54 protein-coding genes and 2 tRNA genes (2 of these 56 running past the window's edge) are annotated in these 54924 nt (G+C 62.6%); 23 read left to right on the forward strand and 33 right to left on the reverse strand.

The genetic code is table 11. The features are described from left to right. A tRNA-Thr gene (locus ACWTU9_RS15420) sits at positions 1 to 21 on the reverse strand; it reaches 55 nt to the left of the window's first position. 121 nt (positions 22 to 142) lie between these two features. After that, positions 143 to 218: transfer RNA gene (locus ACWTU9_RS15425), tRNA-Met, on the reverse strand. 370 nt (positions 219 to 588) lie between these two features. Here ACWTU9_RS15425 and ACWTU9_RS15430 point away from each other — a divergent pair. Then, a complete protein-coding gene (locus ACWTU9_RS15430; RefSeq protein WP_455859024.1) occupies positions 589 to 774 on the forward strand; it encodes a hypothetical protein in 186 nt (61 codons plus the stop codon). On the opposite strand, the gene ACWTU9_RS15435 is transcribed toward ACWTU9_RS15430, so the two are convergent. The 7 genes from ACWTU9_RS15435 to ACWTU9_RS15465 form a co-directional block, all read right to left on the reverse strand. Continuing rightward, positions 771 to 1772, reverse strand: coding sequence for a hypothetical protein (locus ACWTU9_RS15435; RefSeq protein WP_455859025.1), 1002 nt, complete (start codon positions 1770 to 1772; stop codon positions 771 to 773). The genes ACWTU9_RS15430 and ACWTU9_RS15435 overlap by 4 nt on opposite strands. A 530-nt stretch (positions 1773 to 2302) precedes the next feature. Further along, positions 2303 to 2701, reverse strand: coding sequence for a hypothetical protein (locus ACWTU9_RS15440; RefSeq protein ID WP_455859026.1), 399 nt, complete (start codon positions 2699 to 2701; stop codon positions 2303 to 2305). Between the two features lie 263 nt (positions 2702 to 2964). Further along, a complete protein-coding gene (locus ACWTU9_RS15445) occupies positions 2965 to 5343 on the reverse strand; it encodes a bifunctional DNA primase/polymerase (protein WP_455859027.1) in 2379 nt (792 codons plus the stop codon). Positions 5344 to 5428: 85 nt separating this feature from the next. Further along, entirely contained in the window at positions 5429 to 5815 is a 387-nt protein-coding gene (locus tag ACWTU9_RS15450; RefSeq protein ID WP_455859028.1) for a hypothetical protein, read from the reverse strand. Between the two features lie 71 nt (positions 5816 to 5886). After that, positions 5887 to 6081, reverse strand: a complete 195-nt coding sequence (locus ACWTU9_RS15455) for a helix-turn-helix transcriptional regulator (RefSeq protein WP_455859029.1) — start codon at positions 6079 to 6081, stop codon at positions 5887 to 5889. A gap of 220 nt (positions 6082 to 6301) precedes the next feature. Next, entirely contained in the window at positions 6302 to 7576 is a 1275-nt protein-coding gene (locus ACWTU9_RS15460) for a tyrosine-type recombinase/integrase (RefSeq protein ID WP_455859030.1), read from the reverse strand. Positions 7577 to 8447: 871 nt separating this feature from the next. Then, positions 8448 to 8756 carry a putative quinol monooxygenase gene (locus ACWTU9_RS15465; protein WP_454574256.1) on the reverse strand — a complete coding sequence of 103 codons (309 nt, stop codon included), beginning with the start codon at positions 8754 to 8756 and terminating at the stop codon, positions 8448 to 8450. A gap of 333 nt (positions 8757 to 9089) precedes the next feature. Between ACWTU9_RS15465 and ACWTU9_RS15470 the strand changes: the two genes are divergently transcribed. Further along, positions 9090 to 9395, forward strand: a complete 306-nt coding sequence (locus ACWTU9_RS15470) for a hypothetical protein (RefSeq protein ID WP_455859031.1) — start codon at positions 9090 to 9092, stop codon at positions 9393 to 9395. Positions 9396 to 10599: 1204 nt separating this feature from the next. On the opposite strand, the gene ACWTU9_RS15475 is transcribed toward ACWTU9_RS15470, so the two are convergent. Then, entirely contained in the window at positions 10600 to 10872 is a 273-nt protein-coding gene (locus tag ACWTU9_RS15475) for a hypothetical protein (protein ID WP_455859032.1), read from the reverse strand. A gap of 55 nt (positions 10873 to 10927) precedes the next feature. Further along, positions 10928 to 11194 (reverse strand): hypothetical protein, encoded by a 267-nt coding sequence (locus tag ACWTU9_RS15480; protein ID WP_455859033.1) that lies wholly within the window; start codon positions 11192 to 11194, stop codon positions 10928 to 10930. A gap of 265 nt (positions 11195 to 11459) precedes the next feature. Between ACWTU9_RS15480 and ACWTU9_RS15485 the strand changes: the two genes are divergently transcribed. Further along, positions 11460 to 12962, forward strand: coding sequence for a winged helix-turn-helix domain-containing tetratricopeptide repeat protein (locus ACWTU9_RS15485; RefSeq protein WP_455859034.1), 1503 nt, complete (start codon positions 11460 to 11462; stop codon positions 12960 to 12962). 27 nt (positions 12963 to 12989) lie between these two features. On the opposite strand, the gene ACWTU9_RS15490 is transcribed toward ACWTU9_RS15485, so the two are convergent. Next, positions 12990 to 13217 carry a KTSC domain-containing protein gene (locus tag ACWTU9_RS15490; RefSeq protein WP_454574261.1) on the reverse strand — a complete coding sequence of 76 codons (228 nt, stop codon included), beginning with the start codon at positions 13215 to 13217 and terminating at the stop codon, positions 12990 to 12992. A gap of 138 nt (positions 13218 to 13355) precedes the next feature. Between ACWTU9_RS15490 and ACWTU9_RS15495 the strand changes: the two genes are divergently transcribed. The 6 genes from ACWTU9_RS15495 (at position 13356) to ACWTU9_RS15520 (ending at position 16840) form a co-directional block, all read left to right on the forward strand. Next, the gene (locus tag ACWTU9_RS15495; RefSeq protein ID WP_455859035.1) at positions 13356 to 13952 is read left to right on the forward strand and encodes an alpha-ketoglutarate-dependent dioxygenase AlkB; all 597 of its coding nucleotides are present in this window, start codon (positions 13356 to 13358) and stop codon (positions 13950 to 13952) included. Positions 13953 to 14016: 64 nt separating this feature from the next. Further along, positions 14017 to 14400, forward strand: a complete 384-nt coding sequence (locus ACWTU9_RS15500; RefSeq protein ID WP_455859036.1) for a hypothetical protein — start codon at positions 14017 to 14019, stop codon at positions 14398 to 14400. A 101-nt stretch (positions 14401 to 14501) separates the two neighbouring features. Then, on the forward strand, positions 14502 to 14933 hold the full coding sequence (locus ACWTU9_RS15505) for a cupin domain-containing protein (RefSeq protein WP_455859037.1): 432 nt from the start codon (positions 14502 to 14504) through the stop codon (positions 14931 to 14933). Positions 14934 to 15039: 106 nt separating this feature from the next. Next, the gene (locus ACWTU9_RS15510) at positions 15040 to 15795 is read left to right on the forward strand and encodes a copper homeostasis protein CutC (protein ID WP_455859038.1); all 756 of its coding nucleotides are present in this window, start codon (positions 15040 to 15042) and stop codon (positions 15793 to 15795) included. Then, entirely contained in the window at positions 15795 to 16289 is a 495-nt protein-coding gene (locus tag ACWTU9_RS15515) for a GNAT family N-acetyltransferase (RefSeq protein ID WP_455859039.1), read from the forward strand. The genes ACWTU9_RS15510 and ACWTU9_RS15515 overlap by 1 nt, the downstream gene beginning before the upstream one ends. 68 nt (positions 16290 to 16357) lie before the next feature. Beyond that, positions 16358 to 16840 carry an SRPBCC family protein gene (locus ACWTU9_RS15520; RefSeq protein WP_455859040.1) on the forward strand — a complete coding sequence of 161 codons (483 nt, stop codon included), beginning with the start codon at positions 16358 to 16360 and terminating at the stop codon, positions 16838 to 16840. A 139-nt stretch (positions 16841 to 16979) separates the two neighbouring features. On the opposite strand, the gene ACWTU9_RS15525 is transcribed toward ACWTU9_RS15520, so the two are convergent. From ACWTU9_RS15525 to ACWTU9_RS15535, 3 genes are all read right to left on the reverse strand, one after another. Further along, a complete protein-coding gene (locus tag ACWTU9_RS15525) occupies positions 16980 to 17777 on the reverse strand; it encodes an FAD binding domain-containing protein (RefSeq protein ID WP_455859041.1) in 798 nt (265 codons plus the stop codon). A gap of 115 nt (positions 17778 to 17892) precedes the next feature. Next, the gene (locus ACWTU9_RS15530; protein ID WP_455859042.1) at positions 17893 to 20244 is read right to left on the reverse strand and encodes a xanthine dehydrogenase family protein molybdopterin-binding subunit; all 2352 of its coding nucleotides are present in this window, start codon (positions 20242 to 20244) and stop codon (positions 17893 to 17895) included. 121 nt (positions 20245 to 20365) lie between these two features. Further along, positions 20366 to 20866 (reverse strand): (2Fe-2S)-binding protein, encoded by a 501-nt coding sequence (locus tag ACWTU9_RS15535; protein ID WP_455859043.1) that lies wholly within the window; start codon positions 20864 to 20866, stop codon positions 20366 to 20368. 260 nt (positions 20867 to 21126) lie between these two features. On the opposite strand from ACWTU9_RS15535, the gene ACWTU9_RS15540 reads away from it, so the two are divergent. Together ACWTU9_RS15540 and ACWTU9_RS15545 are read left to right on the forward strand one after the other, a co-directional pair. Then, positions 21127 to 22299, forward strand: a complete 1173-nt coding sequence (locus tag ACWTU9_RS15540) for an FIST N-terminal domain-containing protein (RefSeq protein WP_455859142.1) — start codon at positions 21127 to 21129, stop codon at positions 22297 to 22299. A 4-nt stretch (positions 22300 to 22303) separates the two neighbouring features. Continuing rightward, complete coding sequence (locus ACWTU9_RS15545) at positions 22304 to 23647, forward strand: ATP-binding response regulator (RefSeq protein ID WP_454587773.1); 1344 nt, start codon at positions 22304 to 22306, stop codon at positions 23645 to 23647. Between the two features lie 22 nt (positions 23648 to 23669). Here ACWTU9_RS15545 and ACWTU9_RS15550 read toward each other — a convergent pair whose 3' ends face one another. Continuing rightward, a complete protein-coding gene (locus tag ACWTU9_RS15550) occupies positions 23670 to 24047 on the reverse strand; it encodes a VOC family protein (protein WP_455859044.1) in 378 nt (125 codons plus the stop codon). A gap of 39 nt (positions 24048 to 24086) precedes the next feature. After that, positions 24087 to 24770 carry a response regulator gene (locus ACWTU9_RS15555; RefSeq protein WP_023681717.1) on the reverse strand — a complete coding sequence of 228 codons (684 nt, stop codon included), beginning with the start codon at positions 24768 to 24770 and terminating at the stop codon, positions 24087 to 24089. A 208-nt stretch (positions 24771 to 24978) separates the two neighbouring features. Between ACWTU9_RS15555 and ACWTU9_RS15560 the strand changes: the two genes are divergently transcribed. Genes ACWTU9_RS15560 through ACWTU9_RS15570 form a run of 3 tightly spaced genes read left to right on the forward strand, consistent with a single transcriptional unit; the run spans position 24979 to position 27421 of the window. Then, complete coding sequence (locus ACWTU9_RS15560; RefSeq protein ID WP_455859045.1) at positions 24979 to 25686, forward strand: fumarylacetoacetate hydrolase family protein; 708 nt, start codon at positions 24979 to 24981, stop codon at positions 25684 to 25686. Between the two features lie 4 nt (positions 25687 to 25690). Beyond that, the gene (maiA, locus tag ACWTU9_RS15565) at positions 25691 to 26341 is read left to right on the forward strand and encodes a maleylacetoacetate isomerase (protein WP_455859046.1); all 651 of its coding nucleotides are present in this window, start codon (positions 25691 to 25693) and stop codon (positions 26339 to 26341) included. 39 nt (positions 26342 to 26380) lie between these two features. Beyond that, entirely contained in the window at positions 26381 to 27421 is a 1041-nt protein-coding gene (locus ACWTU9_RS15570; RefSeq protein ID WP_455859047.1) for a zinc-dependent alcohol dehydrogenase family protein, read from the forward strand. Between the two features lie 26 nt (positions 27422 to 27447). On the opposite strand, the gene ACWTU9_RS15575 is transcribed toward ACWTU9_RS15570, so the two are convergent. Then, on the reverse strand, positions 27448 to 28311 hold the full coding sequence (locus ACWTU9_RS15575; protein WP_455859048.1) for a DMT family transporter: 864 nt from the start codon (positions 28309 to 28311) through the stop codon (positions 27448 to 27450). A 191-nt stretch (positions 28312 to 28502) separates the two neighbouring features. Between ACWTU9_RS15575 and ACWTU9_RS15580 the strand changes: the two genes are divergently transcribed. Continuing rightward, positions 28503 to 29852, forward strand: a complete 1350-nt coding sequence (locus ACWTU9_RS15580; RefSeq protein WP_455859049.1) for an aminotransferase-like domain-containing protein — start codon at positions 28503 to 28505, stop codon at positions 29850 to 29852. A 4-nt stretch (positions 29853 to 29856) separates the two neighbouring features. On the opposite strand, the gene ACWTU9_RS15585 is transcribed toward ACWTU9_RS15580, so the two are convergent. After that, positions 29857 to 30750 (reverse strand): LysR family transcriptional regulator, encoded by an 894-nt coding sequence (locus ACWTU9_RS15585; protein ID WP_455859050.1) that lies wholly within the window; start codon positions 30748 to 30750, stop codon positions 29857 to 29859. A 129-nt stretch (positions 30751 to 30879) separates the two neighbouring features. Between ACWTU9_RS15585 and ACWTU9_RS15590 the strand changes: the two genes are divergently transcribed. Beyond that, a complete protein-coding gene (locus ACWTU9_RS15590; RefSeq protein ID WP_455859051.1) occupies positions 30880 to 32316 on the forward strand; it encodes an MFS transporter in 1437 nt (478 codons plus the stop codon). Here ACWTU9_RS15590 and ACWTU9_RS15595 read toward each other — a convergent pair. From ACWTU9_RS15595 to ACWTU9_RS15605, 3 genes are all read right to left on the reverse strand, one after another. After that, positions 32313 to 32810, reverse strand: a complete 498-nt coding sequence (locus tag ACWTU9_RS15595) for a MaoC family dehydratase (RefSeq protein WP_455859052.1) — start codon at positions 32808 to 32810, stop codon at positions 32313 to 32315. The genes ACWTU9_RS15590 and ACWTU9_RS15595 overlap by 4 nt on opposite strands. Positions 32811 to 32986: 176 nt before the next feature. Next, positions 32987 to 33412, reverse strand: a complete 426-nt coding sequence (locus ACWTU9_RS15600) for a phasin family protein (RefSeq protein WP_455859053.1) — start codon at positions 33410 to 33412, stop codon at positions 32987 to 32989. A 230-nt stretch (positions 33413 to 33642) separates the two neighbouring features. Next, complete coding sequence (locus ACWTU9_RS15605) at positions 33643 to 34938, reverse strand: DUF445 domain-containing protein (protein ID WP_455859054.1); 1296 nt, start codon at positions 34936 to 34938, stop codon at positions 33643 to 33645. A gap of 281 nt (positions 34939 to 35219) precedes the next feature. Between ACWTU9_RS15605 and rirA the strand changes: the two genes are divergently transcribed. Then, positions 35220 to 35681 carry an iron-responsive transcriptional regulator RirA gene (rirA, locus tag ACWTU9_RS15610; protein WP_455859055.1) on the forward strand — a complete coding sequence of 154 codons (462 nt, stop codon included), beginning with the start codon at positions 35220 to 35222 and terminating at the stop codon, positions 35679 to 35681. Between the two features lie 5 nt (positions 35682 to 35686). On the opposite strand, the gene ACWTU9_RS15615 is transcribed toward rirA, so the two are convergent. From ACWTU9_RS15615 to hemP, 5 genes are read right to left on the reverse strand one after another with little or no spacing between them, the layout of a single operon-like run. Beyond that, positions 35687 to 36475 (reverse strand): heme ABC transporter ATP-binding protein, encoded by a 789-nt coding sequence (locus ACWTU9_RS15615; RefSeq protein ID WP_455859056.1) that lies wholly within the window; start codon positions 36473 to 36475, stop codon positions 35687 to 35689. A gap of 23 nt (positions 36476 to 36498) precedes the next feature. Next, positions 36499 to 37596 (reverse strand): FecCD family ABC transporter permease, encoded by a 1098-nt coding sequence (locus ACWTU9_RS15620; RefSeq protein WP_455859057.1) that lies wholly within the window; start codon positions 37594 to 37596, stop codon positions 36499 to 36501. A 4-nt stretch (positions 37597 to 37600) separates the two neighbouring features. Beyond that, positions 37601 to 38494 (reverse strand): heme/hemin ABC transporter substrate-binding protein, encoded by an 894-nt coding sequence (locus ACWTU9_RS15625; RefSeq protein WP_455859058.1) that lies wholly within the window; start codon positions 38492 to 38494, stop codon positions 37601 to 37603. Positions 38495 to 38505: 11 nt separating this feature from the next. Further along, entirely contained in the window at positions 38506 to 39564 is a 1059-nt protein-coding gene (locus ACWTU9_RS15630) for a hemin-degrading factor (protein ID WP_455859059.1), read from the reverse strand. 38 nt (positions 39565 to 39602) lie between these two features. After that, complete coding sequence (gene hemP, locus ACWTU9_RS15635; RefSeq protein WP_454574287.1) at positions 39603 to 39809, reverse strand: hemin uptake protein HemP; 207 nt, start codon at positions 39807 to 39809, stop codon at positions 39603 to 39605. A gap of 260 nt (positions 39810 to 40069) precedes the next feature. On the opposite strand from hemP, the gene ACWTU9_RS15640 reads away from it, so the two are divergent. The 4 genes from ACWTU9_RS15640 (at position 40070) to ACWTU9_RS15655 (ending at position 44154) form a co-directional block, all read left to right on the forward strand. Continuing rightward, entirely contained in the window at positions 40070 to 42214 is a 2145-nt protein-coding gene (locus ACWTU9_RS15640) for a TonB-dependent hemoglobin/transferrin/lactoferrin family receptor (RefSeq protein WP_455859143.1), read from the forward strand. A gap of 5 nt (positions 42215 to 42219) precedes the next feature. Further along, on the forward strand, positions 42220 to 42657 hold the full coding sequence (locus ACWTU9_RS15645) for a hypothetical protein (RefSeq protein ID WP_455859060.1): 438 nt from the start codon (positions 42220 to 42222) through the stop codon (positions 42655 to 42657). Between the two features lie 237 nt (positions 42658 to 42894). Then, on the forward strand, positions 42895 to 43773 hold the full coding sequence (locus ACWTU9_RS15650; protein WP_455859061.1) for an energy transducer TonB family protein: 879 nt from the start codon (positions 42895 to 42897) through the stop codon (positions 43771 to 43773). A gap of 66 nt (positions 43774 to 43839) precedes the next feature. Then, a complete protein-coding gene (locus ACWTU9_RS15655; protein ID WP_455859062.1) occupies positions 43840 to 44154 on the forward strand; it encodes an antibiotic biosynthesis monooxygenase family protein in 315 nt (104 codons plus the stop codon). 44 nt (positions 44155 to 44198) lie between these two features. Here ACWTU9_RS15655 and ACWTU9_RS15660 read toward each other — a convergent pair whose 3' ends face one another. Beyond that, positions 44199 to 45251 (reverse strand): glycosyltransferase family 2 protein, encoded by a 1053-nt coding sequence (locus ACWTU9_RS15660; protein WP_455859063.1) that lies wholly within the window; start codon positions 45249 to 45251, stop codon positions 44199 to 44201. A gap of 87 nt (positions 45252 to 45338) precedes the next feature. Beyond that, a complete protein-coding gene (gene putA, locus ACWTU9_RS15665) occupies positions 45339 to 48947 on the reverse strand; it encodes a bifunctional proline dehydrogenase/L-glutamate gamma-semialdehyde dehydrogenase PutA (protein ID WP_455859064.1) in 3609 nt (1202 codons plus the stop codon). A 155-nt stretch (positions 48948 to 49102) separates the two neighbouring features. Here putA and ACWTU9_RS15670 point away from each other — a divergent pair, with 155 nt between their 5' ends. Continuing rightward, positions 49103 to 49564: an Lrp/AsnC family transcriptional regulator gene (locus ACWTU9_RS15670; RefSeq protein WP_454574293.1), complete on the forward strand. Its 462-nt coding sequence runs from the start codon at positions 49103 to 49105 to the stop codon at positions 49562 to 49564. Positions 49565 to 49568: 4 nt separating this feature from the next. Here the strand turns inward: ACWTU9_RS15670 and ACWTU9_RS15675 are convergent, their stop codons facing one another. Next, positions 49569 to 50768 carry a cytochrome-c peroxidase gene (locus ACWTU9_RS15675; RefSeq protein ID WP_455859065.1) on the reverse strand — a complete coding sequence of 400 codons (1200 nt, stop codon included), beginning with the start codon at positions 50766 to 50768 and terminating at the stop codon, positions 49569 to 49571. Positions 50769 to 50775: 7 nt separating this feature from the next. After that, positions 50776 to 51219: a FixH family protein gene (locus ACWTU9_RS15680; RefSeq protein WP_455859066.1), complete on the reverse strand. Its 444-nt coding sequence runs from the start codon at positions 51217 to 51219 to the stop codon at positions 50776 to 50778. A gap of 155 nt (positions 51220 to 51374) precedes the next feature. On the opposite strand from ACWTU9_RS15680, the gene ACWTU9_RS15685 reads away from it, so the two are divergent. Beyond that, positions 51375 to 52295 (forward strand): sugar kinase, encoded by a 921-nt coding sequence (locus tag ACWTU9_RS15685; RefSeq protein ID WP_455859067.1) that lies wholly within the window; start codon positions 51375 to 51377, stop codon positions 52293 to 52295. Between the two features lie 4 nt (positions 52296 to 52299). Here ACWTU9_RS15685 and ACWTU9_RS15690 read toward each other — a convergent pair whose 3' ends face one another. Both ACWTU9_RS15690 and ACWTU9_RS15695 read right to left on the reverse strand, forming a co-directional pair. Next, positions 52300 to 53319 (reverse strand): aldose epimerase family protein, encoded by a 1020-nt coding sequence (locus tag ACWTU9_RS15690; RefSeq protein ID WP_455859068.1) that lies wholly within the window; start codon positions 53317 to 53319, stop codon positions 52300 to 52302. Positions 53320 to 53519: 200 nt separating this feature from the next. Beyond that, positions 53520 to 54924, reverse strand: the 3' portion of a protein-coding gene (locus tag ACWTU9_RS15695) for an NAD-dependent succinate-semialdehyde dehydrogenase (protein ID WP_455859069.1). It continues 53 nt past the right edge of the window; only the last 1405 of its 1458 coding nucleotides appear in the window; its start codon lies beyond the right edge, outside the window; the stop codon is at positions 53520 to 53522.

The raw sequence follows: 54924 nt of genomic DNA on the forward strand, positions 1-54924 counted from the left end.
TACCGACTGAGCTACACGGGCATTGACGGAGCTTTATGTATGATAAGCTAGCCCGGAACTTTTCTCGTTGGCTGGCACGTCCTTGCGTGGTGTTCCAGCATTGCTCCGTGGTCGGGACTTTCACCCGATACTTCGTCAAATTTGGTTGCGCGAGCGGGACTCGAACCCGCGATCTCCTAGGTTATGAGCCTGGCGAGATGCCGCTTCTCTACCGCGCTAGAATGATGATAGGTAAGTACGGAGGGCTAACCCTTCATCCGCTCTTTCACCTATCCGCTATGCGGCGATCAACCCGCATGCCCGGTTTGTACCCGGATGCTCTGAATTGGTGCCTCGCTCAACCACAGCCAGGCGCAAGGCGACCAGCAATGGGAGCGAGGCAGAAACGCCACAACGCTGCGGGAGGAGGACGCGCGAAGTGGCGATACGTTGGCAGCCACCGCAGGGCCAAATCTGGCCAACTAGGCGATGTCGGGGCCAGGCCCAAGGAACTGCCGAAAAGTCACGCCCGGTTCAGCGGTGGCGCCGTGATGCACAAGCATCTGTACCGCCACATAACCGAGCGTCCGCATTGCGGAAGGTGTGGGGATGTCAAATCATCCCTTCACTTGTCCACACCACGAAATCCTGAAATGCGGCACAACGCGGCAGATTTTTTTGGACGGCCAACTCTTCGCCGAAAAAATCGTGCCACAGAAGTTATTGGCCATCGCCGCGCCATTTGCGATGGCCATCTTGACTAAAATGCAGCGGCCAACTTTGACGCTGCGCTAGGCGGCCATTCTCAGTGCTTCGGCCAGGTTATCATTCGCCGCCTGCAGTTTACGGCGCCCTTGCCGCTCCCGCGTGCGCCTATGGCCGCCATCACCAAGATCGGCCAGACTGCTGGCCGTAAGTGCCCTGTCTAACACCTTGGTGTCTGCGTCCGACAGCATGGCCAAGGTAGCCTCCCAAACCTCTCGGTTTGCGATGTGCGCTGCCACGTCCTGCCAGGCCACCGACCCGCTTTCGCCTTTCCCGCCCTTCTGCATGCCGAGGAAGCTTTCGGCCACGCGCTTGCTGCCGCATGGTAGACCCTTGCGGTACCGCTTCACGGGCGGCAGCGCTGGTGTGTTGGCATACGCCTCCGCAAGCGTTGTGCGAGCTTCCTCGGCCGAATACGAGCGTCCTTGGCGGCGCTTGGTGCCTTTGACGTACCGCGGCTCAATGGCGCCGAGCAATTGGGCGAAATACAAGTTCGATTGTTCGACGTACGCGTTACTGACACCGCTACCGCCGAGCATTCGCTCTTGCTGATCCTTGGTCCGCAGCATAGCTCCAACGGGCATGGTCAAGTCCTTCATGATCGGCTTTCCGTCGATCCCTCTAGCAAAACCCTTCTCGGTTTGCGTGCCGTCGCTGAAGCGTAAGGATCCGATTCGAACCACGACCTTGTGACGCTTGCCGTTATCGTCTGTGGCGAAGCCGTACTCCACATCACGGGCGACAGGATAAAGTTCAATATCATGCTCACCTTTGGCTTTTCTCGCGTCAGCAACCGGAACCTGACGGAAGTCGACCTTTGCTGACTCTCGAAAGAGCGCGGATAGCGTTGGCCTTATCGCCAATCGCCTTTCAACGTGCGTGTTCGCGATTTCCTCTGGATTAGCATTGTCGTTGGCTGGCTGCTTTTTCCAGTTCGTGCCGGCAGTCTCAACCGGTGCATCGAGGTCAGGACGGTTGCGATAGGCCAGCAATGCCGAAAGCTGATCGGCCAAGGATCCCTTTTTCAATGTCTGCTCCCGCGGTTGAAAAGCTCGAGTGCTGCTCGGCCCTTGACATTGGCGGCCAAACCGAAAGTGCCGTCACCGGCTGGTCGCCATGACAGCATTTTCCGCTGTTCGAGGCTGCGCCGAGTGCGGTCAGCGAAAGCGGCCGACCAGTGTTGCAGAAAGCCGCGCCTAAGGAAGTCCGCCTGGCTTTCCGTGATCCGCAGTTGCGAGTGGGTCCACGTTTCGGTCATGTCAGCGATCGACCAGACTTCTGCATCTTTGTCTTCCTCGAAATGTGGGCTGTTGGCGTTGAGTTAGCGCGGCAAGAAATGGCACCCATCACATAAAAGGCGCCGAAGCTCCGTCCATCAGGGAAGCGCGAAAAATAAAGTCTATGCGCGTAGCAAATTCGCTTTGACCGGCTCATTGTCATTGCCAGTCCAGTTGGTTTTGAACCGGTTCGACTGGGCCTTCATGCCTCGCGGCCCATTTGCTTCAATCCCAACAGTCCGTCTGCGAAGTAGAGCCGTGGCGGGTCGTTGTGGATCTGCTCATTTTTGCGCCCGCTTGCTGCAATCGGGAATTACTCTGACATTTTCGCTTATGTCGATCTGTCGGATGGCTTCCGAGAGGGATGTTGGCTCGCCGTCCTTACCTTCGGCCATCCTGGCGCAGCACTCGCGAACAAACTCGCGCTGGCGACACGCGAGCCGCCAAGCCTCGTCTTCGCTCACGTACCGTTCGCCGCCGACGTAACGAGCGAAGTGTGAGAGAATCCCCTCCTCCATTTTTTTGAAGCGCGTGTGGATTTCACGGCGCGCGATTTCGACTTTGTCCCGCTGCCGACTCGACTCCAGCCATCCGAAGACCGGATCAATGAGGCTCCTGCGCTGTTGGTCGTTTCGCGGTGTGTAGCTCTCGACGAGCGTCTCAATTTTTTCGTGTTCCATGAAGAAGTCATGTCTCCCTATATGACCTGTTCCGGTCGGATTGGCGGCATGGATAAAATCCGAATTTTCCGGGTGCCTTCTATGCAAGTCGTGTTGCCTATGAATCTCACTGAATCACTGAATCAATGGATGAATGGATAAAAGGTATGTATGTATATATAAGTTATTGATACTCCTATATATTCCCTTAGAGTTTCGTCTTCCACCGTACCCCTTTCCGCCGATACGAAATCAGCCATGAGGCTTTCATCCGAAGGACGAATCTAGCGCGTGGAAAAAACAAGCCTTCTTTTCGGGCGGCCACCCGTGCTGGCGCACTCTTCGTGGACTAGGTCCGCTTCCTTCAGATCCTTGATAATTTCATCACGCTGGCGTGCGTCTATCGACTTCAAGCGGTCGGCCAGCCGCCCCGCGGTGATACCATTGCTGCCTGCGGCCCTGATCATCGCGGCAATGCGTTTGTAATTCGCCTCTCGCGGATTGTCCGACAGCCGCTCTGTTACCTGCGACAACATTCCCGCCGCGCACGACCAGGCCAGCGACGATGCCCAATCAATGTTCGCCTCCGTTATCATTGGCTCGGCGTGGTTAATGCCTACAGCCACGATCAGGGCTAACTTGATTGCATTTTCGATGATGCGTCGAACGAAGGGTCGTGCCTCCGGCACCACGCGCTTTTCATGTTCCGACACGGCTTCTTTGACCGAGTCGAACAGCGCAACGGCACCATCGGTCCATGGCACAACGTGCGGCGTTGTGAGGGTGCCGGCCGCGAAGGTCTGGAGCTTTATGCCGGCCAGGTTGCCCGTTCGCTTTTTAACAACATCGATGCCGGCCACATCCGCCATCTTATCCAATAACGCGGTCGGAACGTAGCGCACATCCTGCGCTGGCTTGACCGCCGCTGGTGGCGCCGTATCGACATTAAAGAGGACCAGGCGAGGCAATAAGCCGTCCTCTGCGCTCGCCGAGGAGAGCGCCGACCAGAATTGTTCGGGCGTTGAAGTGCCGTGAATGCACAGATTGGGATTGTGGATCCGTTTTGGTGGGCTGCCTTTATAAGCAGCGCCTTCGAAGTAGGTTGCGCTCGCGCTGTAGTAGTCGCGCAAGTCTGTCGATATCGCCCGCTGGTGGCTCCCTGCCCGCCTGTCGGTGATCTCGCGAATGAAGCCGCCGAACTCATCAATCTGACAGTTGACCGATTGATGCGCCTCAAGCACCTCGCGAAGCGCTGAGGCCGACATGATGCGCGCCGGTCCACCGAACGAGTCGAACACGCCATGGCCAGCCGCGAGCAGGCGCTTAATCTGAGATCGCGCGTGTTCTTTGCCGAAGCCGGATTCGGCGAGCGCTACCGAGTAGATATTTGGACGCGTATCGCGGCTACCCGTGGAATAACGCGGCCCCATCAGCGCCGCCACCATTGGCAACGAAGCCGCCAGTGCGAGCGAGCGGCTTGGTTGCTCCGCGCTCGATACGATCCAATCAACAAGATCCTGCACCAGTCCGCCAGGGCACGTCAGCGATTCGAGATCAGCGACGGCGTCGAGATGATAGTCCGGAAGCTCCTCGATGGCGGCCGGCAGGTTGTCCGAAGTTTGCGTGCGATTTTCGGACAGTGTTTCCGCAGCCTGCCGTTTCGCATCGTGGTTCGCAATTAGTTGGGCCACGGCCTCAGGGTCAGCCTCCGGCAAGTTGTCGTTTGCCGACCGTTCCGGCACCAACCGAGGAAGGCGCAAACCAGCCTCGATGCCGCGCCGGATCTTTGCGCGGATTTCTTTATCGCCGTCCTTGGCAACTACGCCATTGGCTCGGGCCGCCGCGAAGAGATCGGTCTCGGCCTCACCTCGATCGAGCGCCCCGGCAGCAATGAACTGGCCAAGTTTGTACGCGGTTCTGTTCACCAGTTCGCCGCGACCAGGCGCCTGCTTTCGGGCAAGCGTATCGAGCTCGTCGTTGACCGCAGCCGCAACCCAAGCAGGGTTGTCGCCTGCCGGTACCAGCCGGCCGGACCATTCGGAGGGCGACGACGCCTCGAACGACTTTGGCAAAACCATATCGAGCAACCATTGCGGAGCATCAGCGAACTCGGGGAGGCCGTCGCCGTCGTAGTCCACCCACTCGTAGCGGCGACCGTCCGCCATTACGCTACCCGGCCCGATCACGTAGCCACCATCGCCACGACAGTCCAGCGCCACGCCCAGCCCGCCCCGATTGCGTACGCCTTCTACGTGCTTGAAGTAATAGTGCCGTCCGCCGTTGGCTGTGGACACCATCGCGGTTTCAGGCAATTCCCCGTAGATGTCCTCGAGCGCCTTCAGCGTCTCGAAGCCATTTACGATCGTCCCGTCAGGGAGGCGTTTAATGTCAACGTCAAGTATCCAAGCGCCCAGCTTTTCGCCGGTTGGCACGCCGATTAATGCGTTCGGATAGCGCCCGCCGAACCACGTCCTGACGATGTGATCATTCTTAGTCGCATCCTTGAGGCCATAATGAGTGAGCGGAGATTTCTCGCTCTTGGTGGTGATTTCACCCGTCGTGACGTCGAATGAATCTTCGTCGGCGGATCGACATGGAAAAATCGGAACGCCGAGGCTTTGATAATGCAGCGCCAGTTCCAGTGCGGCAGGCTGAGCGTTCATACAAGTTCTCCAAAGGGGCAATAGCACTGCGTGCGGGCGGCAGAGCACTGTCCGTCGCCCACGTCGATCGGAATTCGTAGGATCATTAGGCGGCAATCTTTCGGAGAAAGCCCGGGAACGCGTTTTCAGGCTTTGCTGCAGCTATATCCGATGCGTCGTTGTCGATCTTCTCGATGATTGCCTGCCAAGCAAAGTTGGCAATGCGTGCGTCGACAAAGAAGGCATCGGCCACATGACGAATGAGACCGGAAGGCGGCGGCTCCCCCACCCCTGCGTACTCAACAAGGCCAAAGCGACGATGCCCACTCTCTTCGATGCCGCTGCGGACCACCTTCTCCGGAAACAAAACCGGCGACTTGTCGATCAGCCGCGCGTCGTGCGGTCGGCCGTCCAAGTAATCGATGGCAATGGCAAAACCCTTGGTGCGCGAGACCTGGGCTGCGGAACGCCGAGGCGATATACGATTGGTCATAGGTACTCCATCCCGCGGGCGCGGGTTATTGGGAGGCAGTCTGGATTTTTTGATGGTGCTGAAGGTGGGTGTTAAGCGGCCCTCGCCGCGATGCGATCGGCAATCCATTCGCGCACTTCCGATGCGACGAAGGCGATCCTCTTCTCACCCAATGGTACAGCGGTGGGGAATCGCCCTTCCGCTCGATACCGATTCAACATCGATCGCGACAGCGACGTAAGCCTGGCTGCATCGTTCAGAGAAAGTAATTGATGGTTGTCGTTCACATAACCCTCCTAGCGCTCGACAAGAACTGAGCGCATTCAAAATCAATGTATTGATTGGGAAAGGGTTGACCGACGCTCAGCGCCACCTCCGTTTCGTGGAGGCTTACGACCGGATAACCGGCAGCCCAAGGACGACATGGTCGCCAATGTTGACACGTATAGGCGATTTCCATTAAAAAGTCAAGACAAAAATGGCCTCGCAACAAATTAAAATGTCAAGTCATTTTTTTGATTGCGACAACAAGCCGCAATAGGTAGCCCAGTCGGCTGCGAGCCGGTACCTTTTTTCGAGCGCATCGCCGCGCGCATAGGCTCGCTCGACGGCATCGCCTACGGCGTGGGCGAGCGCCATTTCGGCAAGCTCTCGGGGATGATCCGACACCTCAGTTGCCCAGTCCTTAAAGGTCGATCTCATACCATGAGGCGTGGCGATCTTCGGCTTGCCAGCATCGTCAAGTTGCTTGGGATCTACCCACCCTCCACGACCGGCCCTCCGCTCAGATGCGTGCATTCGCTTTATAACCGCAGCTAAGGTCATATCGGAAAGCTCCCCACCGCGCACCGCCGGGAAGACGAGTGCATTCTTCTCAAAGCGCGGCGTGGCCTTGAGTTGCGCAATGGCGGGATCAGAGAGCGCCACACGATGCTCTTTACCGGTTTTAGTGCGCTGAGCCGGGACAATCCACATTTTGGCGCCAAGATCGATTTCGTCCCACCTAGCACCGCGCACCTCACCACTACGGGTAACCGTCAAGATGGTGAACTCCAGCGCCCTTGCGCCAACGCCATCGACGGCGCGCAACTTCTTCATAAACGCTGGCATATCCTTGTACGGCAACGCGGGGTATCGGCCGGCGCTAGCCAGCGCGTCGGGCTTGTGGAGCACATGCTCTAGGTTCCCCTTCCATGATGCCGGATTGTCACCCTTCCGGAGTCCTTCAACCTTCGCCGCATCAAGCACGCGCTCGATGCGTTCGCGCAATTTCTCTGCCGTCTCCTGCTTTTCCCCCCAAAGCGGCCGCAAGACGGAAAGCACGTCCTGCACGCCGATGTCGGCAAGCGCCTTTGAGCGAAGCGGCGCGGCGTGGTTGGTTAGCGTGTTTCGCCAACCGGCTTCCGTCTTCGCACCGCGCCAGCGCCCGGCCTTCACGGCGGCGTCGATGTAATCATCAGCGTACGTGCCGAACGTCTTCCCTGCGACTGCCGCGCAGGCTGCCTCAATGATGGCGGCACCGTTTCTATGTTCGACAGGATCAATGCCTTTCCGCAAAAGCGCCCTCGCCGCTTCGGCCTCCTGGCGCGCTTCGGCCAGTCCGACAGCATGCAGCGGCCCCAACCCCATCTCGCGCCGCTTGCCACCGAAGCGATAGTCGAGAATCCAGTACCTGCCCTTGCCTTTGGTCACGAGCCAGAGCCCGCCACCATCGCGCAACTTCCGCCCCTTGCCTGCCTCAATTTTCTTGACCGTAAGAACGTTCCGAGTATGGCTCCCCATCACCGTCTTCCCCGCTTTTTCCCCGCTATGGGGCGTGTTGCTAGCGGTAGACGATATGGTTGCAGGTTTCAAGAGCTCCTTTGTTTGCAAGCGCTTGCGACGGCCTTAGGTGCACGAGATGGCCAGCAAAATCGCCATAATGGCTCCGGCCCGGGGAGCCAACATTTCCAAGCACTTGGCGAAGCTGCAAAACCGGCGATTTTTCGGTTATGTACGGTATATGTACGCCGGACCGGATAGCTTGCCTTTCGAATCCAAAAGCCCGCCACCGTGAAGGCAGCGGGCCAAAACTAACACGCTGATAGATTTTCAGAGCCCTTGCCCTCCAGATATGAGGCACGGGCCGTCATGGTCGCCATGGTCGGCTTCGCGCTCGTCGTCGCCCTCCCGCATGATTGAGCGCCCTGTGGATAGTAACCCACTATTCACCATAGCGGCAGTTCTTCCCGGGCATCCGGCGCATTAGGGACAGCTTACGTGATTACACGCATTCGCGCCGCCAACGACTCAGATAGCTTGATTTTCGCGGGTCCCCAACCCCGCATTGGCCGGCGCTGCCCACCATAAACCCCACCCACGGCGCCGGCCATCTTGCCAAGGTGGACGGACCGATCCACGCAAGATTCACCGACGCTTCATCAACACCACGTTGCCATCAGGGCGGCGCCAGCGCGGCGGGCTCACCCTTTGGTTGCGTCGTTCGTTCATTTGGTGGTGTTCCGACTATATTAGCGAGCACGTATATATCCCGTCAGCCGGCGCCGCCATCTTGATGCCCCTGCCGGTTAGGCCCGGTGCTTACTGGCCTACCCGCCCCAAGTGCCGGGCCGCTTTTCCGATAAGTGCCTCAAGTTGATCTTGGCAAAGATCTTTACTTCGCCGATTTGTCGGCGATGACACCCAATTTCTGGATTTCCGGTGTCTTAGCAAACATGTCGCCTGCCTTGATCTTCTCCATCAATCCGGCGGCGACCTTCCCGTTGAGATGCGCGTCACGTCCCCCCTCGTCGTCGAAGGTATCGAATATTGCGAAAGACGAAGGCCCTTCCTGAATCGCATACCATGTGATGGTTCCGGGTTCGGCTTCCACCAAAGGAACCGCCGACTTCAGGAAGTCCGCGACCTCCTTCTCCTTGCCGGGCTTGGCTTCAAGCGGAACGTACAGCGCGAACTTTGTCATTCTGTTCTCCCGTTCTAATCTTTTGCTAGTGTCTATCGCTACCAATCGCCTTCGTGCCTGGCGGCAGAATTCGGGGGACAAGCAGCGTTCTCGATGGGAGCGGCTACATTCCCTAAGGGAAATCGACCGCTGCATACACAACCCGCGATAGGCGTTGCGGTTCCACCGCTACAGAAGGCGGGACATTCCGGCTCCGGCCTTCTCGGGCACATTGTCCGAGATCCATTTATACAGAAAGTCGGTCCCGCGCGTGCTCATCGAAGAGAAAGCGCGCCGGTTATATTAGGTTCCGCTCATCTTGACGCCAGCGCGGGCCGCTCCCGAGTCTTGGGCATGGCTCGGGGTAATATCAAAGTAGGCGATGATGTCGCTGTCACTGCCATTGTGCGCGGGCGGGTGACGCCCGATCGCATCAGCGTGACCATCCCCTCCTACGCCTTCCCACATTCGGTTGTCGATTCGACTTCGAAGGCCGTGATCGGCCAGCATATGGAGCTCACCGGCCAGGTCACGCGCGTTGACGGCGATAAGGTGACGATCAGCCTTCGGCCGCTCGTGACCGTCGATGCCGAGCACGTTCGCTTGGTCGAGAGCTATGTTGCGCCAAAGCGGAAAACGCGGCTCGTCGGCAAGGCCTGAAACGTTCCCCGCGTCTCCACCCTCGCTTGGCTTGGTAGAAACTCGCCGGGCGAAGACCCCAACCGCCTCAAGCCCGGCGAGCCTACAACCTGATCAGAGTACGCGATCAGGACCGGGGATCAGCCGGCAAAAGTGGTATGCAGCAAGAGCGGTGCCAGTATTTCAGTGCTGAAAAGGGACAGTGCCCATTTCGGACCGGAGCATGCTCAAACTCGCAAGATCGGGAGTCCATTAAGCACGCGCTTTATTAGTTCTGGAAAATTTTAACGAATCGTTGACCGCGCTGTCCCAAAATAGGACGGCGCGGTCAAACCCCAACCGGACTGCGCAGGCGGCTCCGGCAACCCCCCAACCCAAGCGCAGTGTCGGAGCCGCTTCCACGCCTCTGTATACTAGCAATGGTTGAATCAACGGTTACGACAAGTGGTTTCCAAGAAGCTGCTTAGCAACCAACCACGTCGCTTTCCGGTGGCGTTTTTGACCAATCGCGGCAACTTGCGGCGGCGAATGACAAAAAGAATGCCCGTTAGCGTAGCGCCACGCGAAAGGCCCGCCACCGTGAGACTGGGGGCCACTCGTTCGCTTATCGGCAGCCTTCACGAGTCGGCGTTGCGGAAGCCGCTGACCGGACATTCGACGTCATTGAGGCGAGGCACTCCTCCAGACGTTCCAGGCGCGCCTTCTGGAATCGCAGTGCGTGCGCGACGTCATGCAGCCTGGATTTACCCTGAGAATTGGCAGCGGCGATCAAGTCTATTTCGAGCCGACTGATCTCGCTTCTCAGGTTACGAGCCTCAGCTTCCCTCAGACCCTTGATCCATCCAGCTCCGCGCATCAGCACAATTTCACCCACCTGACACCAGGTCGCACAATAGCAGGAGTTTGCTAACAACCCTGCCACGGACATTCTCGTATTTTAATCGTTGCTAATATTAAGGCCTGAGCAAGAGGAAGCGGCCTACAGAGGCGTTGATTCCACCGACCGGCTTGCATGAGATGCGCAAGCACCTCTGATCATGTCGGGCCCTTGGATCTGCCCATTTTAGGTGGAGAGAGGCGGAAGGCGCATTTGGCTATCTCCAAGCGCAGCCTGTTTTAACGACTTGGCTGACTTTCTGGCCATGCAGCGAATATGCACGAACAAGCATCCGCGGAATGGCAGCGAACGTTCGCGCATGGAAGAGCCCGGAAGCCGAAGCCGCCGTCAATTATAGCCAGTTTGAAACCACGGACTGGTGTCATACCCTAAGCGCGGACTATAGTGATCCAGGAAGTTTGCGCCCACATTTGAGGGTCGCGCAACCACGGTGCCTGTCGATTTGCAACCCCGTTTCGTGGTCGGCTTGCTGCCAGCCTTCATATGAGCTGCGGAACACGAGGTTGCAGCCTGAGCGGTGGCCACCTTTTTCTTCTCTTTCGCAACAGCCGCTCCGGTGGCGGCCAATACTATTGCTACGCCAAAGACAACGAGTTTCATTGAAACGCCCCTCACCTTACACAATCCGAAATGATTGCGCCTAGTTGACTTGACGTCAACCACGTTTTGTCCGCAACGGCGGCGAAGCTGCGCGTTCGGCTTGTTTGGCGGCGTCCGGATTGGTGCCCTTCGCTTCCTGCTCAGTGTCCCGCCGCCCGTAGACAAGCCCAAACACAAGCGCGAAATACCCCGCCTGCAACAGAAAACCGGCGATGACGCCCCAGATTACGCCCTTCCCCATGGACCCCGTGTCGAGATAGGCCCAAACTGCAACGACCACTGATGTCGCCAGCATTCCCACCACAAACTGCGGAAAATACATGGCCCCAACCCCTTTCCGACGCTCCCCAACGGCTTCCCACACCCTTCTGACCATTATTTATTATTTTAGCAATCGCGCAAGTATGGCAGTTTGGTCGCTTGCGCAGCCGCCCCGAGGAGCAGCCTCCCGGGGGGACCGGCGGCGACTTCGCTACTTCAGCTGAATATCTGGCGTGGCGGGATGGGCACAAGCTTCGAAAGTGACGCCGGCACTTAAGCGGTGCCGAAACTGTTCCGAAAACGTCCGAAACGTCTAATATGCCCCCATGCAGGGGACTCGCATCGCTTTTGGTCCGTTCGTACTCGATCCCGATATCGGGACGCTCTATAAGGAGCAGATCCCGATCACTGTTGGGCATCGTGGGTTGACGCTGCTTGCTGCGCTTACGGCACGGCCCGGTGAGATCCTGACCAAGGCCGAACTGATGGACGCTGCCTGGCCTGGCACCGCCGTTGAGGAAGGCAACCTTACCGTCCAGATCGCGACATTAAGAAAGGCACTCGGTCAGGCTGACAATGGCGGCGAGTGGATCGCCACGGTGCCTCGTATCGGCTACCGCTTCATCGGGACTGTCGAGCCGGTGGCGAGCGCATCCCGCAGACCGACACCACCGTCCGGCAAGCCGTCAATTGCGGTGCTGCCCTTTGCCAACTTGAGCGGCGATCAGGACCAGCAGTATCTCAGCGACGGCATAACCGAGGACATTATTACGGAACTGGCCAGGTTCCGCTCCCTCCTTGTCATCGCGCGCAATTCATCGTTTCAGTTTCGCCATCCGGCATTGGACATTGACGAAGTCCATCGCGAACTCGGAGTTCGCTACCTCGTCGAAGGCAGCGTGCGAAAGCTCGGTGATCGTATTCGGATCACCACACAGTTGATCGACGCCGCCACCGGCACCCACCTGTGGGCTCAACGCTACGACCGGGCTCTCAACGACATCTTCGCATTGCAAGACGAGGTGGCCGCTCTCATTGCCTCGATGGTCGAAGGCCAAACGGAGGCAGATTCGGCAAGCCGGACCAGACGCAAGCCTCCGGCCGAGTGGGATGCATACGACTACTACCTGCAGGGGCGCGCGCACTTCTACCGATATGAAAATGACAAAGCCGAGCCTCTGTTCGTTCGGTGTGTCGAGCTCGATTCGACGTTCGCCCAAGGCCACGCCTTCCTCGCGCAGGCCCTTGTTAGCCGATTTTGGTACGACAACGATCCGCGGACGCTGCAGAAGGCCTGGGAATCGGCACGGACGGCGCTCGCTCTCGACAGGAGCGACGGTGTTTGTCACCAGAGCATGGGGCTGGTGCTTACGCACATGCGCCGGCACAGCGATGCCGGAGTGCATTTGGAGCAGGCGCGCTCGTTGAACCCGCTGGACGTGAACATAGCGGGGGACTACGCAAGCTGGCTCAACTACGGCGGACAGGCCGAGACGGCCCTGAACGTGCTCGAAACTGCGCTCCTGCGCGACCCATTGCCTCCGATATGGTTCTGGGAGGTGAAGGGCAGCTCGCTCTTCCTGCTTGGAAGGTATTCGGAAGCCGTCGGTTCGTATCAGAAGGCCGGTGACCAATTCTTTATTCATGCCTTCCTCGCAGCGGCGCACGCACATTTGGGCGAGACGCAGAAGGCTCGCGCTGAGGTCGAGGAAGCACTGACGAGGAAACACGGCCTGACTCTCCGGATGATGTCAGGTCTCCCGTTCGCCGACCAGGTCGCCCTCGAGCTTTTCACGTCAGGCTTGAGAAAGGCCGGTTTTCCCGCGTGAACGCACCTTCGGGGCCTGATGCGTTGCTCAGGATCCAGCCGCTCGCCGGCGCCCGTCCTCAACCAGGCGAAACCGGTAGCGATCACGTATGAACTCGTTGAAGAATTGCCCTTTCGAGAAGGCGGCCCTGAACGCCGCATAGGTCTCGGGCTCGACCTCCTCATAGTCGTAGCGGTTCCCGCTCGGGACGAACCAGACCGAAAGCACCTTCGTCGCCGGGTCGTAATGCGTGTTGCGGATGGCTGTGGACGGCATGTCAAAAGTCCTGCTTCGCCTCAAAATCCCGCTTCGCCAGTTCTTAATGCCGCAGCAATCCGGAGGTTCCGTCGGACGGACAGGCCTCCGGCTGCGCCAAAATCTTGCCTGCTCGCTGAGCCTTCCTATCTGCGTCAGATGTCACCGATGAAATCGAGCACTGAAGCCCACGCCTGCCAGGGCGATCTCTTCGGCATGGCGTCCACCCTGCCGGAAGGGTTCTCCTATCGGTCGGACCTGATCACTCCAGACGAAGAGACCGCACTGGTCGGTCACCTCAAGGGACTGTCGTTCAAGCCCTTTGACTTCCATGGCCATCTTGCCAACCGGCAGGTGGCCGGCTTTGGCCTGCGCTACGACTACGATCGGCGCGAGGTCGTTGAAGCGCCGCCCATCCCAGAATTCCTGCTACCGCTTCGCGACAAGGTAGCGGACTTTGCCGGTCGCGCAGCCCCAGATTTCGCGCAAATACTGATCAATGAATACCGCCCGGGAGCGGGCATAGGATGGCATCGCGACAAGCCGCACTTCGAACTCGTCGCCGGCGTGTCGCTGCTGGCGCCGTGCAGCTTTCGGCTGCGCCGTAAAGCCGGCGTGAAATGGGACCGTGAGACGATCGAGGTCGAGCCGAGGTCCGTCTATCTCATGGACGGTCCGGCGCGCCACGAATGGGAGCACAGCATTCCGCCAGTCGCCGGGCACCGCTATTCCATCACGCTGCGCACCTTGAAATAGCCACCACTCCAAGGCACGCAGCAGCCGCTCTGGAAGGCAGCGCCCAGTTGTGCTTCGATTGCATATGAGCGTTGATCGCAGCAAATCCCTGGGCGTCCGCGCAACGCTCGTTCTATGGGCGTGTCTGTCCTGCCTGCTGGCTTTGCAATGGCTCGTCGATCTTGGGATGGTCGGCTTTCCCGACGGATACGTAACGCCCTATGCGAGAGCGACCAGCACGCTGTTGCATGTCCTTGTCTGGGCATGCCTGGCGCAGAGCCTCTACTTCGCTTGCCGGGCCTTGTTCGGCAAACGGTTCGGGCCTTCTCTCTTCCTGCAAATGCTGGTCGCCGTCGCACTGACTGTCGCCCCGGTGCTTATCGCAAAACACTGCCCGCAGTCTCAGACATGCAGCAACATCTATGAGAAACTCACCAATAGGATGGTGGACGATGGCGCGGGTGGATGACGTTATGTCTCCCATCGACCGGTAACCGACGATAGATAGAACTTTGGCGCACCTTGCGCGGATGCCTGCCACGGATGTGGCGGCAAAAACTTGGAGGAACCATGCGAAAGATTCTGGCATCGACGCTGCTGTTCGCGGTCGCATTATCGGTAAACGCCGCCAGGGCACTGGACAGCAGCGGGACCCCGGTTGTCGTGACGCCGCTTGCCGATCGCACCCAGACGGCTTCCGGCCAGCCGATCGTGCTGCCGCAGAAAAATGTCCAGGTGCTGGTTTCGACCTACGACATCGCGGTCGGCGCCACCTTGCCGGTGCACAAGCACCCGTTTGCCCGTTACGCCTATGTCGAGGCTGGAACGCTCAAGGTGACGAATGTCGAGACCGGCAACGCCAACACCTACAAGGCCGGCGACTTCATCGTCGAGATGATCGGCCAGTGGCACCAGGCGACCAATATCGGTGACGGCCCGGTCAAGCTGCTGGTCATCGACCAGGTTGAGCAAGGCGTCAAGAACACGGTGCTGCGCCAGTAACTGCGGCCGGGTTCCCGGCTGGCCCAAGCAGCGATTGGTTGTTCCGCTTCCCCGGCAATCGAGCCGATGCTAGGGCTGGCCGTCTGCATTCATGAAGGATCGTCTCTTGGCCGGTAATGCTCGCCCCCTGATCGAAATCTGCGTCGAAGGCATCGACGGATTGCTGGCCGCGCAAGCCGCCGGCGCCGACCGGGTCGAACTCTGCGCCAGCCTGGTCGAAGGCGGCATCACGCCGAGCCTCGGCACGGTGCGCGCAGCGCTTGAGAGCGCGACCATTCCTTTCCATGTCATCGTGAGGCCGCGCGGTGGTGACTTCCTCTACAGCGAGGCCGAATACCGCTCGATGCTCGCCGATGTCGCAGCGCTGCGCGATCTCGGCGTCGCCGGTGTCGTCGTCGGCTGCCTCAATGCCGACGGCACAATCGACGAAACCCGCATGGGCGCACTGGTCGAGGCGGCGGGTCCGCTCAACGTCACCTGCCACCGCGCCTTCGACATGACCCGCGACCCGGCCGAGGCGCTGGAAGCGCTGATCCGCTGCAAGGTCGGTCGCGTGCTGACCAGCGGCCAGCGCGACACCGCGCTTGAAGGCGCCGGCTTGTTGGCGGATCTCGTCCGCCAGGCCGGCAGCCGCATAATCATACTCGGCTGCGGCGCGCTCGATCCCGAAAACATCGCCGCGGTGCTGGCTGGGACTGGGCTTGCCGAAATGCATTTCGCCGCGCTCAAGGACGTGCCGAGCGCAATGGCCTATCGCAATCCGCAAGTCGGTATGGGCGGCACCGATCTCGACCGCGAATATCGCACCACGGTAACCGACGGCGCGCTGGTGGCGGCGACAATCGCGGCGGCCAGGGCTTGATGACCACGCCCGCGTCGATCAGCCGCGTCTCGGCAGCGGATGAAGCTGCCATCCTCGCACTCAACAATGAGCATGCGGCCGAACTGTCATGGCTCGAACCCGAACGCCTGTCCTTCCTGCTCGGCGAAGCGTTTTACACCAAGCGCATCGGCGCGCTCGAAGCCTTCATCATGACCTTCGACCAGGATGCATGCTACGACAGCCCGAACTTCCTCTGGTTCCGCGAGCGCTATCCACGCTTCGTCTATGTCGACCGCGTCGTCGTAGCCGGCGAGGCGCACGGCCGCGGCCATGCCCGCCGGCTTTATGAGGGTCTGTTCGTGGAAGTCGCCCGCGCGGGCCACAGCATCGTTACCTGCGAGGTCAATGCCGAGCCCCCCAACCCGGCTTCCGACGCCTTCCACGCCGCGCTCGGTTTTGCCGAGGTCGGCGACGCCGTGATCCATGGCGGCAAGAAGGCGGTGCGCTACTATCTCAGGCAGATCGCCGGATGACGCGGGCGCCACTGGCGCCATAAAGAAGCCAGGCCTAATGTAACTTCGCCAGCCGGAGGCGAAATACCATGCCGAGCAACGTCTTCCGCTTCGATGAGAGCTGGGACATTCCCGAGGCGACGCCGCAACAGGTCTGGGACGTGCTCTCCGACGCAGAGTTGCTGCCGCTGTGGTGGGGCGACGTCTACAAGGAGGTCGTGCCACTCGACCGCAAGGGCAAGGGCGTCGTCGGCTCGCGGGCCAAAGCGCGGGCACGAGGCGCCCTGCCCTATGAACTGAACTTCATAGTCGAAGCCGCCGAGCTCGAGCCCGGCCGGCTGGTGGTGGTCAAGACCTTCGGCGATTTCGAGGGCCTGTGGCGTGCGGAACTGTCGCCTTCGGGCACCGGCACCCATGTCGATCTTGTTTGGCAGGTGACGGTCGAGAGGCCGATCCTCAAGTTCCTGGCGCCGTTGCTCAGGCCAGCCTTTGCCTGGAACCATCGCTGGACCACGCCGCGCGGCGAAGCCGGCCTGCGCCGCTATCTCGCGGCGCAGAAGAAGGCGGCATGATACCGCCTTGCTGGCTGCCAGCCAGTCGCGCACCGATTTTTCCGCGATAGAATAGCTCCGCGTTTCCTTGAAACAATGAGCCGCTCCAGCAAAAAAGGGGCCGCGAAGGGCCCCTTCCAGACATTTGTATCGGTAGAAATCAGGCGTTGGCGGCGTTCACCGCGCGCTTGGCCATCACCGCGATCAGGTTGGCGCGGTATTCGGCCGAAGCGTGGAGGTCGGTCATCAGATTCTTCGCCGGCACTTTCACGCCGTCGAGCGCTGATGCGGCAAAGCTCTTCGCCAGCGCGGCCTCGATTTCCTTCGAGCGGAACACGCCGTCGTCGCCGGCGCCGGTGACGGCAACGCCGACCCCATCCTTGCCCTTGGCCACGAACACGCCGACGATCGCGTAGCGCGAGGCCGGATTGCGGAATTTTTCGTAGGCAGCCTTCGCCGGCGCGGTGAATCTGACCGCGGTGATGATCTCGCCCTCCTTCAGTGCCGTCTCGAACAAGCCGGTGAAGAATTTGGCGGCCGAAATCTCGCGCTTGTTGGTGACGATGGTGGCGCCAAGCGCCAGCAATGCTGCCGGATAATCGGCAGCCGGATCATTGTTGGCGACCGAGCCGCCGATCGTGCCCTTGTGGCGGACCGCCGGGTCGCCGATCAGCGACGCCATATTCGCCAGCGCCGGACAGGCCTTTCGCAGCTTCTCGTCACTGGCGACGTCGTAATGTGTGGTGGCCGCACCGATGGTGACGGTCTTGCCCGACACCTTGACGCCTTGCAGCTCCTTGATCCGCGACAGGTCGACCAGGTCGGAAGGTGCTGCAAGCCTGGTCTTCATCGCCGGGATCAGCGTCATGCCGCCCGACAAAAGCTTGGCGTCGCCGCTCTTCACCATCTTGGCGGCGTCAGCGATGGAGGCGGCGCGGTGGTAGTTGACTGCGTACATTTGTCTTTCTCCCTTCGGGGAAAGAGCGAATAGGGAATAGCCAATAGCGAGTAGGGACTGCCCCTTCGCACTGCGCCTCTTTCCCTATTCGCTACTCCCTGTCGCTATTCGCTTCTCAGTGCTTCTTCGCCGCGCGGATCGCTGCCCAGACGGTGGACGGCGAGGCCGGCATGGCGATGTCGGTAATCCCGATGGCGTCGGTGATGGCGTTGATGACCGCCGGCGGCGAGCCGATGGCGCCGGCCTCGCCACAGCCCTTGATGCCGAGCGGGTTGCTCGGGCACGGCGTGTTGGAGGTCGAGACCTTGAACGACGGCAGGTCGCCCGCGCGCGGCATCGTATAATCCATGTAGCTCGCCGTCAGCAGCTGTCCGCCGGCGTCATAATGGGCGCCTTCGAGCAGCGCCTGGCCGATGCCCTGGGCAATGCCGCCATGCACCTGGCCCTCGACGATCATCGGGTTGATGATGTTGCCGAAATCGTCCGCCGCGACGAACTGGACGATCTCGGTCGTGCCGGTTTCCGGATCGATCTCGACCTCGCAGATGTAGCAGCCCGCCGGGAAGGTGAAGTTTGCCGGATCGTAGAAGGCCGTCTCCTTCAGCCCCGGCTCCATGCCGGCCGGCAGATTGTGGGCGGTGTAGGCGGCAAGCGCCACCTGGAACCAGGGCAGGGTCTTGTCGGTGCCGGCGACCTTGACCTCGCCATTCTCGATGACGATGTCGCCCTCGTCGGCCTCGAGCAGGTGGGCGGCGATCTTCTTGGCCTTGGCCTCGACCTTGTCGAGCGCCTTGGCGATTGCCGACATGCCGACGGCGCCCGAGCGCGAGCCGTAGGTGCCCATTCCCATCTGCACCTTGTCGGTGTCGCCATGGACGATCGAAACCGAATCCAGTGGTACCCCAAAACGCTGGTTGACCAGCTGCGCGAAGGTCGTCTCATGGCCCTGGCCATGGCTGTGCGAGCCGGTCAGCACCTCGATCGTCCCGACGGCATTGACCCGCACTTCGGCCGACTCCCACAGGCCGACACCGGCGCCGAGCGAGCCGACCGCCGCCGACGGCGCAAGACCGCACGCCTCGATGTAGCAGCTCATACCGATGCCACGGAGTTTGCCCGCCTTGGCGGCGGCCGCCTTGCGCTTGGCAAAGCCGGCATAGTCGGAGGCCGCCATCGCCGTATCGAGCGAAGCGCCATAATCGCCGGCGTCATAGTTCAGGATGACAGGCGTCTGGTGCGGAAATGCGGTGATGAAGTTCTTGCGTCTGAGCTCCGCCGGCGACACGCCCAGCTCACGCGCGGCCGCTTCCATGGTGCGCTCCAGCAGGTAGGTGGCTTCGGGCCGCCCTGCCCCGCGATAGGCATCCACCGGCGCCGTGTTGGTGTAGACGGTGCGCACATTGGCGTGGATAGCCGGGATATTGTACTGGCCCGACAGCAGCGTCGCGTAGAGATAGGTCGGCACGCAGGACGAGAACAGCGACATGTAGGCGCCGAGATTGGCGATGGTGTCGACCTTGAAACCGGTGATCCGGTTGTTCTTGTCGAATGCCATTTCGACGGTCGAGACATGGTCGCGGCCATGCGCGTCGGTGAGGAAGCTTTCGGTGCGGTCGGCGACCCATTTGACCGGCACGCCGGTTTTCTTCGATGCCCACAGGCAGACGATCTCTTCGGGATAGATGTAGATCTTCGAGCCGAAGCCGCCGCCGACATCGGGCGCAATGACGCGCAGTTTGTTTTCCGGCGCGACATTGTAGAAGGCGCTCATCACCAGCCGCGCGACATGCGGATTCTGCGAGGTCGTCCAACAGGTGAAGTGGTCCTCGGCCTTGTCGTAGTGGCCAAGGGCGGCACGCGGCTCCATGGCATTGGGAACCAGCCGGTTGTTGACGATCTTCATGCGGGTGACATGGGCGGCAGCCTTGATCGCCGCGTCTGTCGCCTTGGCGTCGCCGATCTCCCAGTCGAAGATCAGATTGTCCTCGGCCTCGGCATGGACCTGCGGCGCGCCTTTTTGCAGCGCCTTGGTCGCATCGACCACCGCCTTCAATTCCTTGTAGGTGATCTCGACGGCTTCCGCCGCGTCGCGCGCCTGGCCCTTGGTTTCAGCCACCACGATGACGACAGCATCACCGACGTAGCGCACCTTGTCGACAGCGAGCGGCGACCAGGCCCCCATCTTCATCGGCGAGCCGTCTTTGGAATGGATCATCCAGCCGCAGATCAGGTTGCCGATGCCGTCGGCCTTGAGTTCCTTGCCGGTCAAGACGCCGATGACGCCGGGCATGGCCTGCGCCTTCTTGACGTCTATCTTCTTGATCTGCGCATGCGCGTGCGGGCTGCGCACGAAGGCGGCATGCTTCATGCCGGGCACCACCATATCGTCGACATAACGGCCGGCGCCGGTGATGAACCTCTTGTCTTCCTTGCGCGCGACCCGAGCGCCGATACCTTCAATGCCCATAGGAATTCCTCCGGAATTTAGGGGAGTAGGGCGGTAGGGGAGTAAGGGAGTAGGGAAAAGCGGCCCGGTTTAGCCTTTTTGCCCTACTCCCCTACTGCCCTATTCCCTTATTCCCCTCGTTCTAAGCCGCTTGTTTCGCCCTGCCCTTCGACGCCTTCGCCATCGTCTTCGATGCGGCGAGGATCGCCTTGACGATGTTGTGGTAGCCGGTGCAGCGGCAGATGTTGCCTTCGAGTTCGGTGCGCACCGTCGCCTCGTCGAGGCCTTCGGGATGGCGCGCGATCATGTCGGTCGCGGTCATGATCATGCCTGGCGTGCAGAAGCCGCATTGCAGCCCATGATGTTCCTTGAACGCGGCCTGCACCGGATGCAGGTCGGCGCCGTTGGCAAGCCCCTCGATCGTCACCACGGTCGACCCGGAGGCCTGCACGGCCAGCATCGAACAGGACTTCACCGCCCTGCCGTCGACATGCACGACGCAGGCGCCGCATTGCGAGGTGTCGCAGCCGACATGCGTTCCGGTGAGACCGAGATTTTCGCGCAGGAAATGAACCAGAAGCGTTCGGTCTTCGGCAGCGCCGCTGACCCGTTTTCCGTTCACGACAAACGAAACGTCCGACATGCATCCTCCCTGGGTATAACCTCGGTAATCATGCTGCCGATGCGGCTCTGGCGCTCGGCCATGCGCTATTCGTACACCGCACAACGCGCAAAAAACACACGGGTGCTCATTGTACTTTCGGTCATGGAGAAAGCGAAAATCATGGGCTCGTCCACCCCATTGCCAAAGTGCGGATTGGGGGCAACAATGTCATCGACGCTGGCGCCAAAAGACATAAAATCAAGCGCGCACAAAAATGCGTCGGAGGAACGCGGAGAAAGCTGCTGGCCAGTTCACGGACGAGCTATGCATCCGGTCTGTCGGCGATCACCACCGACGAGCCCGACGCCGATGCATTCGCCGGGGCTGTCGCCGCCGAAGCCTCAGCCATCAACGCCGGCTTTGCGCTATTGTTCTTCTCGCAGAGCCTGGTCGACGCCACCGCACTGTCGCAAGCGCTGAAGACCCATGCGCCGACGCTGACCTATGCCGCCTGCTCGACTGCCGGCGAGATCACTCCGCAGGGCCTGGAGGAAGGCCACGTGCTGGCGCTTCTGCTTCCTTCCGCGTCATTCTCCGCGGTCAGCACCATGGTCGACAATCTCTCCTCGTCGGGCATGGACAGGATCACCGATGAAGTCGAGGCCTTGCGGCGCCTGCTGCGCGGACGCATCGGCGGTTACCATTCCAATAGCACCTTTGCGCTCTGCTTCATCGACGGCCTGTCCTTTGCCGAGGAAGCGGTGACATCGGCCATCCATTGGGGGCTGGACGACATCCCGCTGATCGGCGGTTCGGCGGGCGACGATTTGAAATTCGAAACCACCAGGCTGATCTCGAACGGCAAGGTGGCTTCCGACAGCGCCATCATCGTGCTGATATCAACCGAAATTCCCTTCCACGTCTTCAAGACCGACAATTTCGTTCCTACAGATGAGAAGCTGGTGGTGACGGCATCCGATCCCGACCACCGCACCGTGCGCGAATTCAACGCCACCAACGCGGCCGAGGAATATGCCGCGTCGGTCGGCATCGTCGCGCAGAACCTGACGCCGCTGAGCTTCGCCTCGCACCCGGTGGTGGTGAAGGTGGGCGGCGAATATTATTGCCGCTCGATCCAGAAGATGCATCCCGACGGCTCGCTGTCATTCTTCTGCGCCATCGACGACGGCGTCGTGTTGTCCATCGCCCAGCCCAAGGACATGGTGGAATCGACGCGCGCCGCCCTGCGCGACGTCGAGGAGCGGCTCGGCGGCATCGACATGGTGCTCGGTTTCGATTGCGTGCTGCGAAGGCTGGACGCCCGCAACCGCCAGGTGTTCCGCGACATCTCCGAACTCTATCGGGTCAACAACGTCATCGGCTTCGGCACCTATGGCGAACAGTACCGATCGATGCACCTCAACCAGACTTTCACCGGCATCGCGTTCGGCGAACGACAGGCGGCGGAGTAGCTCCATGCCGCTCAGGGATATTGACGACGTCGACAGGCTGAAGAAGATCAACGCCGCTCTGGTCAGCCGCGTCGAGCGCTCGATGGACCAGCAGGGCAACGCCTTCTCGCTGTTCCAGACCGCGATTTCACTGGAAAACCGGGTGCGCATCCGCACTGAGGAACTGCATTCGACGCTGCGCCGGCTGGAGCAGTCGAACATCGACCTCAGCGCCGCCAAGGAAAACGCCGAGTTGGCGAACCTGTCCAAGACGCGGTTCCTGGCCGCAGCCAGCCATGACGTGCTGCAGCCGCTGAACGCCGCCCACCTCTCGGTCTCGGCGCTGGCCGAAGTGCAGACCAGCGACGAGGGCAAGAAACTCGTCCGCCAGGTCGAGCGCTCGCTGGAGACGATGGAAGACCTGCTGCGCACGCTGCTCGACATTTCCAAGCTCGATGCCGGCGTGGTCGAGCCCGACATTGGCGACGTCAATCTGGAGACGCTGTTTTCCTCGCTACGCTCGGACTTCCTGCCGGTTGCCGAGATGAAGGGCCTGGCGCTGAAGTTCCGCCCGGTCAGCGCGGTGGTGCGTTCGGACCGCACGCTTTTGCGCCGCATCCTGCAAAACATCCTGTCCAATGCGCTGCGCTACACCCGCTCCGGCGGCGTGCTGGTCGGCACAAGGCACCGCGGCGACACCATCCGCATCGATGTCGCCGACACCGGCTGCGGCATTCCCGAAGATCAGCGCGAGGCGGTGTTCGAGGAATTCCATCGCGGCTCCGCCATTCCGGGCGATACCGGAATCTCCGGCGGCGGGCTGGGGCTCGGCCTTGCCATCGTGCGGCGCATGGCCGCCGCGCTCGGCCATCCCGTGACGTTCTCCTCGAAGCTCGGGCGCGGCACCATTTTCCATATCGATGTGCCGGTCGGCATCGGCGCCAGCGCCGATGCCATCGCCAGCCTTGCCGAGATGGAGCGGCCGCGCGGCTACGGCCTGTTCGGCACCAAGGTGCTTTTGGTCGAAAACGACGCCGATGTGCTGCAGGCCATGACCTTCCTGCTCGAGCGCTGGCAATGCCTGGTGCGCACCGCGACGTCGACCGAGGATGCACTCAGCCTGCTCGGCGACACCGACTGGGTGCCCGACATCGTCATTGCCGACCAACATCTCGACGACGGCGACCTCGGCACCGCCACCATCGCTGACGTCCGCGACTATCTCGGCCGCGCGGTGCCGGCCCTGATCGTCACCGCCGACAGCTCTGAAGCAGTGGTGAAAGCCGCCCGCGCCGCCGGCATCGAACTGATGCGCAAGCCGCTGAAACCAGCGCAGTTAAGGGCGCTGCTGGCGCATTTGTTGGCTTGAACTTCTCGGTTGAGCCTTTCGGTTACAACTGATTGCTGACTTCGATCAGATTGCCGTCAGGATCCCTGAAATAGACCGAGAAAATGGCACCAATTGCTCCCGAGCGTTCGCCCGGTCCAGCGACAATCTCTATGCGTTCCGCCGAAAGCTGTCTCACCACCTCTGTGATCGGCGTATCGGTGAGAACGCAGAAATTGCCGCTTCCGGGTACCGTGTCGCGCGCGATGTCGGCAAAGGCGCGGGCGTCCTGAAGGCTGATCTTGTTGGCGCCGAAATGTAACGACCATTTGCCAGGTCGCTCCTGGCGCGGCTCCATGCCAAGCACTCGTTCGTAGAAACAGCAAGTGCGCTCGACGTTATCCACCGCAAGAACGATATGATCGAGCGCCGTGATTTTCATAGGGTAAGCCTCTCTCGCGGACCCGCCTACCCCGCCGCCTCAAAACCCCGCCTGATCGCGAAACAGCTCCGCATTGTCCAGCTTCGATACCTCGATCACCGCTTGCGTGCGGCTATAGACGTTGAGCTTGCGCAGGATCTCCGAGACATGCGCCTTGACCGTGGTTTCGCCGACCTGCAGCTCGTAGGCGATCTGCTTGTTGAGCAGGCCCTGGCGAAGCATCTGCAGCACTCTGAGTTGCTGCGGCGTCAGTTTCGCCAGCCGCTGTACCATGTCGGCGCGGTCTGTGCTGTCAGCGTCGGGCGGCTGTCCCTCGTAGTTTTCCGGCACATAGATCGCGCCCTCCATCACCGAGCGGATGGCGGCGGCAAGATCGCTTTTGCGCGCCGATTTCGGGATGAAGCCGGCGGCGCCATAGGACAGCGCCTCGGAGATGATCTTCGGCTCCTCATAGCCCGAGACGACGACCACTGGCAGCCGCGGATGACGGGTCCTGAGCTGCAGCAGCCCGTCAAAGCCATGGACATCAGGCATGTTGAGATCGAGCAGCGCCAGATCGAACGGTTTTATCCCACCCAGAAGATCGAGCGCTTCAGCGATCGATCGTGCCTCCACCGTGTCGACTTCGGGATAGGCCATCTGAACGGCGCTGTGCAACGCCTCGCGAAACAGCGGATGGTCGTCGATGATCAGGAACCGGGCACGATCGTTGATTGCTGTCATGGGGCTCGTTTCAGTCCTCCCTGGGCACGATACTCCCGCTGGTATGGCCAGCTTATTGGCAAATAGTCTATCGCCATCTTAACCCCCGGAGGCGAAGCCGACTTCTTCCAGACGATCAAGGCCGAGCCGACGCTTTTGCGGACGCTCATGCTTGCCCGGCGGTTCAAATCGGTCAAATGTGCCGGAAGCTGAAGCAGAAAGACCTGGCATGACAGACTTCGTCCTCCCTTTGCCCGCAACCCCGTCGGTCGCCATTGCAGGCTCGGCGGCCCGCTTTGCGGTGCGCCGCATCTTCTGCGTCGGCCGCAACTACGCCGCGCATGCCCGCGAACTCGGCAATGACGAGCGCGACCCGCCCTTCTTCTTCACCAAGCCGGCCGATGCGGTGGTCGATTCAGGGATGACGATCCACTACCCGCCGCTGACAAAGAACCTGCATCACGAGATCGAGCTGGTCGCGGCGATCGGCAAGGCTGGCGTCCGCATCCCCCGCGCGCAAGCGCTCGACCATGTCTGGGGCTACGGCGTCGGCATTGACCTCACCCGCCGCGACCTTCAGGACGAGGCCAAGAAAGCGGCGCGGCCCTGGGACTGGTCTAAGGCGTTCGATCGTTCGGCGCCCTGTGGCCCTCTGATATCAGCCGCACAATCCGGCCACCCGAAAAAGGGCCGCATCTGGCTCGCCGTCGACGGCGCGGTGAAACAGGATGGCGACCTCGCCGAACTGATCTGGCCGATCGCCGATATCGTTTCGATCTGTAGCGAGTCGGTTGCACTACAACCGGGCGACCTGATCTTTACCGGCACGCCGGCCGGCGTCGGCGCCGTGGCAGTGGGCCAGACGATGACCGGCGGCGTCGACGGCATCGGCACCATCGAGATCACCATCGGCCAAGATCCCATCGGCAAGTCGTAATGCGATGAGCGACCTCGTCCTCCACAACTACTACCGCTCCTCCACCTCCTACCGCGTGCGCATCGCGTTGGAGATGAAGGGGCTGACCTACGACTACGTGCCGCATCATCTGCGCCATGGCGAGCACCTGGAGCCGGCCTACCGCGCGGTCAATCCGCAAGCGCTGGTGCCGGCGCTGATCCTGGGCGACGGCACGCTTTTGACCCAGTCGCTGGCGATCATCGAGTACCTCGACGAGACCAAGCCTGAACCGCCGCTGCTGCCCAGGGGCGCGCTCGGGCGGGCGCGCGTGAGAATGCTGGCGCAGATGATTGCCTGCGACATCCACCCGGTGAACAATCTGCGCGTGCTGACCTCGCTGCGCATGCTGTTTGGCGCCGGCGACCAGGATGTCGTCAACTGGTTCCGCCACTGGGTTAACGAGGGCTTTCAGCCGCTTGAAAAGATTCTGGCTTCATCGGCCGAGACCGGCACTTTCTGCCATGGCAACGCGCCCGGCCTCGCCGACATCTGCCTGGTCGCCCAGATCGCCAGCAACGCCCGCTTCGGCGTCGACCTGACGCCCTACCCCACCATATCGCACATCCACGCCGCTTGCATGGCGCTGCCGGCCTTTCAGAAGGCAGCGCCCGGGAATCAGATAGATGCGGAATAGCGGCGCAATGTTGCTGGTGCAGAGCATGAGGACCACCCGATGAAAGCCGTCGTCTTCGAGAAATTCGGCCAAGCGCCGACGATCCAGACCGTGCCCGATCCGAAGCCGGCCGCCGATGGCGTCGTCATCAAGGTCGAGGCGACCGGACTCTGCCGCAGCGACTGGCATGGCTGGATGGGCCATGACCCTGACGTCCAACTGCCGCATGTTCCCGGCCACGAACTGGCCGGCGTCGTCGTCGCCGCAGGCAAGCGGGTCACCCGCTGGAAGGCCGGCGAGCGCGTCACCGTGCCGTTCGCCGTCGGTTGCGGCCGCTGCTTCGAATGCAACTCAGGCAACCACCAGGTCTGCGAACACCAGACGCAGCCGGGTTTTACCGCCTGGGGATCGTTTGCCGAATATGTCGCCATCGAGCATGCCGACACCAATCTCGTGCGCCTGCCCGAGGAGATGGAATTCGCCACCGCCGCCAGCCTCGGCTGCCGCTTCGTCACCTCGTTTCGCGCCATTGTCGACCAGGGCCGGGTGACGCCGGGCGAATGGGTGGCCGTGCACGGCTGCGGCGGCGTCGGCCTGTCGGCGATCATGATCGCCAGCTCCATGGGCGCCAATGTCATTGCCATCGACTTGACCGACGAGAAACTGGAATTCGCCAAAAAGATCGGTGCCGTGGCAACCATCAACGCGGCGAATACGCCGAATGTGGTCAAGGCAGTCAAGCAGATCACCAATGGCGGCGCGCATATGTCGATGGATGCGCTCGGGCATCCCACGACATCGTTCAACTCGATCGCCAATCTGCGCCGGCGCGGTCGCCATGTGCAGGTCGGGCTGATGCTGGGCGAACATTCCCGCCCACAAGTGCCCATGGACAAGGTGATCGCCTTCGAGCTCGAAATCCTCGGCAGCCACGGCATGCAGGCCTACCGCTACCCCGCCATGATGGAGATGATCCGCACTGGCAAGCTGAAGCCGGAGCTACTCGTCGGCAAGAAGATCAGCCTCGACGAGGCGCCCGCCGCCTTGATGGCGATGGGTGGTTTTGAGGGGATCGGCATTGGGGTTGTGACGAAGTTCTAGGTGCGGAGTAGCCGTCCGCCGCGGATTTAGCGCGCGAACTTCTTCGCGCCGAACACGCACGCCACCACTCCGAGCGTGACCACCACCATCAGCGGGCTCACCTGTTCGTGCAGCAGGCTTGCCGCCAACGCCAGGCCGAAGAAGGGCTGCAGCAGCTGCAACTGCCCGACCGCCGCGATGCCGCCTTGCGCCAGACCGCGATACCAGAAGACGAAGCCGATCAGCATCGAGAACAGCGAGACATAGGCAAGACCGACCCAGGCGCCGGAACCTATGGTGGCGAACGATGGCGGCAGGGTCACGAGCGTCAGTACCAGCATGATCGGCAGCGAGATCGCCAGCGCCCAGCAGATTACCTGCCAGCCGCCGAGCCTCCGCGACAGCGCCGCCCCTTCGGCGTAGCCCAATCCGCAGACGATGATGGCGGCCAGCATCAGGCCGTCGCCGACCGGTGACGCCGTCACGCCTTGCGAAAGCGCAAAACCCGCGACCAGCCCGCTGCCGACGCAGGAAAACAGCCAGAAGGCCGGGCGCGGGCGCTCGCCGCCACGCAGCACGCCGAAGATCGCGGTGGCGAGCGGCAGCAGGCCGACGAAGATGATCGAATGGGCGGAGGTGACGTGCTTCAGCGCCAGCGCCGTTAGCAAGGGAAAGCCGACCACCACGCCAAGTGCGACGATCACCAGCGACATGAAATCGCTGCGCTCCGGCCGCTTCTGCCGGAACAGGACGAGCATCGCCAGGCCGAGCAGCCCGGCAATCGCCGCGCGGGCCGAGGTCAAAAAGGTCGGATCGAAATCCGCCACCGCCACACGCGTTGCCGGCAGCGAACCGCTGAAGATCAGCACGCCGACGAATCCATTCACCCAGCCGCTCGCAGTCTTATCCATTCCAGGCTCCAATTCTTGCGCCCCTCTATCGGGCCTGCGGGTATGGAACTGCCAGAGACAATGCGGTACAATTTTGCAAAACTGTAATGGCCGACTGAGCAATACAGATGACCGAACTCGCTCTTAAAACTAACCCTGCGGACGCCCTCGCTGCGACCACGTCCATCTCCCAAACGCTGGTCGAAACTGTCATGGCGACCATTCGCCAGCGTATTGCCGCGCGCAGCCTGACGCCGGGCGCGCGGTTGCCTTCGATCCGTGCCTTCGCCAAAGCCATGCAGGTGTCGAAATCGACCGTCGTCGAGGCCTATGAGCGGCTTGCCGCCGAAGGCGCGATCCGGTCCAGGCCGGGTTCGGGCTTCTATGCCGCCGGATCGCTGGCGCCGCTGTCGCTCGCCGAGATCGGCCCACGGCTCGACCGTGAGGTCGATCCGCTCTGGGTGTCGCGCCAGTCGCTGGAAGCCGGCGGCGAGATGCTCAAACCCGGTTGCGGCTGGATGCCGGCTTCGTGGATGCCGCAATCCGCCTTGCGCCGGGCGCTGCGCACGGTGGCGCGTGCCGACGATGTCGCGCTGGCCGATTACGGCACGCCGCTTGGCCTGCCGCCACTGCGGCAATTGCTGGCGCGGCGTATGGCAGGCCACGGCATCGAGGTCTCGCCCGAACAGATCATGCTGACGGAATCGGGCACGCAAGCCATCGATCTGCTCTGCCGCTTCCTGATCGAACCCGGCGATACCGTTCTGGTCGACGACCCCTGCTATTTCAATTTTCACGCGCTGCTGCGCGCTCACCGTGCCAAGGTCGTCAGCGTTCCCTACACGCCATCGGGGCCGGATATCGAGCTGTTCTCGCAAGCGCTGGCCGAGCACAGGCCGCGCCTCTACATCACCAATTCCGCCATCCACAACCCGACCGGCGCGATCCTGTCGCCGGTCACCGCACACCGGCTGCTGAAACTCGCCGATCAGTCGGACCTGACCATTATCGAGGACGACATCTTTGCCGATTTCGAGCACAGCCCAGCACCCCGGCTGGCGGCATTCGACGGCCTCAATCGCGTCGTCCACATCGGCAGCTTCTCCAAGACGCTATCGGCGTCGGTGCGCTGCGGCTTCATCGCCGCTCCCCACGACTGGATCGAGCAGCTCACAGATCTCAAGATCGCCACCACTTTCGGCGGCGGCCGGCTGGCCGCGGAACTGGTACTGGCGCTGCTCAGGGATGGCAGCTATCGCAAGCATATGGATCTGCTGCGCGCCAGGCTTGCGCGCGCCATGAGCGAGACCGGCACGCGCCTGAAAGCGATCGGCATCACGCCATGGATCGACCAGCCGGCGGGCCTGTTTTTGTGGAGCAGCCTTCCCGACGGCATCGATGCCGCCGAAGTCGCCCGCCGCGCTTTGGCCGACAACATCGTATTGGCGCCCGGCAACGCGTTCAGCCTGTCGGGAACCGCCAGCCGCTTCCTGCGCTTCAACGTCGCGCAGTGTCAGGACGAGCGCATTTTCAGGGTGCTTGAGACCGCGATGGCGCGGTGATCGATCAGCGAGAGGCCGCGCAGACCTCGCGAACGCAGTCGCGCAGCCAGCGTTGCGCCGAATCGGCGTCAATCCGTGGATGCCAGAGCATCGAGATGGTGACCTCGACGGTGGCGACCGGCAGCGGAAAGCTGACCATGCCGGCACGTGCGCCTTGGGTATGCCGTCCCGGCACGCTGGCGATCAGGTCCGACGCACGCGCCATGGCAAGGGCGGTCGAGAAACCGGCGACCATGCACACCACCGTCCGCTGCAGGCCGAGCAGAGCGAGGGCCTCGTCGATCGGTCCCCTTTCGCGGCCGCGCCTGGAAACACTGATGTGGCGGCCGGCTGCATAGCGTTCTGGTGTCATCGCACCTTCGCTCAACGGATGGCCGGCTCGCACCGCGCCGACGAACCGGTCGCGAAACAGCGCCTGTATGCGCACCTCCGGTCCGGTTTCGCCGGCTACCCCGATCTCCAGATCGATCGTCGCGTCGCGCAGCGAGGCGACATCCTTGTCGGCTTTGGGCGCAAAGCGCAGCCGCACGCCGGGCGCCTCGGCCTGGATGCGGGCGACAAGACGCGGTCCAAACTCCTCGACGAACCCTTCATTGGTGCGCAGCGTGAAGATCCGGTCCAGCTTCGCGAGATCGAGAAGCCTGGCAGGGCGCAGCAACGCCTCGGCATCCCCAACGACGCGGCCAGCCTGCCGCCGCAATTCCTCCGCGCGCGGCGTTGGAACCAGGCCGCGGCCGGCGCGAACCAGCAATGGATCGCCCGTCGCCTCGCGCAGCCGAGCCAGCGTTCGGCTCATCGCCGACGGGCTTAGCCTCAGCCGGCTGGCGGCGCGCGCCACGCTGCCTTCGGCCAAAAGGACGTCGAGCGCGAACAGCAGATTGAGATCGGGCGATGTCATCAGCGGATTGTAACACAAGACATGGCGTTTCACGCACGAATAAGATGCAAATGCTGCGCCTTCCGCCATGTCACTTCAGAAACTAGATCTCCGGCAGGGTCCGCTCTCGGATCGAAAAAGGAGATCGCCATGGCAATTGCCGAGCAGAACGCAAGCGAGCGCGTCTCCGCGCCGCAACAGATCAAGTCCTCTGTCTTGGCGCTGGCCAGTCTGTCGCTCGCCACGCTGCTGTCGTCGCTCGGCACCAGCATCGCCAGCGTCGGTCTGCCTTCCCTCATGCAGGCCTTCGGCGCGTCGTTCCAGTCGGTGCAATGGGTGGTTCTCGCCTATCTGCTCGCCATCACCGCCCTGATCGTCAGCGCCGGGCGACTGGCCGACATGTTCGGCAGCCGGCCGTTGCTGCTCGGCGGCATCGCGCTGTTCACGCTGGCCTCGGTTCTCTGCGGGCTTGCGCCGACCCTGTGGCTGCTGATCGCGGCGCGCGCCGTGCAAGGGCTTGGTGCGGCGCTGATGATGGCGCTGACGCTGGCCTTTGTCGCCGAGACCGTGGCCAAGGAGAGAACCGGCAGCGCCATGGGCTTGCTCGGCGCCATGTCGGCGATCGGCACCACGCTCGGCCCCTCGCTTGGCGGCCTTCTCATCGCCGGCTTCGGCTGGCGGGCGATCTTCCTTGTCAATGTTCCGCTGGGCGTCGCGGCCTTCGCGCTCGCCTGGTTGGCCCTGCCCGCCCGCGGCAAGGCTGCCGAAGCCGATCGAGGCAGGTTCGATGCGGTGGGCACCGCGCTGCTCGCTCTGACGCTCACCGCCTATGCGCTGGCGATGACGCTCGGCCGCGGCAATTTCGGCACCCTCAACATCGGCCTGCTGATCGCCGCCGGCATCGGCATCTTCCTGTTCGGCGTTGCGCAGACGAGAGCGAAGAATCCCTTGATCCGGCTTGCCGGCTTGTATGACATCAGGCTCACCGCCAGCCTCGCCATGAACCTCGTCGTCGCCACGGTGATGATGGCGACGCTGGTGGTTGCGCCGTTCTATCTGTCGCGCGGTCTTGGGCTCAATGCCGCGATGGTCGGGGTGGTGCTGTCGACAGGTCCGCTGGTCTCGGCGCTCTCGGCGCTCATCGCCGGCCGCCTCACGGATCGCTTCGGCGCGCACAGGATGATGGTCGCCGGACTGTCCAGCCTTGCCATCGGCACCTCATTGCTGTCGCTTGCTATGACAAAACTCGGCATTGCCAGCTATGTCCTGCCGATCATCTTCACCTGCTTCGGCTACGCGCTCTTCCAGACCTCCAACAATGCAGCCGTCATGAGCGGTGTCGCCGCCGGCGAGCGCGGCGTCGTGTCCGGCCTGCTCAATCTGTCGCGCAATCTCGGCCTGATCACCGGCGCATCGCTAATGGGCGCCATCTTTGCGGCCGCATCGACTGGAGGACCGGAAAGTCAGTTGACCTCAGCGGCAGCCGCCCAAGGCATGCAGATCACCTTTCAGACGGCGACGGCCCTGGCAGTGGCTGCTCTGTTGCTGGCGCTGCTCTCGGCCCGCGCCGCCGGCCGGCCGGCTTAGGCCCCAGCCCGCTTGCGGCGTTCGTAGAGCATGACCAGCGTTTCCGCGGTCAGCGCCGGCCTTTGCTCGCCCTCGATCTCGACCGTGTTGGCGGCCTTCATCAGGTATTGGCCCGGCCCCCTGTCCTCCACCGACAACAGCATGGAGCGCAGCCGGATGCGCGCCCCGACCCTGACCGGTGCCAGGAAACGCACCTTGTCGAAGCCGTAGTTGAAGGCGGCTTGCGTGTTTTCAGGCACGATGCCCATGTCGAGCGCCAGTGCGCCGATGATCGACAGCGTCAGATAGCCATGCGCGATCGTTGTGCGGAATGGGCTCTGCCGCTTCGCGCGCTCCGGATCGACATGAATCCACTGATGGTCGCCGGTGCATTCGGCAAACTGGTTGATGCGGTTCTGGTCGACGGTCGTCCATTCCGACACGCCGAGCTCCTGCCCGACCATCGCCCTTAGCTGCTCGAAGGTCGGCGGCGCTTTCGACCGTATTTCCGTCATTCCTGCTTTCCCGATGGCTCCAATGCCTCGGACCACGAACCGGCAGCCCCTGTCAATTCGCCTGTTGCGATTCTGTTCCGCCATTCTCGGCCAAATACCGCCCTTCGTCCACGGTCATGCGCGCAAGCGGCCTGTCAGAGCCGCGGCTGGCCGCCGTCGTCAGGCCGCCCCTGGCATCACTTCTTGTTTTCGTAGCCGGAGCGGATTTCCTCCATCGCTTCCTTGATGCGCTCGCGCAGGATTTCGACCGATTCGGTGCCGGATTTTTTAACCATCTCGGCCACTTCGCTGGCATTCTTCAGGGCGGCTTCGAAGGATTTCTTGGCGAACTCCGCCTGTTTCGACATCAGCTCCTGCGGGTTGCCCGGCACCTTGTAGCTTTGCGCCATGTCGCTGACTTCACGCAGCGTGTCCTGCAGCATCTCGCGCTGCCTGGACAAGAGCGAGGTCGCGCCGGCAGCCCCCGCCCGCACCGATTTTTCCAGCGCCTCGAGGTTCTTGCGGTGATGCGCAAGGACCGCCTCGACATTCGGCACCTTCAGGTCGCGGCCGAAGCGGCTGAACATGTCCAGGAACGAATCGGAATCGGGTTGTTTGGCCATTGCTCGTTTGCTCCCCAGTTTACTGCAAATGCGGAACCCTAGAGCAATTCCAGGAAAAGTGTGAAACAGTTTTCCGTCCGGAATTGCGTCAAAACAAAGAGTTAGAGCAGGTCGCAGTTTTCTGTGAAAACGGTGAACTGCTCTAATCCGGACAATAGCACTCGCGCGCCGCGTGTCCATTCGCCCGCGCAATGCAATTTGGCGGCGAATGCAGGTCAGCCGGCCCCACTTCAACCAGCAAGCAACAGCCGCTCGCCCACGTAGAGCGCGACGCCGGCAAGGCCGCCGATGATCATGCCGTTGAAGCGGATATATTGCAGGTCCCTGCCGATGTTCATCTCGATCAGCCTGGTCAGCTGGGCAAGGTCCCAGCGCTTGACCTGGTCGGCGATGAATGTCGACACGCCGCTCTTCTGGCTCTCCACGAACGAGCCTAGCGCCACGACAAAGCCCTGATTCATGTCGGCCCTGATCTGCGGATCGCCGGCAAGATGGCGGCCGACCTCGACGAACATGTTGGCGAGGTGTTCGCGAACGATCGAATTCTCTGCCTTGGCGTCCTGCTCGATGAACAGGCTGAGACTCTGCCACATGTCACCGGCCAGCGCCTTGACCTCAGGCCGCGCCAGAAAATCGCGCTTCAGTTTCTCGGCCCGCTTGGCGTATTGTTTCGAGGTCCTGAGCCGCTCGATGAAGCTATGCGCGAAACGGTCGAATTCGGCACGCATCGGGTGATCGGAATCGGCGCGCACCTCGTCGAGCAACGAACCGGCGGAAGCGACGATCTTCTTCAGGAGGTAGGCGTCGGCTCTGAACAGGTTGAAGAGCGACGGCAACTCCTCGCGGATTTTTTCTCGCATCGTCGCCAGCGCCTCTTCGTCGTTCAGGAACCGGCCGATCACCCGGGTGAATTCATCGAACAGTTTCTGGTGGCGGCGGTCGTCGGTCAGCGCCGACAGAAGTTCGGCGGCCAGCGGCGCCAGCGGCACCTTGTCTATCTGTTCCAGCATGCGGCTGGTGAGGAAGCCGCGCAGGCCGGATTGCTCGATCGCCGCAAGCGTCTGCGGCACCAGCCGCACGACGAAGCGCGACAGGCCGCGGGCGCGCTCGGTATCGGCCAGCCAGTCGGAGACGAGCGCCGCAAAATCGACCTCGGCAAGTTTTTCGCGCACAGGCTCCGGCGCCAGGAAATTGACCTCGATGAAGCGGCCGAGATTGTCGGCGATGCGGTTCTGGTTCTCCGGGATGATGGCGGTGTGCGGGATCGGCAGACCGAGGGGTCGCTTGAACAGCGCCACGACAGCATACCAGTCGGCCAAGCCGCCAATGGTCGCCGCCTCGGCGAAGGCCGCCACGAAGCCAAGCCACGGATAGGTGCCCTCGAACGATTTGGCGACGGCAAAGACCACGACGCAAAGCGCCAGCGCTGCCGTGGCAAGGAACTTTGTCCACCGCAGCGCGGAAAGCTTGGCGCCCGCTTCGGTATCGAAACCGCCGGGCGCCAGGGACGGGGCCGATTGAGACATGATGGGCCGCTCCTCGTCGATCTCAGGGGTATTTAGGGACTGTTTCGGCCCGCGACATGACCGGACGGCCGATTTCGCCTCGAGATATGCCGATTGCGCACACAAAGTTGACAAGAATATTCACCTATCATGCAATCCCAGTCTGGAATTGTTCCAAGGTATAGGCCATATTCCGAAGAGGCCAGTGTGGGCGAATCCGAAGCTCCGGGTGAGAAAGCCGCACCGGTACAATCTAAAATCTGGTGCAGTTCCAATGCGCCAGCAATTGGGTGAGGAATGAAATGCGGTTAACGCGCCAGACCAACTACGCCATGCGCATCCTGATGTATTGCGCGGCAAACACCGAACGGCTGAGCCGCATCCCGGAGATCGCGGCCGCTTATTCGGTGTCGGAGCTTTTCCTGTTCAAGATCCTGCAGCCGCTGGTCGAGCATGGTCTGGTCGAGACGGTGCGCGGCCGCAATGGTGGTGTCAGGCTTGGCCGTCCCGCCGCTGAGATCAACCTGTTCGACGTCGTGCGGGTGACCGAAGAGAGCTTCGCCATGGCCGAGTGCTTCGAGAACCACGCGGCCGAATGTCCGCTGGTCGACAGCTGTGCCCTCAACTCGGCGCTGCGTGAGGCGCTCAACGCCTTCTTTGCCGTACTCTCCCGTTACACGATTGCCGATATGGTGGCGGCGCGGCCAAACGTGCGCCATCTGCTCGGCATCGACATGCTGGTGCAGCGAGCTCCGGCCGCCTGAGCTTTCTAAGCCGCCGACTGCGGCAGCACGAACGGCACGTTTCCTGCCGGCAACACACCAACCCTGAGCCGGCAATCGAACACTTTTTCGATGAGATCGTCGCTCAACACCTCTTGCGGCGAACCGTCGGCGGCGAGCCGGCCGCGATGCATGACGAAGATCCGGTCCGCATACATGGCCGTCAGATTGAGGTCGTGCAGGATGGCGATCACGCCGCCGCCGCGCCGGGCGAAGTCGCGCGCGATGTTCATAATGATCAGCTGGTGCTTGATGTCGAGGCTGGAAACCGGCTCGTCGAGGAACAGATACCGCGGCTTGCCGTCCAGCACCGGCGCCCAGACCTGGCACAGCACGCGCGCCAGCTGAACGCGCTGCTGCTCGCCACCCGAAAGCTCCTGGTAGAAACGGCCGGCAAAACCGTCAAGGTCGACGCGCGCCAGAGCGCGCTCGGGCAGCCTGTCGTCTTCACCCGACAGCACGCCGGAACGGCCGCCGACAAGGCCGAGCCTGACCACTTCGTGCACGGTGAAGGGGAAGCACAGCGTCGTCGCCTGCGGCAGCACCGCGCGTGCAGTGGCCGCCTCCACCGGCTTCATATCAGCGAGGTTGCGGCCGTTAACGGCAATCGTTCCCGTAAACGTCAGATCGCCCGACAGTGCCTTAAGGAAAGTCGTCTTGCCCGAACCATTGGGTCCGACAATGGCGGCGATTTCGCCCGGCCGCGCGACAAAATCTACATTAGTGACAATGCGTTTGCCGCCGATCGCCACCGAGACATCGCGTGCTTCGATCATGCCCGCCTCACAGGTTTCAGATCTCACAGGTCGATCACGCCGCGCTTGCGCAGCAGGATCCAGAGGAAGAACGGCGCGCCGGCGATCGCCGTGACTATGCCGATCGGCAGTTCGGCCGGCGCCACGACGACGCGGGCGACGGCATCGGCGATGAGCAGCATCGAGGCGCCAAGCAGTGCGGACGCCGGCAGCAGATATCGATTGTCCGGACCGATCAGCAGCCGCAAGAGATGCGGCACGACGATGCCGACGAAGCCGATGCCGCCGCTGACCGCGACGGAAGCACCGACCGCCGCCGAAACGCCGACGATCGCGGTGTATTTCAGCCGCTGCACCGGGATGCCGAGATGGCCGGCCGTCGCCTCACCCAGCGCCAATGCGTTGAGGCCGCGGGCGAGAAACGGCATCGTCCCCAGCGCCAGCACGATGATCGGGCCGACGGAAGCGATCTTCGGCCAGGTCGCGCCGCCAAGCGAACCCAGTTGCCAGAAGGTCAGGTCGCGCAATTGCCGGTCGTCGGCCATGAAGATCAGGATGCCGGTCAGCGCCATGGCAAGGGCAGCGAGCGCAATGCCGGCAAGCAGCATGGTGGCGACCGAGGTCCGCCCCTGCCGCGTGGCGACGCGGTAGAGGACCAGCGTCACCACAAGGCCGCCGCAAAAGGCGGCGAGCGGCAAGGCCATGCTACCCAGCGCCAAAGTCAGCCGCGCCAGCCAGTTCGTACCGAGCACGATGACGGCGACGGCGCCAAGGCTCGATCCGGCCGAAACGCCGATCAGGCCGGGGTCGGCGAGCGGATTGCGGAACAGCCCTTGCATGACCGCACCGGAGACGGCCAGCGCCGCTCCGAGCAGCACGCCGAGCAGCACGCGCGGCATGCGGATGTCGTAGACGATCAGCCGGTCCCGAGCGCCGAGCGCGGCGTCGGCCGGCACAGTGCCGGTCAGCCAGTCACGGATGACGCCGACGGCCGACGCATCGGACGCGCCCGATGTCAGCGACAGGAACATGGAAAGGGCAAGCATCACGCACAGGAGCAAAATGACCAGGCGCGCGCGCCCTGAACGATCGCCCTCGGCCGCCACCTTGCCCGCCGCGCCGGCGATCGACTGGTCCACCATTCGCTCAGTCCGTGACCTGGCTGCCATAGAGCGAGACGGCGAGGTCATGGATGGCAGCGGCCGTGCGCGGCCCGAAGCCGAGGAGGTAACCGCCATCCATCAGGATCAGCTTGTGATCGGCGCCGGCCGGCGTCGAAGTGATCGACGGGATGGCGAACAGCTCGGCCTCCGCAATCGGCGGTCCGGCATTCTTCATCGCCAGGATCACGTCGGGCCTGGCGCTGACGATCGCCTCATCGGACATCGGCTTGTAGCCGGAAAAGCCTTCGACCGCGTTGACCGCGCCGGCGAGCTTGATGATGCCGTCGCCAGCGGTGTCGCTGCCGGCGGCGAGGATCTTGCCGCCCTGGATCGACAGCACGAACAGGACGCGCTTGCGCTCCTTGATCGACGCCGTCTGTTTTTCGGCCGCCTTCAGCTTGGCGTCGGTCTCGGCCGCCAGCTTCTCGGCCTTTGCGTCGACACCGAGCGCCTTGCCGACGATGCGGATCTTTTCCAGGATGGCGTCATGGCTGTAGTGCTCGGGCACGTCGATGAACGGCACGCTCGACTTTTTCAACACATCGACCGCTTCCCTCGGGCCGCTGCCATGCAGCGCCAGAATGCCCGACGGATTGACCGACAAAACGCCTTCCGGCGACAGCTCGCGCATATAGCCGACATCGGGCAATGCGACCGCCGCCGCCGGGTAGCGGCTGGTTGAATCGCGGGCGACCAGATGGCCCTCTTCGCCAAGCGCGTAGACGATCTCGGTGATCGAGCCGCCGATCGCCGCGATCCGCGACGTGTCGGCAAACACGGTAACGTTTTCGGTCGCCCGCGCCGGCGTCGCAAGCAACAGCGACAGACCCATGACCGCGGCAAGCGTCGGTTGCGACAGCCTCAACAATGACATCATGATTCTAGTCCTCAGGCGGCGGTCGGGCTTGGAATGCGCGGCAGGTTTTCGGCGAGGAACCGCCAGTCATCGCGCTCGCCCTCGCCTTCATGGCGCTTGCCGAAGAACTGGATGATCATCTTGCCGTCGGCGCCATAGGCTTCGAGTGAGGTGACGTGACCGTCCTTGGTCGGCTTGCGCACGGCCCAGACTTCCTGGATGTGATCCGTTCGCAAATGCAGATGGAAAGTCTCGTCCATGACGTTGATCCACGGCCCCATCGGCTTGATCGTCTTGACCGGGCCGGAATGGATCTGGATGCAACCGCGGTTTCCGACGAAGCACATGATCGGCATGCCGTCGGCTGCGGCATGATGGAACATGGCGCTGACGGCGTCATTGTCGAGCAGCCAGGCATAGTCCTGGCCGACCATGCGCACGGCCTGGCGACGGCTGAGCTTCAGCGCCTTCAGCATGCCGAAGAACTGATGCACGTCGGTCAGCCGGCTCCAGCGGTCGCGCAGATCGTCGATGTTTGCGGCAACCCCGGGTGTCTCGGCGTCGTCCTCGGCCAGGCCCACGACAGCAACCGTCGGCTCCTGGTTCGATGACTCGAGCGCCGCTACCAGTTTCTGGTAGGCATAGAGATTGGACGCCGGCCGCAGATGCACCTTGTGCACCGCATCGCCCGCCGCGTCGAAGAATTGCAGGCTGCGGCGGATGTCGCCGCCGTCGCGTTTCTCCACCGCAAAGCCATGCGCCCAGACTTTCGGAAAGATGCGCAGGTCGATGTGTTCGCCCAGCACCATGGCATTGTGCGTGCCGGGCACGACCTTGTCGTAGACGCCGATCTTCTCGTGCACCGCGCCTTCGTTGCGGGTCAGCGCCATCACTTCGCCGACCGCGTCGAGGCCGGTCAGCAGATCGTTGACGCGCGGCTCGACGCGCACGACGCCCTCGCCGCAATGCGCGGCGACCAGTTCGGCCTCGAAAATACCGAGCGCGGCGGCAAGGTCGCGCTCGCGTGTTTTCGGGTTGTCTGCCCGCGCTCGCCGGATTTCATGCGGAGCGGGTTTTACGCGCTGGTCCATACCTGTCTGCCCTGCTTTGTGTTGGCTTGTCTGGTTCGTTACTTGTTGAGGATGAGCTTACCCTGGCGGGTGATCTTCAGCCGATAGAGCGCGCCATGGTGCTCGATGCCGATCTCGTGCTCGCCCTGGAAGAGCGCGTTGGAGGACAGCGTCCGCACCGCCAGCGGCACCCGGTCGAAGCGGGTCGGCGTCTCCTCTGAACGGCGGACGCGGTAGCGGAAGTCGTTGGGATTGTGGGTGTTCATCTCGGTCTATCCCTTCCTGTGCCGGGCGTCTGGCTAGGCGTTGCAAAAATGCCGATTCATTTCTTGACTCGAATAATCAAGTTTACTAGTCAGTGCATTACCGGACTAAATGAGTCAACATTTAAGACGCCGGAAGCAATGAAAAATGCCAGCGAGCGCCAACGCCAGCCAGCATCGAACCTGGATTTTGGAGTTGGGGCATGGGGTTGGGAAATCGTGGACGACTGGGTCTGGCGCACGCCGATCCGGTGCATCGGCCTATGGCAAAGGCAAGGGCGGCCTTGCTTGCGGGGGCAGCGGCGATCGCGCTGCTGACACCGCCGGCCAGCGCGCAACAAGCCGCTCAGCCGGCAGCTGATCAGACCAAGAAAACCGAGGAAACCCAACCCGCCCCTGCCGGTGTGACGCTGCTCGACAAGATCCTCGTCATCAGCCGGACAGGCGAGACGGCGATCGAATCGCTGGCATCGGCCAGCCATGTCGACCAGGAACAGCTGGACCGCCGCATGGCGACGACACCGAACGAAATGCTGCTCGGCGTGCCCGGCGTCGCCGTGCAGGCCGATGCGCGACGCGTCAGCTCCAGCATCAACATTCGCGGCCTGCAGGATTTCGGCCGCGTCGCGGTGATCGTCGACGGCGCAAGGCAGAATTTCCAGCGCTCCGACCACGGCACGCAATCGACCTTCTATGTCGACCCCGAGCTCATCAAATCCGTCGACGTGATCCGCGGACCGACCGCCAACACCTATGGCTCAGGCGCCATCGGCGGCGTCGTCTTCTTCGACACCAAGGATGCCGAGGACTTCCTCAGGCCGGGCGAGACCTGGGGCGCATCGGCGACCGGGCGCTATGAAAGCAATGGCAAGGGCGGGACCACCAGCGCCAGCGGCGCCTACAAATTCAACGACAACTGGGATGTGCTGGGCAACATCGTCTACCGCGACTACGACGACTACAAGAACGGCAGCGGCGACACCGTCGCCGGCACCGGCTTCGACGTGCTGAGCGGCCTGCTCAAGACCACCATTCGCCCCAGCGAAAACAGCGAATTGAAGCTCGGCTGGATCGGCTCGAGCGATGGCTGGACGGAAACGAGCGGCGGCGTGCCGGCAAACGATGTCGACCTCAAGTCGAACACCTTTACCGCCCGCTACAACATCACCGACGACGCCAAGAGCTGGCTCGACCTCCACATCAATGCCTCCTACAACAAGACCAATCTCGACCTGACGACGCTTGTGCCGCAAAACCGGTTCGATCAGGTCACCGGTCTTCCCGTCGTGCTGCCGGTAGGCTCCACGTCGACCTTCGATGTCGGCACCACCGGGATCGACATCTGGAACACGTCGCGCTTCGAGACCGCCGGCATCGCGCACGAGTTGACCTATGGCGGCGACTGGGTCGGCGACGACGTCGAGACCGGCGGCACATCGGGCGGCGACAGTTTTTACACGCCGTCGGGGAAGCGCAACGTGTCAGGCGCGTACATCCAGGACAAGCTGAGCTGGGGCTGGCTCGAAGTCATCACCGGCCTGCGCTACGACAATTACAGACTGAAGGATTCGGACAACGAAACCTCGGGCGACCGGCTGTCGCCGCGCATCACCGTCGGCGTCTCGCCCTTCGAAAGCGCCAGCCTTGCCGGCCTGCAGTTCTATGGCACCTACGCGGAAGGCTACCGCTCGCCGTCACTGACCGAAACGCTGATCAGCGGCAACCATCCGGCCGGCGTCACCTTCCCGTTCCTGCCCAACCCGAACCTGCGGCCTGAAACCGGCAAGACCACCGAATTCGGCGTCAACTACAAACAGAACGACATAATCGAGGCCGGGGACGCGTTTCGGCTGAAGGCCGCCTACTTCCACAACGATGTCGACGACTACATCGAGGGCGTGACGCTGTCGCCGTTCGACCCAACCAGCGGCTGCCCGTTCGGCCCCGGCATCCCGATCTGCTTCCAGTACCAGAACTTCGCCCAGGCCAAGATCAACGGCTTCGAACTGGAAAGCGTCTATGACGCCGCCTGGGGTTATGCCGGGCTGTCGGCCTCGATCATCAACGGCCACACCATCTCTTACGAAGGCGAGCGGGCCGACCTTGCCGCCATCCCGTCCTCGCAGGTGACGGCGCAGCTCGGCTTCCGCTTCCTTCAGGACAAGCTGACCGTTGGCGGCGAGGTGCAATACAACGGCAAGCCCAAGGGCAACCTCGTGGCCAAGGACTATACGCTGGTCAACGCCTTCGCCAGTTACCAGGCGACCGACAATTTGAAGGTCGATTTCCGCGCCGACAATCTGTTCGATGTCAAATACACCAACCCGCTGAACGGCGGCACAACTGCTGTGATCTACGAGCCCGGCATCACACTGAAGCTGGCGGCAACCATGCGCTTTGGAGGCTGACGTCAATGACAGGCTTGACGATATCGCTTCGTCTCCTGACCTCGACGCTGGCGATGTCGCACGGTTCGGCGCCGGCGTGGGCTCAGTCCGCGCCGGCGCCGCAACTCAGCCTCGAGCTCAATGCCGCGCAGCCATCCGACAAGGGCTGCCGGCTGACCTTCGTCGTCAACAATGCGCTTGGCGCCGATCTGTCCAAGGCGGCCTTCGAGATCGCGCTGTTCAACGATGCCGGCCTCGTCGATCGGCTGAGCGTGCTCGACTTCAAGGACCTGCCGGTCGGCAAGACCAAGGTGACCCGTTTCGACCTTGCCGGCACCGACTGCACCAAACTCAGCCGCGTGCTGATCAACAGCGCCACCGAATGCACCGGCGCCGGCGTCGAGCCGGGCGCCTGCATGCGCGGGCTGAAGACTGCCAAGACCGGCATCGCATTCGGCGTCTGAGGTGGGACTGCATCCCGCCTTCGAGCACGATAACGCGGAGTGGCCCATCTCCGGTCCATCGCCGTGGCCCGCAACCGATCTTGATTTGACAATCCCACCCGCTCGCTGCAGGTCTCGCCGCAAACCATGCAGGACATCAGCCCCCTCCCCGACGCCGGCAACGAACTGGCGATTGCGCCGGCCGAGCCGCCTGCGCAGTCGCGGTCACAGCCGTCGGCCGCGGACCGCAAGTGGACGATGGCGATCATCGCCTCCTGCCTGCTCCATGCCGCTGCCGCGGCGGGGTTTTTGATCGCGCCCACGGGGACATTCGATTCCAGCAACGCGATACAGTCCGAGGGCACCGATCAATCGGGCGCTGATGTCGTCGGCAGCGATTTGGACGGCCAGGCGCCCGGCGCGGTGGATGTCACCTTGGTGTCGGACCCGCGACCGTCCGAACCCAAGGCCGTTCCACCCGCGCCGCCGGCCGAGGCACCACAACCGGTAGAGCAGCCCGAGGCGCCACCGGAAGCCGTCAAACAAGCAATCGACAGTCCCGACATGTTGACCGCTGCCACCCCCCGCCAGGACGACCAGAGTGTCACCAGAAGCAGCGAGCCGCCGGCAGCGCCCACTGCGCAGACGCAAAGCACCGAGGCTCCTCCTGCAGACGCACCTCCCGCAGAAACCCCTGTTGCCAAGCCACCAGTCCCGACTGCAAGACCAAGCGCCTCAGCTGGAGTCGGAGGAACAAGCAACACCAACGATTCGCGCGGCGCGGCAGACGGCGAGGAACGCGACGCATCGGTGGTTGCCAGCAAGGGCAAAAAGCAGGCTGCGGCCGGCAATGCGATGGAATCCCGCTACAGCGGGGAAATTCAAAAGAAACTCGCCAAGGCTAACCGCCGCGTTTCCAAAGCGGTGCAAGCAAAGGCTCAAAACAATGCCAGGGTCGTTTTCGTCGTCATGGCCGATGGCAGCGTCGGCGACGTACAGCTTGCCGAAAGTTCAGGGTCTGCCGAGCTTGACGAATTCGCTTTGAAGCTGGTGCGCCAGCAAGCTCCATTCCCGCCCATTCCAACGGAAACCGGCAGGTCGAGTTGGGTGTTCAGGGCGCGGATCGGTCCATTTTAAGAAAACCTCCACCGCCGCACCGTAGCGGCTCATCAAACACAACTCATCGGTATCGAAAGGAAGCCAATGTACATCGCCATGAACCGCTTCAAGGTCCAGAACGGCTCGGAGACCGCCTTCGAGGATGTCTGGAAGAACCGCGATTCCAGCCTCTCGGAGATGAAAGGCTTCAGGGAATTCCACTTGCTGCGCGGCTCGGTCAATGAGACTGAGGGTTACACCCTGTTTGCCTCGCACACGGTTTGGGCAAGCCACGAGGATTTCGTCGCCTGGACCAAATCCGAGAATTTTCGCGCCGCCCACCGCAACACCGGCACCTCGAAGGTGCACTATCTCGGCCATCCGCAGTTCGAAGGCTTTTCGGTGGTCGAGGGCGCTTGAGATATTTTGGCCTAGGGGGCAGCTGCATTCAGAGCTGCCCACTGTCAGGCCCGACCAAGCAATCGCCGCAAAGAGCGGGTGACGCGCTTGCGCAGCCATCGCAACCGGCTTCTGCGATCCAGAAAAGGCCTCACGCGCGGATCATCTCCCAGGCGGCCGAACCGCCTGATGTGCTGCGCCAGGAATCCAGGCACGAAATCGCGGCCATTGACGGCGCCGAGCCGCTCCGCATTGGCGAGCACATAGTCGAGAACATCCGTACCCAGCGCGATCTCATGCGTGCGATAGGCCGCCGATTGCTGCACGTGGCCCCCGGCATAGGAGACGCCGGCGGACGCGTTGGCGCCGTGCAGACGATAGAGGCCGAGACCTTCCGACAAGAGCAGGCTGCCGGCCGACAGATGTGCGCATGTTGCAGCCAGATAGTCGGTCCCTATCCTGGTCTTGAAGGGGAACGCCAGAACCGGTTCCAGTGCGCCACGTCTGAAAACCATCGATGATGTCGGCGCCCACATCCACCCATAGACCCCTGGCCCAAAATAGGTGACCGGATGATCCGATGCATAGGCGAGATCGGGCGCTATCTCGCCAAGCTGCCTGCCGGCCGGAATGACGGTCCCGAGGCCATCCGGCTCGGGACGCGGCTTGCGCAACAGGGCATAGGTGCCGCCCAGCAATATTCGGTCGCCATCGACCAGGAACACGTCCGAACTGGACAGCGCCGCAGAGCGCACTGCATTGAGATGGGCCGAAATATGCGCCAGGAGAAAATTCGGCAGCCAGACATCGTCGGCGTCAAGAAAGGTCACAAACGGCGCGTCACCAGCGGCAAAGCCGTCGCGGAAGGCCGCCAGTTGGCCGCCGTTTTGCGGCCGCATCAGGAGACGCAGGCGCGGATCGCCGATTGACTGGAGAAGCTGACGGACATGCTCGGCCGAGCCGTCGGTCGAGGCATCGTCGACGATGACGCATTCCCAATTCCGGTAGGTCTGCGTCAACACCGAACGGATCGCCTGTTCGACATAGGGCCGGTAATTGTAGCAGGTGATGACCACGGCCACGCGCGGCAGCTCAAACGGTGGGCGCTTCTCTTCCATCTGTTCGGCTTGGCCCACTCGAGTTGCTGTCTATATCAGCGCATATACTTGCAACCAGACGCAGGCAAGCGAGCCGCGAAAAGTCCCCTACGCCGCGGCCAGCAGGCTGGCGTTGCCGCCGGCAGCGGTGGTGTCGACGCAGACCGCGCGTTCATGCGCATAGGCCGCCGGATTGAGCACTTCGCTGACCAGCGGCACGATCGGACCGCTCCGGTTGGCGATCACCTTGCGCACGATGCGGGCTGCCTCGGGCTTGCCCGAGAAGGCGACGACATCGACGCGCAGCGAACGTGCCTCGACCGGATCGGGCCGGCCATCGATAGCAGCCAGCGGCAGCCCCTTGCCGGTCAGCGCCGACAGTGCAGCCGGCGCGCCTGGCGCGACCGCCAGCACCGCGTTCCCTGCGGCCAGCGCCTGGATCGCCTGGGCAAGCAGCGTGTCAGCGTCAGGTCCGAGACACAGCACCCGGCCGCGCGGCGACAGCGACAGCGTGTTGGCCTCGCCGGTCGGTCCGGGCAGATCGACCTGGCCGAAATCGATGCCGGCGGCAGCGCCGATCGCTGCCGCACCCTTGCCGCGCAGATGCTTTCTCAGAATGGCGATGCGGTCCGGCCGCGTCGACCAGCCGCCAAGCGTCGGATCGGGCAGATTGTCGGCGAGTTCGGTCGCCGTCACCTTGCGGCCCTCGGCAATCTCGGTGCCGGCCTCCGGACCCTTGCGGAACCGCCGGAGATAGTGCGGCCCGCCGGCCTTCGGGCCGGTGCCCGAAAGCCCCTCGCCGCCGAATGGCTGTGAACCGACGACGGCGCCGATCTGGTTGCGGTTGACATAGATGTTGCCGGCATGAATGCCGTCGACGAAATGCTGGACGCGGCCCTCGATGCGGGTGTGCAGACCGAAGGTCAGGCCATAGCCCTTGCGGTTGATGGCGGCGATGACGGCATCGATCCCGTCGGCGTCGAAGCTGGCGACATGCAGCACCGGGCCGAACACTTCGCGCTCCATCTCCTCGATGCCTTTGACGCGGAACACATGCGGCGCGACGAAGCGGCCATCTTTCGGCGCTTCGAGCTTGGCGATCAGCCGGCCCTGCAGGCCCATCGTGGTGCAATAGTCGCGGATCGAAGCCTGTGCCTCGTCGTCGATGACCGGTCCGACGTCGGTCGATATCTGCCAGGGATCGCCGATGGTGAGCGCCTCCATGGCGCCCTTCAGCATCTCCAGCATCTTCTTCTCGACATCCTTCTGCACATAGAGCACGCGCAGCGCCGAGCAGCGCTGGCCGGCACTCTGGAAGGCCGACGCCAGTATGTCGCGCACCGCCTGTTCGGGCAGCGCGGTGGAATCGACGATCATGGCATTGAGACCGCCGGTCTCTGCAATCAGCATGGCGTCGGGCGCGGCTGTCTCGGCCAGTTGCTTCTCGATCAGCTTGGCGACCTCGGTCGAGCCGGTGAAGCAGACGCCGGCGATGCGCGGATCCGCAGTCAGCGGTCCGCCGACCGACGGGCCATCGCCGGGCAGAAGCTGGATGACATCCTCCGGCACGCCGGCTTCGCGCAAGAGTTCGACGGCGCGGAAGGCGATCAGTGGCGTTTGTTCGGCTGGCTTGGCGATAACCGAATTGCCGGTAACCAGCGCTGCCGCGATCTGGCCGGTGAAGATGGCGAGCGGGAAATTCCACGGCGAGATGCAGACGATCGCCCCGCGTGCTTGCGTGCCCGCTTGGTTGTCCGCCGCCTCGGCAGCGTAATAGCGCAGAAAGTCGACGGCTTCGCGCACTTCGGCGACGCCGTCGGCCAGCGACTTGCCGGCTTCCCTGGTGGCAAGCGCGAAGAACTCGATGGCGTTGGCCTCATAGAGATCGGCGGCGCGGTTGAGGATGGCGGCGCGCTCGGCGACGGGGCGCTTTGCCCAGGCCGGCTGCGCTTCCACCGCAAAGCGTACAGCCGTCGCAACCTGCTTGGCCGCCGCTTCGCTGACCGTGCCGACGACTTCGGCAGGCTTCGCCGGATTGACCACCGGGCGCTGCTTGCCGTAGCCGGCCGCACGCGTGATCGGCTTGGCATGCCAGCGCTCAGGCCCGGCGAAGGCCGCCTTGGCCTTGTCGATCGCCGCCAGCGTCACCGGATCGGTGATGTCGAACCCCTTCGAGTTGCGCCGCCCGGCGCCGAAGATCGTCGCGGGGCGAGCGATTGCCGGATTGGCGGCAGGCCCCTGGCTCTGCACGGTCTCGAGCGGATCACGCGCTATATCCTCCGGCTCGACATCCTCGTCGGTCAGCTGGTGGACGAAGGAGGAGTTGGCGCCATTCTCCAGCAGGCGGCGGACCAGATAGGCCAAAAGATCGGAATGCGCGCCGACCGGCGCATAGATGCGGCAGCGCGTGCCTTCGGCCTGGAGCACCGTCTCATGCAGCGCCTCGCCCATGCCGTGCAGACGCTGGAACTCGAAGGCGTCGCGGTTGTCGGCCATCGACAGGATGGCGGCAACGGTGTGGGCGTTATGGGTGGCGAATTGCGGATAGATGCGGTCGGTCATGCCAAGCAGTTTTTTGGCGCAGGCGATGTAGGAAACATCGGTGTTGGCCTTGCGGGTGAAGACGGGGTAGCCCGAAAGCCCGAGCGTCTGCGCCCGCTTGATCTCGGTGTCCCAATAGGCGCCCTTGACCAGCCGCACCATGATATTGCGGTTGTACTTTTTCGCCAGCGCATAGAGCCAGTCGATGGTGAAGGCCGCGCGTGGCCCGTACGCTTGCACCACCACACCAAACCCGTTCCAGCCGGCGAGCTCCGGCTCGGACAACACCTTCTCGATGACATCCAGCGACAGGTCGAGCCGGTCGGCCTCCTCGGCGTCGATGTTGAGGCCCATGCGCGAATGCCGCGCGGCCAGCGCCAGCGACAGCAGCCGCTCGGCCATCACCGGCAGCATCTTTTCCTTCTGCGCCTCTTCGTAGCGCGGATGCAGCGCCGACAGCTTGACCGAGATGCCGTGGTTCTGCCTGATATCGGGACCGTTCGAACCTGAATCGAGCGAGGAAATCGCGTCGGCATAGGCCTTGAGGTAGCGCAGCGCATCGGCCTCGGTGCGGGCTGCCTCGCCCAGCATGTCGAAGGAATAGAGATAACCTTTCTGGATCATCGCCTTGCCGCGCTTGACGGCTTCCGCAATGGAGCGGCCGAGCACGAACTGCTCGCCCATTTCGCGCATGGCGGCGGCCACCGCCTTGCGGATGACCGGTTCGCCCAGCCGGCGCACCATCGCGCGCAGCGTGCCTTCAATGCCGCCCTCGCCCTCGTCGAGCACGCGGCCGGTCAGCATCAGCGCCCAGGTCGAGGCATTGACGAAGATCGAGCTCGAACCACCTGAATGGGCCGACCAGTCATGCGGTGCAATCTTGTCGGCGATGAGATCGTCCATGGTCTCGGTGTCGGGCACGCGCAGCAGCGCCTCGGCCAGACACATCAGCGCCACGCCTTCCTTGGTGGAGAGACCGTAGGCCGAGAGAAACACCTCCATCAGCCTGGGATCGGACGAGCCGCGCACCGCCCGCACGAGATCGGCGGCGCGGGCCGAGATCGCTTTGCGGTCATCGGCGGAAAGTTCTGTTGCCGCAGCTAGACGCTTCACAGCCGCGTCTTCGTCGGGCAGGTAGTTGGCGCGGATCTGCTGGCGGGTGGTATCGAGCGGCATTGCGGTCCCTGCGGAGCGAACATCTGGGGCGGGCCGGCATTCGCCGGACCGAATGGCGCAAGCTAGCACAGAGCCGTATTTTCAGCCGGTCCAAAGAAGTCGACATGACAGGCTGACCGATCTATCATTGTGATCGAATTGTCATCAAATGGACTATGATATCCGTGACAGAAGACCAATTGGACCGCATCGACAAAAACATCCTGTCGTCTCTGGCGCGCGACGGACGGTTGTCCATGTCGGAACTGGCCGGCAAGGTCGGCCTGTCGAAAACGCCGGTGCAGGCGCGGGTGAAGCGCCTGGAGAAGGACGGCTATATCAGGGGCTACCAGGCGATCATCGACCGCGAGCGCATGGGCGAGGGCCATGTCGCCTTCGTCCAGGTCAAATTATCCGACACCCGCTCCGCCGCGCTCGACGCTTTCAACCGCGCGGTGCAGGCGGTGCCGGAGATCGAGCAGTGCCACATGATGGCATCGAGCTTCGACTATCTCCTGAAGGTCCGCACCACCGACATCGCCGCCTATCGCCGCGTTCTCGGCGAGCGCATCTCGGCCCTGCCCCACGTCGCCCAGACCTCGACCTTCGTGGCGATGGAAACGGTGAAGGACCGCTGACTCCTTACTCCGACAGCGTCTTCAAAAACGCCACCAAGGCCGCGCGTTCGCGATCCGACAGCTGCAGCGGGTGAACTTCGGAGGTGCCCTCGACGCTCGCCTTCGCCTTGGCATAGTGCGCCACCACCTCCTGCAGCGAGGAGAACTGGCCGGCATGCATATAGGGCGGCCGCGTCGCGGCTCCCCTGAGCGACGGCGTCTTGTAGGCCCGCATCAGTTCCGGACCGGCCTTGACCATGAAGCGCAGCTCACCGCAGGCGCCGGCGTCGCCATCGCGGAAGGCGCCGAAGCAGTTGAACGGATCGGCCTGAACTTGAGCCACTGCATCGAAACGGCCGCGATCCAACGGCAGGTCCTTGACGGGCGGCACGCCGGTGTTGTGGAAACTGTTGTCGGTAAAGCGCGGGCCGTTATGGCACGTCACGCAATTGGCCTTGCCGATGAACAATTTCAGCCCAAGGATTTCCTCGGGCGAAAAGGCATCATCGTCTGTCGGCTTGGCGCCTGACGCGAGGTCGATGGCAAAGCGGTCGAAGTGCGTCTCTCCCGGCTCGATCGACCGTTCGAAGGCCGCGATTGCCTTGCCGATGTTGGAAAAGACGCGATTGACGTCGTCCATCTGGGCGGCAGTCATCGCCTTCCACGCCGCTTGCTCGGCTTCATTGCCAAGGGGGCTGGCGTTGGCCGGCACAGCGGAAAGATCAGGCAGTGGCCCGAAGATGCGCTCGTAGCGGGCGCCGAAGCGCTTCTTGATGTAGTGGGCGAAGGCCGCCCTGTTACCGGCCTGTTCGAGCGGGTTTTCCAGCGGCGTCAGCGCCTGCGCCCACAGGCTGTCGCGCCTTCCGTCCCAGAAGAACCACGGATTGCGCGCCACGCCGGCCAGCGGCATCGAGCGCCGGTTGGTGCGGCCGACACCGACAGCCTGCGGCAGGTCGTCCTGGAACTGCCGGTCGATCTTGTGGCAGGTCGAGCAGGACACGTTGCCGTCATGGCTCATGCCCTGGTCGAAGAACAGGGTGGAGCCCAAAGCCGCCGCGGCCGGCACGTCGGCGAAGCGGTTGGTGGTATCGGGCTTGAGTGCCGGCAAGGCGTTCAGCGCCAGCGAAGCGATGGTCTTCTTCTCGGCGTCGGAAAAATCCGGCTTGCCACAACCGGCAACCAGCAAAGCCGCCGCCAGTGCCAGAAGACGCAACGTGCAGTTCATAGGCAGCTCACAGCACCACGTTGAAGACGACCGTATCCGAGCCGGCGCCGGACGAGATGGCAAACCGAAATTGCCACCAGCCACTCATGGTGAATTTCAGCCCCTCGATGCGGTAACGGCCCTCGCCCAGATAGTCGGTTACCTGCGGGCTGGTCGGCAGGCCGTGACTGTGTTGCGGCATGCCGCCCGAGATGGCAATCGCGGCCCGCTCCACCGAAGCCCCTGTCTTTGTCTTCAACGTCAGCAACCAGGATTCCAGTTCGCCCTGGCGCACCACGCCCCGTTCGGGCACGAAGCTTGCCACATACAGCCCATTGTCCGTCTTCTTCGTGCGCGAAATATCCGGACCCGGCGCCGACTGCGGCGCGGTCAGATAGACGATCGCCAGTATGCCAGCCAGCAAGCCGGCCAGACCAAGGCCCGCAAGAAGATAACGCCATATCGATGCCAAACCGGTTCCTCTTCCAACCATAACGTCTCGGGAAGCAATTCGCGTCCCGCCGCTTCTGTGGGAAAACGCTTCTGGCGCAAAAATCCGCCACCGCCAAGCATGGCGCTGCCGGCCGCAAAAAGCTACAGGACCGAAACCAAACCCGAGGGAGAGTTATGGCAGCAGACGGCGTCGCTTCGATCGGTGAGTGCATGCTCGAATTGTCCGGCCAGGTCGGGCCGAACTGGCGCATGGGCTTTGCCGGCGACACGTTCAACACACTGTGGGCACTGCATGCGCTGAGCGGCGAGCGGCCCGCCACTTACGTCTCTGCCTTCGGCGACGATCCTTTCTCGCAGGGCCAGATCTCGTTCTTCGCCGAAAACGGCATCGGCATCGGCGCCAGCTTGGTCATCCCAGGCGCGCGGCCCGGCCTTTACGCCATCACCTTGACCGGCGCCGAACGCGCCTTCACTTATTGGCGCAGCGACGCGGCGGCCAGGCGGCTTGCCTCGGACCCGGCCGCCCTGGCAAAAAGCCTTGAAAACCAGGCGCTTGTGTATTTCTCCGGAATCACTTTGGCAATTCTGGATGCCACCGGGCGCAAGACGTTGCTGGCAGAAGTGGCCAAGGCGCGCTCTGCCGGTTCACTCATCGCCTTCGACCCCAACTACCGGCCGCGCCTGTGGCAGAGCCGCGAGGAGGCGCAAGCCGCGATTCTCGACGCACTTGCCGTCACCGACATCGCTTTGCCGACCTTCCCCGACGAGCAGATGCTGTTCGGCGATACGGCACCCCAGGTGACCGCCGAGCGGATGGGAAAACTGGTCGGCGAAGTCGTCGTCAAGAATGGCGAGGAGCCGGCACTGATCGCCACCGGGGGAACCCTGCAGCCGATTCCGGCCCAGCATGTCGCCACCCCCGTCGACACCACCGGCGCCGGCGATTCCTTCAATGGCGGCTATCTCGCCGCCCGGCTTGCCGGCCATGCGCCGGCGGACGCCGTGCAGCGGGCGCATCGCGTTGCCGCCGCCGTCGTGCAGGTGCGCGGCGCGTTGGCACCGTTCGAGGTTCTAAGAACCGCTTTCGAGGGCTAAGACCTCAAGGCAAGCTGAACCGGTATTCCGTCACCTGATGATAGATCTGGCCGGGCCACAGCGTAGCCTGCGGGAAATAGGGTCGGTTCGGCGCATCGGGCCAGGCCTGTGCCTCGAGGCAAAAGCCGGAAAACGCCTTGTAGCGCCGCCCATCCAGGCCGCCCGACGTCGGCGTGACATACTGGCCGGTGTAAAGCTGCAGGCCAGGCTCGGTGGTCCAGACTTCCATCTCGACGCCTGAATTTGCGCCTTGCGCCCATGCCACCTGGTGAAGCGGGCCACGGCTGGACGCAAGGCAGAAATTGACGTCGTAGGCAAGCTGCTCGCCTTCCGTTTCCATGCGCAGCGGCCGCGCCTGGCGGAAGTCGAAGGGGGTGCCGTCGACAGGCTTGACCACGCCGGTCGGGATCATCTCGGCATCGACCGGCGTATAGGCGCCGGCATTCAGCATCAGCCGGTGATCGAGAATGTCAGTGGTGCCGCCATCGTCGAGATTGAAATAGGAATGCTGCGCCAGATTGCACAGCGTCGGCTCCTCGCAGGTGGCGGTCAGTTCCATCGAGAGCGTGCCGGGGATCTTCAGCCGGTAGGTGCAGGTGACATCGAGCGCGCCGGGGAAGCCCATTGTGCCGTCGGGATCGTGCAGGGTCAGCGTGACAAAATCCCTGCCGTGCAGAGAAACCGTCCATGGCCGGTGGAAATAGCCCTGCGAACCGCCATGCAGCGTGTGCTTGCCCAGGAAATTGGGTTCCGTCTGGTAGCGCTGGCCGGCGATGGTGAAGCGGCCGTCGCGGATGCGGTTGGCATAGCGGCCAACGACCGCGCCGAAGAAGGCCCGGTCGGTCTCATACGGCTCGAAGCGGTCATAGCCCAGCACCAGCGGCGCGTCATGGCCGGCAAGCCGCAGATCCTGGATAATCGCGCCGAGCCCGATAATGTTGGCGCTGATGCCGCCGCCACGGATGGTGAAACGGCGCACCGGTTCGCCCGCCTGCGTCGTACCGAAGACCTCGCCGTCCTTCATTGCTCTTCCCAGATGCTGTTTCGTCGATCTACGGACTTAGAGCAATTCCGGGAAAAGTGCGAAGTGGTTTTCCGTCAGGAAATGCGTCAAACAAAGAAATAGAGCGGTTTGACGTTTCCGTGAAACGGTGAACCGCTCTAGGCCGGTTGAATGCCTTCTGGCAAGGGCAGGCACGCGGCCTGCCCCTTCCCGTCAATGGTTTAGAGGCCGAGGCCGCCGATGCAGACATATTTGGTGTCGAGATAGTCCTCGATACCCTGATGTCCGCCTTCCTTGCCGAGGCCCGATTCCTTGACGCCGCCGAACGGCGCTTCCGGCGTGGTGATCAGCCCTTCATTAACGCCGACCATGCCGTATTTCAGACCTTCCATGACCCGGAAGGCGCGGCCGAGATCTCCGGTATAGAAATAGGCGGCAAGGCCGAACTCGGTGTCATTGGCGAGCGCGACAGCCTCTTCCTCGGTCTCGAACTTGAACACCGGGGCGATCGGGCCAAAAATCTCTTCCTTCATGAAGCGCATCTCAGGCTTCGCGTTGGCGATGACCGTTGGCTGGAAGAACGAGCCGCCAAGCGCATGGCGCTTGCCGCCGGCAACGACCTTGCCGCCCTTGGACGTGGCGTCGGCGATGAATTCCTCGACCTTCTCGACCGCCTTCACGTCGATCAGCGGCCCCTGCTGCACGCCCTCTTCCAGGCCCGAGCCAACCTTCAGGGCATTGCTGGCCGCGACCAGCTTCTCGACGAACTTGTCGTAGATGCCGGCCTGAACGAGGAAGCGGTTGGTGCACACGCAGGTCTGGCCGGAATTACGGTACTTCGCGGTGATCGCACCGGCGACGGCGCGGTCGAGGTCGGCGTCGTCAAAGACCAGGAACGGCGCGTTGCCGCCGAGTTCCATCGACACTTTCTTGACGGTGACGGACGACTTCTGGATCAGAATCTTTCCGACCTCTGTCGAACCGGTGAAGGTGATCTTCGATATCAGCGGATTGGCGCAGATCTCGTCGCCGATTTCGGCAGCCGAACCGGTCAGGATGTTGACGACGCCCTTGGGGAAGCCGACTTCCTCGGCAAGCGCGCCCCAGGCGAGACCTGAATACGGCGTCTGCGAGGCCGGTTTGACCACGGCGGTGCAGCCGGCGGCAAGTGCGGGGCCGAGCTTGCGGGCGAGCATCGACGACGGGAAATTCCACGGCGTGATGGCGGCGATGACGCCGACCGGCTCCTTGGTCACCAGGATGCGGCGATCACCCCACGGCGACGGCACGACGTCGCCATAGATACGGCGGCCTTCCTCGGCAAACCACAGGATGTAGGCGGCGGCCGAGCCGATCTCGCCCTTGGATTCGAACAGCGACTTGCCCTGCTCGATGGTGAGCAGTTCGGCCAGCACGTCCTGATTGTCCATCATCGCGTCATGCAGCTTGCGCAAGAGCTTCGAGCGCTCGAGCGCAGTGGTCTTGCGCCAGGTCTTGAAGGCTTCGGCCGCGGCTTCGATCGCGCGGCGGGTTTCCGCCTTGCCCGACCTCGGCACGGTGCCGATCTTGAGGCCGGTGGCCGGGTTGTTGACGTCGACCGTCTGGCCGCTGTCGGCCTGAACCCAT

Source organism: Mesorhizobium sp. 128a (assembly GCF_053848025.1).

What these genes read in the sequence shown, in the direction of transcription:
- ACWTU9_RS15560 (WP_455859045.1), top strand. Translation starts at nt 24,979, where the DNA reads ATGACAGACTTCGTCCTCCCTTTGCCCGCAACCCCGTCGGTCGCCATT.
- ACWTU9_RS15555 (WP_023681717.1), bottom strand. Translation starts at nt 24,770, where the DNA reads ATGACAGCAATCAACGATCGTGCCCGGTTCCTGATCATCGACGACCAT.
- ACWTU9_RS15525 (WP_455859041.1), bottom strand. Translation starts at nt 17,777, where the DNA reads ATGTACGCAGTCAACTACCACCGCGCCGCCTCCATCGCTGACGCCGCC.
- ACWTU9_RS15450 (WP_455859028.1), bottom strand. Translation starts at nt 5,815, where the DNA reads ATGACCAATCGTATATCGCCTCGGCGTTCCGCAGCCCAGGTCTCGCGC.
- ACWTU9_RS15580 (WP_455859049.1), top strand. Translation starts at nt 28,503, where the DNA reads ATGGCGACCATTCGCCAGCGTATTGCCGCGCGCAGCCTGACGCCGGGC.
- ACWTU9_RS15570 (WP_455859047.1), top strand. Translation starts at nt 26,381, where the DNA reads ATGAAAGCCGTCGTCTTCGAGAAATTCGGCCAAGCGCCGACGATCCAG.
- maiA (WP_455859046.1), top strand. Translation starts at nt 25,691, where the DNA reads ATGAGCGACCTCGTCCTCCACAACTACTACCGCTCCTCCACCTCCTAC.
- ACWTU9_RS15620 (WP_455859057.1), bottom strand. Translation starts at nt 37,596, where the DNA reads ATGGTGGACCAGTCGATCGCCGGCGCGGCGGGCAAGGTGGCGGCCGAG.
- ACWTU9_RS15535 (WP_455859043.1), bottom strand. Translation starts at nt 20,866, where the DNA reads ATGTCGGACGTTTCGTTTGTCGTGAACGGAAAACGGGTCAGCGGCGCT.
- ACWTU9_RS15460 (WP_455859030.1), bottom strand. Translation starts at nt 7,576, where the DNA reads ATGGGGAGCCATACTCGGAACGTTCTTACGGTCAAGAAAATTGAGGCA.
- ACWTU9_RS15640 (WP_455859143.1), top strand. Translation starts at nt 40,070, where the DNA reads ATGGCAAAGGCAAGGGCGGCCTTGCTTGCGGGGGCAGCGGCGATCGCG.
- ACWTU9_RS15470 (WP_455859031.1), top strand. Translation starts at nt 9,090, where the DNA reads ATGGCTCGGGGTAATATCAAAGTAGGCGATGATGTCGCTGTCACTGCC.
- ACWTU9_RS15575 (WP_455859048.1), bottom strand. Translation starts at nt 28,311, where the DNA reads ATGGATAAGACTGCGAGCGGCTGGGTGAATGGATTCGTCGGCGTGCTG.
- ACWTU9_RS15590 (WP_455859051.1), top strand. Translation starts at nt 30,880, where the DNA reads ATGGCAATTGCCGAGCAGAACGCAAGCGAGCGCGTCTCCGCGCCGCAA.
- ACWTU9_RS15480 (WP_455859033.1), bottom strand. Translation starts at nt 11,194, where the DNA reads ATGTATTTTCCGCAGTTTGTGGTGGGAATGCTGGCGACATCAGTGGTC.
- ACWTU9_RS15625 (WP_455859058.1), bottom strand. Translation starts at nt 38,494, where the DNA reads ATGATGTCATTGTTGAGGCTGTCGCAACCGACGCTTGCCGCGGTCATG.
- ACWTU9_RS15475 (WP_455859032.1), bottom strand. Translation starts at nt 10,872, where the DNA reads ATGAAACTCGTTGTCTTTGGCGTAGCAATAGTATTGGCCGCCACCGGA.
- ACWTU9_RS15465 (WP_454574256.1), bottom strand. Translation starts at nt 8,756, where the DNA reads ATGACAAAGTTCGCGCTGTACGTTCCGCTTGAAGCCAAGCCCGGCAAG.
- putA (WP_455859064.1), bottom strand. Translation starts at nt 48,947, where the DNA reads ATGCCGCTCGATACCACCCGCCAGCAGATCCGCGCCAACTACCTGCCC.
- ACWTU9_RS15550 (WP_455859044.1), bottom strand. Translation starts at nt 24,047, where the DNA reads ATGAAAATCACGGCGCTCGATCATATCGTTCTTGCGGTGGATAACGTC.
- ACWTU9_RS15445 (WP_455859027.1), bottom strand. Translation starts at nt 5,343, where the DNA reads ATGAACGCTCAGCCTGCCGCACTGGAACTGGCGCTGCATTATCAAAGC.
- ACWTU9_RS15500 (WP_455859036.1), top strand. Translation starts at nt 14,017, where the DNA reads ATGAGCGTTGATCGCAGCAAATCCCTGGGCGTCCGCGCAACGCTCGTT.
- ACWTU9_RS15485 (WP_455859034.1), top strand. Translation starts at nt 11,460, where the DNA reads ATGCAGGGGACTCGCATCGCTTTTGGTCCGTTCGTACTCGATCCCGAT.
- ACWTU9_RS15660 (WP_455859063.1), bottom strand. Translation starts at nt 45,251, where the DNA reads ATGGAAGAGAAGCGCCCACCGTTTGAGCTGCCGCGCGTGGCCGTGGTC.
- hemP (WP_454574287.1), bottom strand. Translation starts at nt 39,809, where the DNA reads ATGAACACCCACAATCCCAACGACTTCCGCTACCGCGTCCGCCGTTCA.
- ACWTU9_RS15530 (WP_455859042.1), bottom strand. Translation starts at nt 20,244, where the DNA reads ATGGGCATTGAAGGTATCGGCGCTCGGGTCGCGCGCAAGGAAGACAAG.
- ACWTU9_RS15490 (WP_454574261.1), bottom strand. Translation starts at nt 13,217, where the DNA reads ATGCCGTCCACAGCCATCCGCAACACGCATTACGACCCGGCGACGAAG.
- ACWTU9_RS15615 (WP_455859056.1), bottom strand. Translation starts at nt 36,475, where the DNA reads ATGATCGAAGCACGCGATGTCTCGGTGGCGATCGGCGGCAAACGCATT.
- ACWTU9_RS15630 (WP_455859059.1), bottom strand. Translation starts at nt 39,564, where the DNA reads ATGGACCAGCGCGTAAAACCCGCTCCGCATGAAATCCGGCGAGCGCGG.
- ACWTU9_RS15595 (WP_455859052.1), bottom strand. Translation starts at nt 32,810, where the DNA reads ATGACGGAAATACGGTCGAAAGCGCCGCCGACCTTCGAGCAGCTAAGG.
- ACWTU9_RS15430 (WP_455859024.1), top strand. Translation starts at nt 589, where the DNA reads ATGTCAAATCATCCCTTCACTTGTCCACACCACGAAATCCTGAAATGC.
- ACWTU9_RS15505 (WP_455859037.1), top strand. Translation starts at nt 14,502, where the DNA reads ATGCGAAAGATTCTGGCATCGACGCTGCTGTTCGCGGTCGCATTATCG.
- ACWTU9_RS15685 (WP_455859067.1), top strand. Translation starts at nt 51,375, where the DNA reads ATGGCAGCAGACGGCGTCGCTTCGATCGGTGAGTGCATGCTCGAATTG.
- ACWTU9_RS15545 (WP_454587773.1), top strand. Translation starts at nt 22,304, where the DNA reads ATGCCGCTCAGGGATATTGACGACGTCGACAGGCTGAAGAAGATCAAC.
- ACWTU9_RS15495 (WP_455859035.1), top strand. Translation starts at nt 13,356, where the DNA reads ATGTCACCGATGAAATCGAGCACTGAAGCCCACGCCTGCCAGGGCGAT.
- rirA (WP_455859055.1), top strand. Translation starts at nt 35,220, where the DNA reads ATGCGGTTAACGCGCCAGACCAACTACGCCATGCGCATCCTGATGTAT.
- ACWTU9_RS15670 (WP_454574293.1), top strand. Translation starts at nt 49,103, where the DNA reads ATGATATCCGTGACAGAAGACCAATTGGACCGCATCGACAAAAACATC.
- ACWTU9_RS15655 (WP_455859062.1), top strand. Translation starts at nt 43,840, where the DNA reads ATGTACATCGCCATGAACCGCTTCAAGGTCCAGAACGGCTCGGAGACC.
- ACWTU9_RS15440 (WP_455859026.1), bottom strand. Translation starts at nt 2,701, where the DNA reads ATGGAACACGAAAAAATTGAGACGCTCGTCGAGAGCTACACACCGCGA.
- ACWTU9_RS15645 (WP_455859060.1), top strand. Translation starts at nt 42,220, where the DNA reads ATGACAGGCTTGACGATATCGCTTCGTCTCCTGACCTCGACGCTGGCG.
- ACWTU9_RS15650 (WP_455859061.1), top strand. Translation starts at nt 42,895, where the DNA reads ATGGCGATCATCGCCTCCTGCCTGCTCCATGCCGCTGCCGCGGCGGGG.
- ACWTU9_RS15520 (WP_455859040.1), top strand. Translation starts at nt 16,358, where the DNA reads ATGCCGAGCAACGTCTTCCGCTTCGATGAGAGCTGGGACATTCCCGAG.
- ACWTU9_RS15690 (WP_455859068.1), bottom strand. Translation starts at nt 53,319, where the DNA reads ATGAAGGACGGCGAGGTCTTCGGTACGACGCAGGCGGGCGAACCGGTG.
- ACWTU9_RS15600 (WP_455859053.1), bottom strand. Translation starts at nt 33,412, where the DNA reads ATGGCCAAACAACCCGATTCCGATTCGTTCCTGGACATGTTCAGCCGC.
- ACWTU9_RS15605 (WP_455859054.1), bottom strand. Translation starts at nt 34,938, where the DNA reads ATGTCTCAATCGGCCCCGTCCCTGGCGCCCGGCGGTTTCGATACCGAA.
- ACWTU9_RS15515 (WP_455859039.1), top strand. Translation starts at nt 15,795, where the DNA reads ATGACCACGCCCGCGTCGATCAGCCGCGTCTCGGCAGCGGATGAAGCT.
- ACWTU9_RS15585 (WP_455859050.1), bottom strand. Translation starts at nt 30,750, where the DNA reads ATGACATCGCCCGATCTCAATCTGCTGTTCGCGCTCGACGTCCTTTTG.
- ACWTU9_RS15675 (WP_455859065.1), bottom strand. Translation starts at nt 50,768, where the DNA reads ATGAACTGCACGTTGCGTCTTCTGGCACTGGCGGCGGCTTTGCTGGTT.